This is a genomic window from Nonomuraea glycinis (assembly GCF_014646515.1).
Lineage (GTDB): Bacteria > Actinomycetota > Actinomycetes > Streptosporangiales > Streptosporangiaceae > Nonomuraea > Nonomuraea glycinis.
This window is the reverse complement of record NZ_BMNK01000006.1, coordinates 398,926-454,325: the sequence shown is the minus strand read 5'-3', so window position 1 is coordinate 454,325 and position 55,400 is coordinate 398,926. Positions and strand designations below refer to the sequence as shown.

The 55,400-nt window shown below is 70.3% G+C and carries 55 protein-coding genes and 1 riboswitch (2 of these 56 only partly in view); of the genes, 32 read left to right on the top strand and 23 right to left on the bottom strand.

Annotated elements, in window-relative coordinates:
- A protein-coding gene (locus tag IEY87_RS20380; protein WP_189140273.1) for a polysialyltransferase family glycosyltransferase crosses the window boundary here: on the top strand, window positions 1-469 show its 3' end. Its footprint begins 779 nt before the window's first position; only the last 469 of its 1,248 coding nucleotides appear in the window; its start codon lies beyond the left edge, outside the window; its stop codon occupies window positions 467-469.
- An 85-nt stretch (window positions 470-554) separates the two neighbouring features.
- On the opposite strand, the gene IEY87_RS20375 is transcribed toward IEY87_RS20380, so the two are convergent.
- Window positions 555-1,709, bottom strand: coding sequence for a DUF6716 putative glycosyltransferase (locus tag IEY87_RS20375; protein ID WP_189140272.1), 1,155 nt, complete (start codon window positions 1,707-1,709; stop codon window positions 555-557).
- A complete protein-coding gene (locus IEY87_RS20370) occupies window positions 1,706-2,668 on the bottom strand; it encodes a hypothetical protein (RefSeq protein ID WP_189140271.1) in 963 nt (320 codons plus the stop codon). The genes IEY87_RS20375 and IEY87_RS20370 overlap by 4 nt, the downstream gene beginning before the upstream one ends.
- Window positions 2,669-2,764: 96 nt before the next feature.
- On the opposite strand from IEY87_RS20370, the gene IEY87_RS20365 reads away from it, so the two are divergent.
- The 11 genes from IEY87_RS20365 to IEY87_RS20315 all read left to right on the top strand — a co-directional run bounded on the left by IEY87_RS20365 (window position 2,765) and on the right by IEY87_RS20315 (window position 14,449).
- Window positions 2,765-3,580: an aldo/keto reductase gene (locus tag IEY87_RS20365; RefSeq protein ID WP_189140270.1), complete on the top strand. Its 816-nt coding sequence runs from the start codon at window positions 2,765-2,767 to the stop codon at window positions 3,578-3,580.
- Window positions 3,581-3,626: 46 nt separating this feature from the next.
- Window positions 3,627-4,580 (top strand): Gfo/Idh/MocA family protein, encoded by a 954-nt coding sequence (locus IEY87_RS20360; protein ID WP_189140269.1) that lies wholly within the window; start codon window positions 3,627-3,629, stop codon window positions 4,578-4,580.
- 117 nt (window positions 4,581-4,697) lie between these two features.
- Window positions 4,698-4,837, top strand: a riboswitch (cyclic di-AMP (ydaO/yuaA leader).
- Between the two features lie 13 nt (window positions 4,838-4,850).
- Window positions 4,851-5,519, top strand: a complete 669-nt coding sequence (locus IEY87_RS20355) for a CHAP domain-containing protein (protein WP_189140268.1) — start codon at window positions 4,851-4,853, stop codon at window positions 5,517-5,519.
- Between the two features lie 177 nt (window positions 5,520-5,696).
- Entirely contained in the window at window positions 5,697-6,134 is a 438-nt protein-coding gene (locus tag IEY87_RS20350) for a YciI family protein (protein ID WP_189140267.1), read from the top strand.
- Between the two features lie 56 nt (window positions 6,135-6,190).
- Window positions 6,191-7,441 carry an RNA polymerase sigma factor gene (locus IEY87_RS20345; protein ID WP_189140266.1) on the top strand — a complete coding sequence of 417 codons (1,251 nt, stop codon included), beginning with the start codon at window positions 6,191-6,193 and terminating at the stop codon, window positions 7,439-7,441.
- 381 nt (window positions 7,442-7,822) lie between these two features.
- Window positions 7,823-9,151 carry an ABC transporter substrate-binding protein gene (locus IEY87_RS20340; RefSeq protein ID WP_189140265.1) on the top strand — a complete coding sequence of 443 codons (1,329 nt, stop codon included), beginning with the start codon at window positions 7,823-7,825 and terminating at the stop codon, window positions 9,149-9,151.
- Between the two features lie 87 nt (window positions 9,152-9,238).
- Entirely contained in the window at window positions 9,239-10,192 is a 954-nt protein-coding gene (locus IEY87_RS20335; protein WP_189140264.1) for a carbohydrate ABC transporter permease, read from the top strand.
- Window positions 10,189-11,040 carry a carbohydrate ABC transporter permease gene (locus IEY87_RS20330; RefSeq protein ID WP_189140263.1) on the top strand — a complete coding sequence of 284 codons (852 nt, stop codon included), beginning with the start codon at window positions 10,189-10,191 and terminating at the stop codon, window positions 11,038-11,040. Before IEY87_RS20335 ends, IEY87_RS20330 begins: the two co-directional genes overlap by 4 nt.
- Complete coding sequence (locus IEY87_RS20325; protein ID WP_189140262.1) at window positions 11,037-12,449, top strand: GH1 family beta-glucosidase; 1,413 nt, start codon at window positions 11,037-11,039, stop codon at window positions 12,447-12,449. Before IEY87_RS20330 ends, IEY87_RS20325 begins: the two co-directional genes overlap by 4 nt.
- Window positions 12,430-13,428: a LacI family DNA-binding transcriptional regulator gene (locus IEY87_RS20320; protein WP_189140261.1), complete on the top strand. Its 999-nt coding sequence runs from the start codon at window positions 12,430-12,432 to the stop codon at window positions 13,426-13,428. The genes IEY87_RS20325 and IEY87_RS20320 overlap by 20 nt, the downstream gene beginning before the upstream one ends.
- 40 nt (window positions 13,429-13,468) lie before the next feature.
- A complete protein-coding gene (locus IEY87_RS20315; RefSeq protein ID WP_189140260.1) occupies window positions 13,469-14,449 on the top strand; it encodes a phosphotransferase family protein in 981 nt (326 codons plus the stop codon).
- 10 nt (window positions 14,450-14,459) lie between these two features.
- Here IEY87_RS20315 and IEY87_RS20310 read toward each other — a convergent pair whose 3' ends face one another.
- A complete protein-coding gene (locus IEY87_RS20310) occupies window positions 14,460-15,308 on the bottom strand; it encodes an anti-sigma factor (RefSeq protein ID WP_189140259.1) in 849 nt (282 codons plus the stop codon).
- A gap of 135 nt (window positions 15,309-15,443) precedes the next feature.
- On the opposite strand from IEY87_RS20310, the gene IEY87_RS20305 reads away from it, so the two are divergent.
- The 3 genes from IEY87_RS20305 (at window position 15,444) to IEY87_RS20295 (ending at window position 18,912) form a co-directional block, all read left to right on the top strand.
- Window positions 15,444-16,712 (top strand): FAD-dependent oxidoreductase, encoded by a 1,269-nt coding sequence (locus IEY87_RS20305; protein ID WP_189140258.1) that lies wholly within the window; start codon window positions 15,444-15,446, stop codon window positions 16,710-16,712.
- Window positions 16,709-18,052 (top strand): class II 3-deoxy-7-phosphoheptulonate synthase, encoded by a 1,344-nt coding sequence (locus IEY87_RS20300; protein ID WP_189140257.1) that lies wholly within the window; start codon window positions 16,709-16,711, stop codon window positions 18,050-18,052. Before IEY87_RS20305 ends, IEY87_RS20300 begins: the two co-directional genes overlap by 4 nt.
- 89 nt (window positions 18,053-18,141) lie before the next feature.
- Window positions 18,142-18,912: an SAM-dependent methyltransferase gene (locus IEY87_RS20295; RefSeq protein WP_189140256.1), complete on the top strand. Its 771-nt coding sequence runs from the start codon at window positions 18,142-18,144 to the stop codon at window positions 18,910-18,912.
- Between the two features lie 57 nt (window positions 18,913-18,969).
- Here the strand turns inward: IEY87_RS20295 and trxA are convergent, their stop codons facing one another.
- Together trxA and IEY87_RS20285 are read right to left on the bottom strand one after the other, a co-directional pair.
- Window positions 18,970-19,344 (bottom strand): thioredoxin, encoded by a 375-nt coding sequence (gene trxA, locus IEY87_RS20290; protein WP_189140255.1) that lies wholly within the window; start codon window positions 19,342-19,344, stop codon window positions 18,970-18,972.
- Window positions 19,345-19,480: 136 nt separating this feature from the next.
- On the bottom strand, window positions 19,481-21,172 hold the full coding sequence (locus IEY87_RS20285; protein ID WP_189140254.1) for an ExeM/NucH family extracellular endonuclease: 1,692 nt from the start codon (window positions 21,170-21,172) through the stop codon (window positions 19,481-19,483).
- Window positions 21,173-21,278: 106 nt separating this feature from the next.
- Between IEY87_RS20285 and IEY87_RS20280 the strand changes: the two genes are divergently transcribed.
- Window positions 21,279-22,334, top strand: coding sequence for a pentapeptide repeat-containing protein (locus tag IEY87_RS20280; RefSeq protein WP_189140253.1), 1,056 nt, complete (start codon window positions 21,279-21,281; stop codon window positions 22,332-22,334).
- Here IEY87_RS20280 and IEY87_RS20275 read toward each other — a convergent pair.
- Genes IEY87_RS20275 through IEY87_RS20265 form a run of 3 tightly spaced genes read right to left on the bottom strand, consistent with a single transcriptional unit; the run spans window position 22,331 to window position 23,455 of the window.
- Window positions 22,331-22,786: an SRPBCC family protein gene (locus IEY87_RS20275; RefSeq protein WP_189140252.1), complete on the bottom strand. Its 456-nt coding sequence runs from the start codon at window positions 22,784-22,786 to the stop codon at window positions 22,331-22,333. The two genes, IEY87_RS20280 and IEY87_RS20275, sit on opposite strands and share 4 nt — an antisense overlap.
- Window positions 22,779-23,105, bottom strand: coding sequence for an ArsR/SmtB family transcription factor (locus IEY87_RS20270; protein ID WP_189140251.1), 327 nt, complete (start codon window positions 23,103-23,105; stop codon window positions 22,779-22,781). Before IEY87_RS20270 ends, IEY87_RS20275 begins: the two co-directional genes overlap by 8 nt.
- Window positions 23,102-23,455: a VOC family protein gene (locus IEY87_RS20265; RefSeq protein ID WP_189140250.1), complete on the bottom strand. Its 354-nt coding sequence runs from the start codon at window positions 23,453-23,455 to the stop codon at window positions 23,102-23,104. Before IEY87_RS20265 ends, IEY87_RS20270 begins: the two co-directional genes overlap by 4 nt.
- 107 nt (window positions 23,456-23,562) lie before the next feature.
- Here IEY87_RS20265 and IEY87_RS20260 point away from each other — a divergent pair, with 107 nt between their 5' ends.
- On the top strand, window positions 23,563-24,222 hold the full coding sequence (locus tag IEY87_RS20260; protein ID WP_189140249.1) for a permease prefix domain 1-containing protein: 660 nt from the start codon (window positions 23,563-23,565) through the stop codon (window positions 24,220-24,222).
- On the opposite strand, the gene IEY87_RS20255 is transcribed toward IEY87_RS20260, so the two are convergent.
- A complete protein-coding gene (locus IEY87_RS20255; RefSeq protein WP_189140248.1) occupies window positions 24,206-24,541 on the bottom strand; it encodes a PadR family transcriptional regulator in 336 nt (111 codons plus the stop codon). The two genes, IEY87_RS20260 and IEY87_RS20255, sit on opposite strands and share 17 nt — an antisense overlap.
- A 90-nt stretch (window positions 24,542-24,631) precedes the next feature.
- Between IEY87_RS20255 and IEY87_RS20250 the strand changes: the two genes are divergently transcribed.
- The 8 genes from IEY87_RS20250 (at window position 24,632) to IEY87_RS20215 (ending at window position 32,844) form a co-directional block, all read left to right on the top strand.
- Complete coding sequence (locus tag IEY87_RS20250; RefSeq protein ID WP_189140247.1) at window positions 24,632-25,792, top strand: cytochrome ubiquinol oxidase subunit I; 1,161 nt, start codon at window positions 24,632-24,634, stop codon at window positions 25,790-25,792.
- 11 nt (window positions 25,793-25,803) lie between these two features.
- Window positions 25,804-26,568, top strand: coding sequence for a cytochrome d ubiquinol oxidase subunit II (locus IEY87_RS20245; protein WP_189140246.1), 765 nt, complete (start codon window positions 25,804-25,806; stop codon window positions 26,566-26,568).
- A 6-nt stretch (window positions 26,569-26,574) separates the two neighbouring features.
- Window positions 26,575-28,503, top strand: coding sequence for a thiol reductant ABC exporter subunit CydD (gene cydD / locus IEY87_RS20240; protein ID WP_189140245.1), 1,929 nt, complete (start codon window positions 26,575-26,577; stop codon window positions 28,501-28,503).
- Window positions 28,500-30,200 (top strand): thiol reductant ABC exporter subunit CydC, encoded by a 1,701-nt coding sequence (gene cydC / locus IEY87_RS20235; RefSeq protein ID WP_225277513.1) that lies wholly within the window; start codon window positions 28,500-28,502, stop codon window positions 30,198-30,200. The genes cydD and cydC overlap by 4 nt, the downstream gene beginning before the upstream one ends.
- Before the next feature lie 89 nt (window positions 30,201-30,289).
- On the top strand, window positions 30,290-30,913 hold the full coding sequence (locus tag IEY87_RS20230; RefSeq protein WP_189140244.1) for a transporter: 624 nt from the start codon (window positions 30,290-30,292) through the stop codon (window positions 30,911-30,913).
- Window positions 30,910-31,233: a transcriptional regulator gene (locus tag IEY87_RS20225; RefSeq protein ID WP_225277512.1), complete on the top strand. Its 324-nt coding sequence runs from the start codon at window positions 30,910-30,912 to the stop codon at window positions 31,231-31,233. Before IEY87_RS20230 ends, IEY87_RS20225 begins: the two co-directional genes overlap by 4 nt.
- Window positions 31,230-32,111 (top strand): ABC transporter ATP-binding protein, encoded by an 882-nt coding sequence (locus IEY87_RS20220; RefSeq protein WP_189140243.1) that lies wholly within the window; start codon window positions 31,230-31,232, stop codon window positions 32,109-32,111. The genes IEY87_RS20225 and IEY87_RS20220 overlap by 4 nt, the downstream gene beginning before the upstream one ends.
- Entirely contained in the window at window positions 32,104-32,844 is a 741-nt protein-coding gene (locus tag IEY87_RS20215; RefSeq protein ID WP_189140242.1) for an ABC transporter permease, read from the top strand. The genes IEY87_RS20220 and IEY87_RS20215 overlap by 8 nt, the downstream gene beginning before the upstream one ends.
- A 76-nt stretch (window positions 32,845-32,920) precedes the next feature.
- Here IEY87_RS20215 and IEY87_RS20210 read toward each other — a convergent pair whose 3' ends face one another.
- The 8 genes from IEY87_RS20210 to lon form a co-directional block, all read right to left on the bottom strand.
- Window positions 32,921-34,153, bottom strand: a complete 1,233-nt coding sequence (locus IEY87_RS20210; protein ID WP_189140241.1) for a S1C family serine protease — start codon at window positions 34,151-34,153, stop codon at window positions 32,921-32,923.
- A 181-nt stretch (window positions 34,154-34,334) separates the two neighbouring features.
- Entirely contained in the window at window positions 34,335-35,870 is a 1,536-nt protein-coding gene (locus tag IEY87_RS20205) for an AMP-binding protein (RefSeq protein WP_189140240.1), read from the bottom strand.
- A 105-nt stretch (window positions 35,871-35,975) separates the two neighbouring features.
- Window positions 35,976-36,557, bottom strand: a complete 582-nt coding sequence (locus tag IEY87_RS20200) for a hypothetical protein (RefSeq protein ID WP_189140239.1) — start codon at window positions 36,555-36,557, stop codon at window positions 35,976-35,978.
- Between the two features lie 132 nt (window positions 36,558-36,689).
- The gene (locus IEY87_RS20195) at window positions 36,690-37,508 is read right to left on the bottom strand and encodes a MetQ/NlpA family ABC transporter substrate-binding protein (protein ID WP_189140238.1); all 819 of its coding nucleotides are present in this window, start codon (window positions 37,506-37,508) and stop codon (window positions 36,690-36,692) included.
- A 9-nt stretch (window positions 37,509-37,517) separates the two neighbouring features.
- Complete coding sequence (locus IEY87_RS20190; RefSeq protein WP_189140237.1) at window positions 37,518-38,174, bottom strand: methionine ABC transporter permease; 657 nt, start codon at window positions 38,172-38,174, stop codon at window positions 37,518-37,520.
- A 37-nt stretch (window positions 38,175-38,211) separates the two neighbouring features.
- Entirely contained in the window at window positions 38,212-39,162 is a 951-nt protein-coding gene (locus IEY87_RS20185) for a methionine ABC transporter ATP-binding protein (RefSeq protein ID WP_189140236.1), read from the bottom strand.
- 289 nt (window positions 39,163-39,451) lie between these two features.
- Complete coding sequence (locus IEY87_RS20180) at window positions 39,452-40,606, bottom strand: Fic family protein (RefSeq protein WP_189140235.1); 1,155 nt, start codon at window positions 40,604-40,606, stop codon at window positions 39,452-39,454.
- 137 nt (window positions 40,607-40,743) lie between these two features.
- Window positions 40,744-43,104, bottom strand: coding sequence for an endopeptidase La (gene lon, locus IEY87_RS20175; protein WP_189140234.1), 2,361 nt, complete (start codon window positions 43,102-43,104; stop codon window positions 40,744-40,746).
- A 201-nt stretch (window positions 43,105-43,305) separates the two neighbouring features.
- Between lon and IEY87_RS20170 the strand changes: the two genes are divergently transcribed.
- Window positions 43,306-44,664: a phenylacetate--CoA ligase family protein gene (locus IEY87_RS20170; protein ID WP_189140233.1), complete on the top strand. Its 1,359-nt coding sequence runs from the start codon at window positions 43,306-43,308 to the stop codon at window positions 44,662-44,664.
- Between the two features lie 43 nt (window positions 44,665-44,707).
- On the opposite strand, the gene IEY87_RS20165 is transcribed toward IEY87_RS20170, so the two are convergent.
- From IEY87_RS20165 to IEY87_RS20155, 3 genes are all read right to left on the bottom strand, one after another.
- Window positions 44,708-45,058 carry a DUF4180 domain-containing protein gene (locus IEY87_RS20165; RefSeq protein WP_189140232.1) on the bottom strand — a complete coding sequence of 117 codons (351 nt, stop codon included), beginning with the start codon at window positions 45,056-45,058 and terminating at the stop codon, window positions 44,708-44,710.
- Between the two features lie 61 nt (window positions 45,059-45,119).
- The gene (locus IEY87_RS20160) at window positions 45,120-46,031 is read right to left on the bottom strand and encodes an alpha/beta fold hydrolase (protein WP_189140231.1); all 912 of its coding nucleotides are present in this window, start codon (window positions 46,029-46,031) and stop codon (window positions 45,120-45,122) included.
- A 55-nt stretch (window positions 46,032-46,086) separates the two neighbouring features.
- Window positions 46,087-46,488 carry a helix-turn-helix domain-containing protein gene (locus IEY87_RS20155; RefSeq protein WP_189140230.1) on the bottom strand — a complete coding sequence of 134 codons (402 nt, stop codon included), beginning with the start codon at window positions 46,486-46,488 and terminating at the stop codon, window positions 46,087-46,089.
- 112 nt (window positions 46,489-46,600) lie between these two features.
- On the opposite strand from IEY87_RS20155, the gene IEY87_RS20150 reads away from it, so the two are divergent.
- The 5 genes from IEY87_RS20150 (at window position 46,601) to IEY87_RS20130 (ending at window position 50,710) form a co-directional block, all read left to right on the top strand.
- On the top strand, window positions 46,601-47,293 hold the full coding sequence (locus tag IEY87_RS20150) for an MBL fold metallo-hydrolase (protein ID WP_189140229.1): 693 nt from the start codon (window positions 46,601-46,603) through the stop codon (window positions 47,291-47,293).
- A 162-nt stretch (window positions 47,294-47,455) separates the two neighbouring features.
- Window positions 47,456-47,827 carry a ClpX C4-type zinc finger protein gene (locus IEY87_RS47200; RefSeq protein ID WP_372462266.1) on the top strand — a complete coding sequence of 124 codons (372 nt, stop codon included), beginning with the start codon at window positions 47,456-47,458 and terminating at the stop codon, window positions 47,825-47,827.
- Window positions 47,828-48,010: 183 nt separating this feature from the next.
- A complete protein-coding gene (locus tag IEY87_RS20140; protein ID WP_372462265.1) occupies window positions 48,011-48,652 on the top strand; it encodes a biliverdin-producing heme oxygenase in 642 nt (213 codons plus the stop codon).
- 22 nt (window positions 48,653-48,674) lie between these two features.
- The gene (locus tag IEY87_RS20135) at window positions 48,675-49,277 is read left to right on the top strand and encodes a TetR/AcrR family transcriptional regulator (RefSeq protein ID WP_189140227.1); all 603 of its coding nucleotides are present in this window, start codon (window positions 48,675-48,677) and stop codon (window positions 49,275-49,277) included.
- 35 nt (window positions 49,278-49,312) lie between these two features.
- A complete protein-coding gene (locus tag IEY87_RS20130) occupies window positions 49,313-50,710 on the top strand; it encodes an MFS transporter (protein WP_189140226.1) in 1,398 nt (465 codons plus the stop codon).
- On the opposite strand, the gene IEY87_RS20125 is transcribed toward IEY87_RS20130, so the two are convergent.
- A complete protein-coding gene (locus IEY87_RS20125; RefSeq protein ID WP_225277511.1) occupies window positions 50,692-51,921 on the bottom strand; it encodes a cytochrome P450 in 1,230 nt (409 codons plus the stop codon). The genes IEY87_RS20130 and IEY87_RS20125 overlap by 19 nt on opposite strands.
- A 115-nt stretch (window positions 51,922-52,036) precedes the next feature.
- Between IEY87_RS20125 and IEY87_RS20120 the strand changes: the two genes are divergently transcribed.
- Window positions 52,037-53,365 (top strand): FG-GAP and VCBS repeat-containing protein, encoded by a 1,329-nt coding sequence (locus IEY87_RS20120; protein ID WP_225277510.1) that lies wholly within the window; start codon window positions 52,037-52,039, stop codon window positions 53,363-53,365.
- Between the two features lie 65 nt (window positions 53,366-53,430).
- Here IEY87_RS20120 and IEY87_RS20115 read toward each other — a convergent pair whose 3' ends face one another.
- Together IEY87_RS20115 and tnpA are read right to left on the bottom strand one after the other, a co-directional pair.
- Complete coding sequence (locus IEY87_RS20115) at window positions 53,431-54,987, bottom strand: alkaline phosphatase D family protein (protein WP_189140223.1); 1,557 nt, start codon at window positions 54,985-54,987, stop codon at window positions 53,431-53,433.
- 278 nt (window positions 54,988-55,265) lie between these two features.
- Window positions 55,266-55,400, bottom strand: partial view of an IS200/IS605 family transposase gene (gene tnpA, locus IEY87_RS20110; RefSeq protein WP_189140222.1) — the 3' portion only. The gene runs 294 nt beyond the window's last position; 135 of the gene's 429 nt are visible here — the last part of the coding sequence; its start codon lies beyond the right edge, outside the window; it ends in the stop codon at window positions 55,266-55,268.

The window sequence follows — 55,400 nt, the reverse complement described above, 5'->3', positions numbered from 1 at the left end:
GCCGCTGGGTGTGCGGCTGCTGGTGGCCGGGGAGAGTGTCCCGGCCGAGGTCTGCTTCGCCGCGCTCCGCCCCGAGTTGGTGGTCGGCTGTTTCTCCACCGCGCTGCTCACGGCCGGCCGCTACTTCGGCCTCCAGGTGGCCACGCACGGCACGGAGCTGATCCTGGACCGCCTGACGCCCTACGAGAACAGCAACCGGATCCCGGTCACCATCGCCGACGCCCTGCTGCCCCGGATGGGGACCGACGGCGCCCTCGACCGGCCGGCGGAGCCGGACATCCAGGCTCTGGTGAGCGCGGTCGGCTACTGCATGCAGGCGGACGCCTATCCCGGCCTGCGCCCGGACTCGATCGACTTCGATCCGCGCTACTTCAAGCGCAGGCGATTGGAAGCACTGGACCTGCTGGCGCCTCCGGAGCCGAAGAAGCCCCTGAGCCGCTTCCGCAGACGACTCAGATCGGCCCTGTGATCAGGCGCACGCCTCCAGCAGACGGCTCAGGTGCTGTGATCAGGCGCGCGCCTTCAGCGGGCGGTTCGGGTGGCCCGTACAGGCTTCAGATGCGTACCTTCAGGTAGCGGCGGACGCGCCGGCCGGCGCGCAGCATGGTCGGCGGGATCTCCACCCGCAGGCGGGCGCGGCGGCGGGCGGTGGCGTGCTCGGCCCCGTCGAGGAGCGACCTGGCGGGCATCCGGGGCCGGGAGATCACCAGCCCGGCCAGCAGCCCCGCCCAGTCGTCGCGCCCGGCGGGGTGGAAGTAGTTCGCCGCGCACCAGGCCGGCTCCGCCTTGCGGAAGTCACCCTCGGCCAGGTCGTCCAGGGTGCCGAGCAGGCCGCTGCCCTCGAACACCACGTTGATCATCTGGGCGCTGACGCCGAAGTCGCTCAGCACGAGCAGCGGCACGTCCTGGGCGATGGCCTCCAGCGCCGCCGTGGAGCTGACGGTGACGAACCCAGCGGCGCGCGAAAGGTGCTCCCGCATCGAACCCGCCTCGAACCGCAGCCTGCCCGGCTCCCCCATCTCGCGCCAGAGCCGCTGGTAGTGGTGGCGCTCGCGGTGGGTCTGCTGCTCGTCCTCCAGAGCGCGCAGCTTCACCACCACGTCCAGGTCCGGCCGGCGCCCGGCCAGCTCGGCCAGGGAGCGCAGCACGCGCTCGCGGTCGCCGCGGGCGCGCGGCACCTTGGCCTGGGTGGCGAACACCACCCGGTCACCGCCGGCTCCCTCCGCGTCCGGGCGCAGGAACGGCAGCCTGGCCAGCCCGACCGCCCCTCCCCCGCCCAGCCGGGAGGCGATGGCGGCGAACTCGGCCACCTCACGCTCGCTGTGCACCACGAACAGATCGCAGCCGCTGCGGAACAGCCACGCCTTCTCGGTGGCGGGCACCGAGATGCCGGGCAGTCCCGTGACGAACACCGGGCGGGGCCGCAGCCCTCGCAGCACCTCGGCCACCAGCACGTCCACGACCGGACCGGTGCAGGCCACCAGGATCACGTCGGGGCTGGACCGTTCGGCCGCGCGGCGCACCGCCCGCGCCGACAGCACCGGCGGCGGCGGACGCTCGCCGACGGCGGCGGCGATCTGCGCCGGCGACGGGGCGATCGGGGTGCGCACCACCACCAGCTCGCTCTCGCAGCCCGCCGGCAGGTCGCCCAGCAGGCAGGCCGCCCATTTCAGATACGAGTCGGAGTCGGCGACCGCCAGCACTCTCACCCCGTCACTCCTGTCACTTCGGTCACTTGCGTGAGATGCGAGCGCAGCGCGGGAGCCGCCCTGCTGGTCCACCATTCGTCGGGCACGTCGACCGGCTCCACTGTGACGCCGCGCGGGCCGAGCAGCACCCGCAGCGAGGAGATCGCGGTGGAGGGCAGGCTGACCACTCGCTGGCCGGCGTCGAGGCCGCGCAGGGTCAGCTCGGCGGGCACGCCGGGCTCGTGCACGGTGATGCCGGCCCGCTCCCGGATCAGCGCCAGGTCCACCGGGTCCTCCCGGCGGTGCGGGTAGTAGGCGAGCGGCTCCTGCTCGGCCAGGTCCATCAGCCAGCGCAGGTAACGGTCGCGGCGAACCAGGCCGTTCCTGACCAGCGAGGTGCCGAGGACGACGGTCCGCTCGGCGGGGCCGGGCTCGGCGAGCGGCTGAGCGCGCAGCCAGTCGAAGTCATGACGGACGAGCTCGACGCCCGCCCGCTCGACGGCGAGCGCCAGCTCGCCGGAGACGGGCAGCGCGGTGAACACCGTGACGCGCCCGAGGCGCAGCCGGGCGGCCGCGGCCAGCCCCAGCGCCGCACGGAGCGCTCCCGGCTGGGCCCGCGCGCGCAGCAGCGGCCGGTACGGTCCCGCCGCCAGCAGCTCCAGCAGCCGGATCGTGGCCAGCCCGTCGTCCACGACCACGATGCGGCCGGGAACGGAGGTGAGCCAGCGCAGCTGCACCTTGCCGGAGAAGGCGTCGCCGACGGCCCGCAGCCGGTGCGGCATGCGCTCGCGCGGCTCGGCCAGCTCAAGGCCCTCGGGCAGGGTGAGGTGGCCCAGCTCCCGCCGGGTCGCCTTCAGCGCGCGCAGCTTCGCGCGGGGCACGACCGTGGTGGCCGGCCCCAGCACCCCCGCGTGGTGGGCCTCGACGGCGCACAGCATCTGGAGGGGGGACTCCACCCAGGCCGACGCCTGTTTGACCACTTGTTCTCCCAGCCCGTGGGTAAGCCCGTGCAGGACCGCTTCAAGCTAGCCCGGCCTGCTTAAGCAGCCAGAAACGGGACGTGAACAATGAAGGGTATGAACTCGCTACGGCTCTATCGAGACGGCGCCGAAATCCCGCAGCTCGGCTTCGGCGTCTACCAGGTGCCCGACGACGAGGCCGAACGGGCGGTGCGGACCGCGCTGGAGATCGGCTACCGGCACATCGACACCGCCACGCTCTACCAGAACGAGGAGGGCGTCGGGCGCGCGGTGCGCTCCTCCGGGATCCCGCGCGAGAAGGTGTTCGTCACCACCAAGCTGTGGAACTCCGACCACGAGCGGGTGCCGCAGGCCTTCGACGAGAGCCTGGCCAGGCTCGGCATGGACTACGTCGACCTCTACCTCATCCACTGGCCGGCGCCGAAGCAGAACCGGTACGTGCAGGCCTGGCGTGAGGTGGAGAAGATCTACCGGGACGGCCGGGCCAAGGCGATCGGGGTGTCCAACTTCACCGTCGAGACCCTCACCCGGCTCATGGACGAGACCGACGTCATCCCCTGCATCAACCAGATCGAGCTGCACCCGTACCTGCAGCAGCAGAAAATGCGCGAGTTCCACGACAAGAACGGGATCCTCACCGAGGCGTGGGGCCCGATCGGCCAGGGTCAGGGCCTGCTCCAGGAGCCCGCGCTCGCGGTGCTGTCGGACAAGCACGGCCGTACGCCCGCGCAGATCGTGCTGCGCTGGCACATCCAGCTGGGCAACGTGGTCATCCCCAAGTCCGTCACCCCCTCGCGGATCAAGGAGAACCTCTCGGTGTTCGACTTCATTCTCGATCATGAGGACATGGCGGCCATCGGAGCGCTGAACGCGGGCAGGAGACTCGGCCCCGACCCCGACCATCTGGGGTGAACTCCGCCATATACCGCGAGAGCACTTAAATCAGTACGCTTCCGTCGTGAATCTACTTAACTGGGGCATAGCGGCAACTGGTGGTATCGCTCGGACCGTGGGCGCGGTGATCGCCGCCGAGCCGGGGATGCGGGTGGCCGCCGTCGGCTCCCGCGACCTTGGCAGGGCCAAGGCGATGGCCGCGACGCTGGGCGCGGAGTCGGCCTACGGCTCCTACGCCGAGCTGTGCGCCGATCCCGGGATCGACGCCGTCTACGTGGCCACTCCGCACGCCCAGCACCTGGAGGTGGCCGAGGCCGCGATCGCGGCGGGCAAGGCGGTGCTCTGCGAGAAGCCGCTGGCCGCCACGATGGCCGACGCCGAGCGGATGGTCCGCCTGGCGCGCGAGGCCGGGGTCTTTTTGATGGAGGCGATGTGGATGCGGTTCAACCCGCTCATCCAGTCGCTGGCCGCCGACCCCCGTTTCGGGGAGATCCGCTCGGTGCAGGCCTCCTTCGGGTTCGCGCTGCCCTACGATCCCGCGCACCGGCTGTGGGCGCCGGAGCTCGGCGGCGGCGCGCTGCTGGACCTGGGCATCTATCCGCTCGGGCTGGCCCAGCTCCTGCTCGGCATGCCGTCCGGCCTGACCATGACGGGCTCGCTGGCGCCCTCGGGAGTGGACGCGGAGGCCGGCGGGACGCTCGTCTACCCGGACGGCCGGCGAGCGCTGGTGGACTGCTCGCTGCTGGCCACCTATCCCAACGCCGCCAGCGTGGTGGGCACCGGGATGCGCGCCGACATCGAGACACCGTTCTGGGCGCCGCGGCGGATCGTGCTCAGCGGGCCGTCCATGGAGCCGGAAGTGCACGAGCTCGATCCCGCGGACAACGGCTACGCCGGAGAGATCCGCGAGGTCAGGGATGCCTTGGCCGAGGGCCGGACCGAGAGCGCGATCATGCCTCTTGACGAAAGCCTTGCCATGATGGGGCTCCTGGCCGACGCTCGCCGACAAATCTCCTAGCTGGGGGTTTATGGACTTGTAATCCTCTTGCCGTCTGTATTACCTTGTGGGGCATTCGCGGCATACGTCCGGTTTGTCCGTTCGTTGTCGAACCATCGCACCACGTTTCACAGGACCGTCCTGTGACCGCTGAATCCGCTTCAGGGCGGAACCGGGGACCCACGTCCTTTGGGGTGAATCGGCGCCATCGCGCGCCGTAGGGCAGCTTCCACGCCCGAACCCGTCAGCTAACCCGGTAAGCGGCATGGAAGCAAGGAGTAAACCCCCTCGATGGCGAAGAACTGTCTTAGTCGTGCCCTGAAGCCCGAGAACCTCCGCGCCGCCCTCGGCGCCACCATCATCATCACCGCCCTCGGCACCGCCACCGTCCCCGCCTACGCCAGCCCCGGGTCCGCCAGCGCCCAGGAGGACCGGCAGAACAGGCCGGACGACACCAACAAGATCAACGTGACCGCCTCCCAGGTCCTGGAGCTCGCCAGGCAGCAGGTCGGCACCTCCGAGAACGCCCGGGGCGGCGGCACCAAGTTCCAGCAGTGGTACGCCCGGTCACCCCGGGCCATGGAGACCGTACGGCGTGACGGAGGCAACCCCTCCGCTTACCTGAACGCCGCCTGGTGCGCGATGTTCGTCTCCTGGGTCGGCGAGCAGACCGGCGCCCGCCCCCAGGTCGGCTGGGACGCCTACACCGTGACGCACGCCCGATGGTTCCGCAACAACGGCCGCTGGGGCACCACCCCCAAGCCCGGCGCGGTCGTCTTCTTCGCCTGGAACGGCGGCAAGTCCATCAGCTCCATCCAGCACGTCGGCTTCGTCGTCAAGGACAACAAGAACGGCACGATCTCCACGATCGAGGGCAACACCGGCAACGGCGCCGTCGAGGAGCGGGTCCGGCCGAAGTCCCAGGTCGTCGGCTACGGTTACCCGGAGTATGCCGCCTGATGGCGTACACATGACCTGGCGGGGCTTTACCCGCCGTTGGGAGCGCGCATCCTCACCGAGGGTGCGCGCTCCCGTCTTTCTCCGGGAAGATCCCCGTACGCGTGTCGATTCGCCCGCCGGTGGTTCGACGTGTCGATGCGGAGGCTCGCAGGGAGTCTCCCGAGGAGGGATCTCGCCATGAAATTCATGATCGTGGGCAAGGCCGACGAGGAGACCGAGGCCGGCGCGCTGCCCAGCCCGGAGCTCGTCGCCGACATGCACGCCTACAACGAGTCCCTGGTGAAGGCGGGCGTGCTGCTGGCGGCCGAAGGGCTCTACGCCAGTTCGCACGGCGCGCAGATCGCCTACAGCGGCGGCAAGGCGCGGGTGATCGACGGCCCGTTCGCCGAGGCCAAGGAGCTCATCGCCGGGTTCTGGCTGATCCAGGTCAAGTCCCGGGAGGAAGCGATCGAATGGGCGCTGCGCGTCCCCGTGCCGCCGGGCCATGACGGCGTCGGGCTCGACGTCTGGCGGGTCTACGACCCGACGGACACGCCCGACCCGTCCTTGAGCCCGGAGGCGGCCCACCACGAGGCGGCGCTGCGCGAGCGACTGGAGGACGACCGACCATCCTGATCGGAGTCGTTCGAGGGTGACTTGCGCCGGGCTGTCCGGGCTGTTGTCATAGGCCGATGACCGCTTCGCAGACCCATCAGGCGATCGAGGCGGTGTGGCGGATCGAGGCCGCCAGGCTCATCGCCGGGCTGACCCGGCTGGTGCGAGACATCGGGCTCGCGGAGGAGCTGGCGCAGGACGCGCTGGTCGCGGCGCTGGAGCAGTGGCCGGAGTCCGGGGTGCCGAGCAACCCGGGCGCCTGGCTCATGACCGTGTCCAAGCGACGGGCCATCGACATGATCCGCCGCGAAGAGCGTTTCGAGCGCAAGCTGATCGAGATCGGCCGCGCCGAGCTGGCGGAGCTCGCCGACGAGGACCACCTGCCCGAGGTCGGCGAGATCGAGGACGACCTGCTGCGGCTGGTGTTCACCGCGTGCCATCCGGTGCTGCCCACCGAGGCCAGGGTGGCGCTCACCCTGCGGGTGCTCGGCGGGCTGTCCACCGAGGAGATCGCCCGCGCGTTCCTGGTGCCGGAGCCGACGCTCGCGCAGCGCATCGTGCGGGCCAAGCGGACGCTGGCCGCCCGGCGGGTGCCGTTCGAGGTGCCGCAGGGTGACGAGCTCGCCGACCGGCTCTCGTCCGTGCTGGAGGTCATCTACCTGATCTTCAACGAGGGCTACGCCGCGACGGCCGGCGACGACTGGATGCGGCCCGGCCTCTGCGCGGACGCGCTGCGGCTCGGCCGGGTGCTGGCGAGCCTGATGCCGAAAGAGCCCGAGGTGCACGGGCTGGTGGCGCTGATGGAGATCCAGGCCTCCCGCTCGGCCTCGCGCGTGGGCCCGTCGGGCGAGCCGGTGCTGCTACTGGAACAGGATCGGACCGGCTGGGACCGGCTGCTCATCGGCCGCGGCCTGACCGCGCTCGGCCGGGCCGAGGAGCTCGGCGGCGAGCTGGGCCCGTACGCGCTGCAGGCCGCCATCGCCGCCTGCCACGCGCGGGCGCTCACCGCCGAGGAGACCGACTGGGCGCGCATCGCGGCGCTGTACGAGTCACTGGCGAGGATCTCGCGCTCGCCGGTGGTCGAGCTCAACCGCGCGGTGGCGCTGAGCATGGCCTACGGGCCCGCCACCGGGCTGGCCCTGGTGGAGCAGATCGTGGACGATCCGGCGCTGAAGGGCTACCACCTGCTGCCGAGCGTACGCGGAGACCTGCTGGTCAAGCTGGGGCGCCGGGCGGAGGCCCGCGCCGAGTTCGAGCGGGCTGCGGGCCTGACGCGCAACGAGCGCGAGCGCGAACTCCTGAGGGAGCGCGCCGCCGACTGCGGCTGAGGCGCGTCGCCCGCTGCGGCCGGCTCTGAGGCCGCCCGCTGCGGCGGAGGCTGAGGTGCGCCGCCCGCCGAGGCTGCGGCCCAGGACCCCGCCCGCTACGGCGGAAGCCGTCGTTTTCGCCCCCGCGAGCGCCCGCATGGGCCGTCGTGGTGCGGAATCGGTGCGGTTGTGATGGGAGCGCTCCCAAAGGACTAAATGGGCCCTATAGCCTGAAAAATCCTTTTCTTGGAGGTCAAACTACCCCATAGGTAACGGTTGAGTTTCGGCACGTTGACGCCCGCACGCCGTACGGGCACTCTTGTGGGAGCGCTCCCAAAGACCTCCAATCGCGGGACTGTCGCGATCTCACCTCCCACGATCCACACCCAAAAGGGGTACGGAATGACGAACCACAAGCGCTCCGTCGTGACCGGTGTCCTGGTCACCGCACTGGCCGCCGTGACGGCCGCCTGCGGGGGCGACGCGACGCCGGCGTCCTCGGCCGGTGCGACGGCGGCAGCCGAGCCGGTCACGATCAACGTGCACACCTTCGGCGCCGGCGAGAACTTCGGCTACGACGCGGCCGTCGAGAAGTGGAACGCCGAGCACCCGAACATCCAGATCAAGTACTCCAACCTGACCGACAGGTTCGAGGACGTCTACCTGCCGCAGCTGCTGCAGCGCCTGCAGGCCGGCAGCGGCGCCGGCGACGTCGTCGGCATCGACGAGGGCGCGATGGGCCTGCTGGCCGCCCGCCCGCAGTTCTTCACCGACCTCGGCGAGCACGGCCTGCAGGACCGCAAGGCCGACTTCCCCGCCGCCAAGTGGGAGACGGGCGTCAACGCCGACGGCAAGCTGTTCGCGCTCGGCACCGACATCGGTGGCATGACGATGTGCTACCGCAAGGACCTGTTCGAGAAGGCCGGCCTGCCCACCGACCGCGAAGAGGTCGCCAAGCTGTGGCCGGACTGGAACGCCTACCTCGAAGCGGGCAAGAAGTTCCAGGCGGCGACCAAGGACGCCAAGTGGATGGACGGCCCCAACACCATCTACAACGTGATCCTCGCGCAGGAGGCGCCGAAGAACGGCAACGTCTCCTACTTCGACAAGAGCAACCAGCTCGTCCTCGAGACCAACCCGGCGGTCAAGACGTCCTTCGACTGGGTGCAGCGCTTCAGCAAGGAAGGGCTGACCGCCAAGCTGCAGGCCTTCACCCCACCGTGGACCAAGGCCATCAAGGGCGGCGGCTTCGCCACCATGGGCTGCCCGGCGTGGATGCTCGGCGTCATCTCCGGCGCGGCCGGTGAGAGCAACAAGGGCAACTGGGACGTGGCAGCGGTGCCGGGCGGCACCGGTAACTGGGGCGGCTCCTGGCTGGCCGTGCCCAAGCAGACCAAGCACCCCAAGGAAGCCGCCGAGGTGCTGAACTACCTCACCGGCAAGGACGGCCACATCGCGGCCTTCAAGGAGGCGGGCGCCTTCCCGAGCTCCCTCCCCGCCCAGCAGGACCCTGAGGTCGCCGGGCTGAAGAACGAGTACTTCAACGACGTGCCGACCGGTGAGATCTTCTCCGCCTCGGTGAAGGACCTGCAGCCGGTGTTCCTGGGCGAGAAGCACGCTCAGGTGAAGACATCGGTGGAGAAGGTGCTCGAAGGCATGGACCAGGGCGCGGTGAGCTACGAAGAGGCCTGGTCCAAGTTCACGGCCGCGGGCGTCAAGGCAGCGGGCTGACCCCTCGCCGCCCTCTGGAACGGGTGGCGCCTCCCTCTTCCCCCCTGGGCGGGCGCCACCTCTCCCGACCTGGCTCGAAAGGCTTCCATGACTGTTCAGTTAGCGCCCGCCCCGCGGCAGGCGCACAGGAAGCGGACACCGCCGCAGCGGCGGATGGCCCGCTTCGACCTCAGGGGTGTGCCCTACCTCCTGGTGTCACCATATTTCCTGCTCTTCGCCATCTTCGGGCTCTTCCCGCTCGGCTACACGCTCTGGCTCTCCCTGCACGACTGGGAGCTGGCTGGGGACAAGAGCTTCACCGGCCTGGCGAACTACACCGAGCTCATCGTGGACGCCGAGTTCTGGAACGCGGTGTTCAACACGGTCGGCATCTTCGTCCTGTCGACCATCCCCCAGATCGTGCTGGCGCTGCTGCTGGCCAACGCGCTCAACAAGCGGCTGCGCGGCCGGCTGCTGCTGCGCCTGGGCGTGCTGCTGCCGCTGGTGACCTCGGTCGTGGCGGTGGCGGTCATCTTCAGCGGGCTCTTCGCCCGCGACTACGGCCTGTTCAACTGGATGCTCGGCCTGGTGGGCGTCGAACCGATCGCCTGGCAGAACGAGAAGTGGTCGTCCTGGATCGCGATCGCCACGATGATCGACTGGCGGTGGACCGGCTACAACGCCATCATCCTGCTGGCCGCCATGCAGACGATCCCCAAGGACCTCTATGAGGCGGCGGCGCTCGACGGCGCGTCGGCGCGCGTCCAGTTCTGGAAGATCACGATCCCGATGCTGCGGCCCACCATCGTGTTCGTCGTCTTCATCTCCACCATCGGCGGCCTGACGCTCTTCACCGAACCGGTGATGTTCGAGGGCAACCCGCAGATGACGGGCGGCACCACCGGCCAGTACCAGACGGTGGCGATGTTCGTGGTCGAGGCCGCCTTCCGCAACTACGAGATGGGCTACGCCTCGGCGGCGGCCTGGCTGCTGTTCGTCCTGATCCTGATCGGGACCGCGGCCAACTACTGGTTCACCCGCCGAATCGGGGGTTCGCGATGACGACCGTCCAGTCCGGAAACCGCATGTGGGACGCAGGGGCTCTCACAAAGGTCGTGCTGGCGCTGGCACTGCTGCTGTCGGCGTTCCCCATCTACTACATGTTCATCATGGCCACCCGGAGCAACGAGGAGGCCCTCGACGTGCCGCCGCCGCTGTTGCCCGGCGGTCAGCTCGGCGAGAACGTCCGGCGGCTGCTGGCGACCGAGGACGCGTACTTCGTCACGGGGCTGATCAACTCGGCGATCGTGTCGGTGACGGTCACCGTGTCGGTGGTGCTCATCTCGACGCTGGCCGGCTTCGCCTTCGCCAAGCTCCGCTTCCGCGGCTCCAAGATCATGCTGGGCCTGATCCTGGTCACCATGATGGTGCCGCTGCAGCAGATGGGCGTCGTGCCGTTGTACGAGCTCATGGTGACGCTCGGCTGGACCGGCCAGCTGCAGGCGGTGATCCTGCCGTTCCTGGTCAACGGGTTCGGCGTGTTCATGATGACGCAGTACGCCTCGCAGGCGGTGCCCGACGAGCTGGTGGAGGCGGCCAGGGTCGACGGCGCCACCACGATGGGCATCTACCGGATGGTCATCCTGCCCGCGCTGCGGCCCGGCATGGCGGTGCTCGCCCTGCTGGTGTTCATGCAGACGTGGAACGAGTTCATGTGGCCGCTGATCGTGCTGCTGCCGGAGAACCCGGTGGTGCAGACGTCGATCGCGGCGCTCAACCAGGCCCACGGCACCGACTACGTGATGCTGTACACCGGCACCGCCGCCTCGGTCATCCCACTGTTCGTGGTCTTCGTCCTGTTCGGCCGCCAGATCGTCGGCGGACTGATGGAAGGTGCGGTCAAGGCGTGACGACTCAGGAGGAGCGAACTCGCTCCCAGCTACGCTTCCCTACCGGGTTCTCCTGGGGTGCGGCCACTTCGGCGTACCAGATCGAAGGGGCGGTGACGGCCGACGGCCGCGGCACCTCGATCTGGGACACCTTCACCAGGACCCCCGGCAGGGTGGTCGGCGGTGAGCACGCGGACGTGACCATCGACCACTACCACCGCTACCGCGACGACGTCCGGATCATGGCGGACCTGGGGCTGAGCGCCTACCGCTTCTCGGTGTCCTGGCCGCGCATCCAGCCGGACGGGTCCGGGCAGATCAATCAGAAGGGGCTCGACTTCTACAAGCGTCTCACCGACGAGCTCCTCGCGCACGGCATCGACCCGTGGCTGACCCTCTACCACTGGGATCTGCCGCAGACGCTGGAGGACGCCGGCGGCTGGCCCAACAGGGACACCGCGCTGCGCTTCGCCGACTACGCGGCGGTGGTGCACGAGGCGCTGCACGACAGGGTGCACACGTGGAGCACCGTCAATGAGCCGTGGTGCGCGGCCTTTCTGGGTTACGCCTCGGGCGAGCATGCTCCGGGACGCCGCGAGCCCGAGAACGCGATCCGGGCCGCGCACCACCTGAACCTCGCCCACGGCCTGGCCGTGCAGGCCATGGACGCGCGGCGGGTGGGGGGCTGCGTCAACCTGTACGCGATCACCCCCGCCGGTTCGAGCGAGGAGGACCTGGACGCGGCGCGCCGGATCGACGGGCTGCAGAACCGGTTCTTCCTGGACGCCCTGCTGACCGGCCGTTATCCGCAGGACGTGCTCGACGACCTGGCGATGGACCTGTCCTTCGTCGAGGACGGCGATCTGAAGACCATCAACGCGCCGATCGACCTGCTGCTGGTGAACTACTACAGCCGCTTCACCGTCTCCGGCGCGGCCGGTGGCGGCAGGGCCTCCGCGGCGGCGGCGCCGGTCGAGACGGCCTCGCCGTGGATCGGCAGCGAGCATGTGTCGTTCGTCAACGCCGGCCGGCCGGTCACCTCGATGGGCTGGGAGATCGACGAGAGCGGCCTGCTGGAGGTGCTGCGGCGGGTGGCGCGCGACTACCCGCCGGTCGCGCTGGTGATCTCGGAGAACGGCGCCGCCTTCGACGACGTCCTGGAGGGCGAGCGGGTGCACGACGCCGAGCGGCGCGCGTACCTTGAGGCCCACCTGCGCGTCTGCAGGGAGGCGATCGATTCCGGGGTGCCGCTGGAGGGCTACTTCGCCTGGTCGCTGATGGACAACTTCGAGTGGGCCTGGGGCTACGGCAAGCGCTTCGGGCTCGTGCACGTCGACTACGAGACCCAACGACGCCTGCTGAAGGACAGCGCGCTCTGGTACGCCGAGATCATCCGGCAGAATAGGCGCCATGAACCGACCGACTCTTGAGGCCGTGGCAGCTCGGGCCGGCGTGGGCCGGGGCACCGTGTCGAGAGTCATCAACGGCTCGCCGAATGTGAGCGACCGGGCCCGCGAGGCCGTGCAGCAGGCGATCCAGGAGCTTGGTTACGTGCCCAACCGGGCGGCGCGGGCGCTGGTCACCCGGCGCACCGACACCGTCGCCCTGGTGGTGTCGGAGTCGGAGTTCCGGGTGTTCGACGAGCCTTATTTCGCCGGCACCATCCGGGGCATCGGCTCGGCGCTCACCGAGACGGGCCTGCAGCTGATCCTGGCCATGGCACGTTCCCCCGAGGAGCACGTCAGGCTGGAGCACTACCTGACGGGGCAGCACGTCGACGGCGTGCTGCTGCTGTCGCTGCACGGCGCCGACCCGCTGCCGCGCAGGCTGGAGGCGATGGGCGTGCCGACCGTGCTCGGCGGCAGGCCCATCGGCCTCACCCCCTTCAGCTATGTGGACATGGACAACAGGGCCGGCGCCCGGCAGGCGGTCAAGCACCTGCTGGGCCTCGGCCGTTCGAAGATCGCCGTCATCGCCGGGCCGCAGGACATGGGCGTGGGCGTGGACCGGCTGGCCGGCTACCGCGACGCGGTGCTGCCCAGCGGCCGGCCCGAGCTGGTGGCCTACGGCGACTTCTCCGAGGAGAGCGGCGCGGCGGCGATGAGCGAGCTGCTGGCCGCGCACCCCGGCCTCGACGCGGTGTTCGCCGCCTCCGACCCGATGGCGCTGGGCGCGATGCGGGTGCTCAGGGCGGCGGGCCGGGCGATCCCCGAGGACGTGGCGGTGATCGGCTTCGACGACTCGAAGGCGGCGCTGCACGCCGATCCGCCGCTGACGACGGTCCACCAGCCGACCGAGGCGATGGGCCGGCAGATGGCGCTGCTGCTGGTGGCCCGGATCCACGGCGAGGAGCTGCGCCAGCCGGTGATGATCCTCGACACCCATCTGGTGCACCGCGAGTCGGCGTGACCTGGACGTTCGGCAGCACCTGGCCCCACAATCAAGTTCCGTGGACAGCAGGACGAAACGTCGCTTATCCCCCGCCGAGCTCGACGCGCTGGCCCGGCGCGCCCTCGGCGCCGGGGTGGCCGAGCACACCGAGCTGACCGACGGCTTCGCCAACGCGGTCTGGCGGCTGCGGCTGGACGACGGCCGCGAGGTGGTGTGCAAGCTGTCGCCGCCGCCCGAGCTGGACCAGCTCTCCTACGAGCGCAACCTGCTGCGGATGGAGGCGTCGGCCTACGAGCTGGCGGCCGGCGCGGGGGTGCCGGTCGCCAGGCTGCTGTGCGCCGGGTTCGACGATCCGGTGCTCGGCGGCGACTACCTGATGCTCGGCGTGCTGGACGGCGTGCCCTGGAACACCGTCCGGCCCGACGGCGAGGACGGGTTGCGCCGCGAGCTGGGCCGGCTCCTGGCCCGGCTCAACACGGTGACCGGCGAGGTGTTCGGCTATCCGCACGCGGGGATCACCGGCTCCACGTGGCGGCAGGCGTACCTCGCCATGGTGGACGCGCTGCTCGCCGACACCGTGCGGTACCCCACGCCGCTGCCGGCGCCGGCGGCGCGGATCCGCGCCGTGCTGGCGGCGGCCGCGCCCGCGCTGGACGAGGTGACCACCCCGCACCTGGTCCACTTCGACATCTGGCCGGGCAACGTGTTCCTGGACCTGACGGGGACGCCGCGGATCCAGGCGATCATCGACCACGAGCGGGCCTTCTGGGGCGACCCGCTGGCCGAGTTCGCCACGCCGACCCTCTTCGGCGAGCTGCGCGAGGACGATCCGCTGCTGGCGGGCTATCGCGAGGTGACGCCGATGGAGCTCACCCCGGCCGCGCGGGTCCGGCTCGACCTCTACCACGCCTACCTCTACCTGATCCTGCTGGTGGAGAACGGGCCCCGGCAGTATCCGGAGGCGGAGTACGCGCGGATCCGCGATCGGTGCGTCGCCTCGCTCACCGGCGTGCTGGACCGCCTCCTGCCGGTCGGCTAGCACGGCCGGTTCATGTTCCGGGCAACTCGGCGAGCAGGATGGGCTGGGTGGTCGGCAGGTCGGAGCCGCTGGAGGGCTCGATCGTGAGGCCGACGTGCGCGTCGTCCGTGCGCGGCCGGGCCAGCACGGGGGTGGACAGGCCGTCCGCGCGCCGGTCGAGGCGCCCCGCCGGGCGCGGGCCGTCCGGGCCCATCAGCCACACCTGGTAGACGCCGGCCGCCGGGAGCTCGGGCAGGCCGGACGCGGTGACGAGCAGGCGGCCCTGGTCGCGGGAGACCACGAGGACGGCGGTGCCGCCCGCCGTCACCGGCTGCCGCACCGTCCGCGCGTCGGGCGCGGCCAGCACCTCGGCGACGGCCGCGTCTCGCGCCCGCAGCTCTCCCAGGTCCCGGCGGGCGTCGAAGGCCAGGACCCCCAGCACGGCCGCCGCCGCCATCGACACCGCCGCGAGCCCGGTCACCGCCTTTCCCCGCCACCTACGGCGCTCGCGGGGCGGCCGCATCAGGTGGGCGGTGGCCAGGACGCGGGGGCGGAGGGTCGTGGGCGGGGCGGTGGCAGCGGTGAGAGCGAGCCGGGCGGCGCCCTCCCGCAGCCGGCGCACCTCGGCCGGGCATACGGGGCAGGCCGACAGGTGCTCCTCATAGGGGACGATGTCGGCCGACGGCAGGGCGTGCACGGCGTAGGCCCCGGCAAGGGCGTGGAGCTCGTCCGGAGCATGGGCCCCGGTGCGGCGGTGGGGCCCGTCCGGGGTGTTGGCCCCGGTAAGGGGGTGGAGCTCGTGCGGGGTGTTGGCCCCGGTAAGGGGGTCGAGCTCGTGCGGGGTGTGGGCTCCGGCGAAGGGGTGGAGCTCGTCGTCCATGGCGCTCCCAGGTCCGCTGGCCCTGACCGCTCTGGTGAGCGGGGGCTTTCGCTGGTGATTCGGTGTTCGGAGCGCTCCGGATGCGGTACTTGCCATTTCCGTGGGAGATGACACAATCTCATCAGGTGATGAATAATGACATGTGTAATCGCGGGCGGCGGCCCGGCGGGCGCCATGCTCGCCCTCGTCCTGGCCAGGAGCGGCGTCGAGGTGACGCTGCTGGAGAAGCACGCGGACTTCCTGCGTGACTTCAGAGGTGACACGATCCACCCGTCGACGCTGCAGGTGCTCGACGAGCTCGGCCTGGCGGACGACTTCCTGAAGCTTCCGCATCGCAAGGCGTACGAGATCAGTCTGCTGACCGACGCGGGGCCGATGCGGCTGTCGAGCCTGCGGCCACTGCCGGGTCCGTACAACTACATCGCGTTCGTCCCCCAGTGGGACTTCCTCGACCTCATCACGGCCAAGGCCGCCACCTACCCCACCTTCCGTCTCCTGATGGAGGCGGAGGCGTACGACCTCATCCGCGAGGACGGCGTCGTACGCGGGCTGCGCTACCGGGACGCCTCCGGCGAGCACGAGCTCAGGGCGGACCTGACCGTCGCCGCCGACGGCCGCGGCTCGGTGCTGCGCGAGCGCGCGGGGCTGGTGCCGGAGGAGCTCGGCGCGCCGATGGACGTGCTGTGGTTCCGGGTGCCGCGCGCGGACACCGATCCGGAGGAGACGTTCCTGCGCGTCTCCAGCGGCCACCTGATGGTCGCGATCAACCGCGAGAGCTACTGGCAGCTCGCCTACGCGATCCCCAAGGGTGGCTTCGACCGGCTGCGGAGCCAGGGCATCGAGGCGTTGCGGGGGCCGGTGTCGAGGCTGCTGCCCTTCCTCGGCGACAGGGTCGGGCAGATCCGCGGCTACGACGACATCAGCATGCTCACGGTCGCGCTGAACCGGCTGCGCCGCTGGCATCGGCCCGGCTTCCTGTGCATCGGCGACGCGGCGCACGCCATGTCGCCGGTCTTCGGCGTCGGCATCAACCTGGCGGTGCAGGACGCGGTGGCGACGGCCAACCTGCTGGCGGGCTCGCTGCGCTCCGGCGCCCCGATCCCGGAGTCCACGCTCCACCTGCTGCAGAAGCGCCGCATGCCGCCGACCAGGGTGACGCAGGCGGCCCAGCGGCTGGTGCAGAACAGGCTCATCCGCCCCGCGCTGAAGAGGCAGTTCAAGCCGCCGCGCATCCGGCCCGACCTGGCCCGCGTCCCGCTGCTCAACCGCGTGACCCGCCGTTTCATCGGCCTTGGCGTCAGGCCGGAGCACGTGGCCGTCGCGCCGCTGGCGGGACGGCCTTCTCATAACGTGGACATTGCGGTCGGTGCTGAGGAGCCAGTGGAATACCCTCGTATGTCGTGAGCGCACTGAGCAATTCGCTGAACCTCGATTCCTGGCGAGCCCTCCCCGCGGCCCAGCAACCTGACTGGCCCGACCGCGCGGAGCTCGATAAGGTCGTCGCCGAGCTCGGCGGCCTGCCCCCGCTGGTCTTCGCCGGAGAGTGCGACCAGCTCAAGGACCAGCTGGCGGCCGTCGTCCGGGGCGAGGCGTTCGTGCTGCAGGGCGGTGACTGCGCCGAGACGTTCGCCGGGGCGACCGCCGACAATGTGCGCAACAAGCTCAAGACCCTGCTGCAGATGGCGATCGTCCTCACCTACGCCGGCAAGGTGCCCGTGGTGAAGATCGGCCGCCTGGCCGGGCAGTTCGCCAAGCCGCGCTCCAAGAACACCGAGACGCGCGCCGGCATCGAGCTGCCCGCCTACCGGGGCGACATGGTCAACGGCTTCGACTTCACCCCCGAGTCGCGCATCCCCGACCCGGCGCGGCTGCTCAAGGCCTACCACTCCTCCGCCGTGACGCTCAACCTGGCGCGGGCCTTCACCAAGGGCGGCTACGCCGACCTGCGCCAGGTGCACGCCTGGAACCAGGACTTCGTCGCCGAGTCGCCCGCCGGCCGCCGTTACGAGCAGCTCGCCAGGGAGATCGACCAGGCGCTGGCGTTCATGCGGGCGTGCGGGGCGGACCCCGAGGAGTTCCACTCGGTGGAGTACTACTCCTCGCACGAGGCGCTGATCCTCGACTACGACCAGGCGCTCACCCGCGTCGACTCCCGCACCGGCCTGCCGTACGACGTGTCGGCGCACATGGTGTGGATCGGCGAGCGCACCCGCCAGCTCGACGGGGCGCACGTGGAGTTCTTCTCCCGCATCCGCAACCCGATCGGCGTCAAGCTCGGCCCGACCACCACCCCCGACGAGGCGCTCGCGCTGATCGACAAGCTCAACCCGGACAACGTGCCGGGGCGGCTGACGTTCATCACCCGGATGGGCGCTTCCAAGATCCGCGAGTTTCTGCCGACGCTGGTCAAGGAGGTCACCGCCTCCGGCGCGCAGATCGCCTGGATCTGCGACCCGATGCACGGCAACACCTTCGAGGCGCCGAGCGGGCACAAGACGCGGCGGCTCGACGACGTGCTCGACGAGGTGGCGGGCTTCTTCGAGGTGCACCGTTCGCTCGGCACGCACCCGGGCGGCATCCACATCGAGTTCACCGGCGACGACGTGACAGAGTGCGTGGGCGGCGGGCACGAGATCGCCGAGGGTGACCTGGCGACCCGCTACGAGACGGCCTGCGACCCGCGGCTCAACCGGGGTCAGTCGCTGGACCTCGCCTTCCGTGTGGCCGAGCTTTACCGCGGCTGACAGTTAGCCGTCCAGCGGAGCATTCCCACCCGGCATACCCGGCGATCTCCTATGATCGCCGGGTAAAGGCCGAAATTTGGGAGTATGTGGTGGATAGCGCCCCCGAGGGCATCGACTCGAGCGTGCCCAACGTCGCGAGGATGTACGACTTCTTCCTTGACGGGAAGGACAATTTCGCAGCCGACCGCGAAGCAGCCGAGCGAATCATGAAGCTGTTCCCCAACACCAGGGACTCCGCGCAGCAGAACCGTGGTTTTCTGCGTCGCGCCGTGCAGGCGGTGACGGCGAGCGGCGTGGACCAGATCGTGGACCTGGGCGCGGGCCTGCCCACCCAGGGCAACACGCACGAGATCGCGGGCGGCGCCCGTGTGGTGTACGTGGACTACGACCCGGTCGTGTGCACGCATGGTCGTGCGCTGCTGGCGCGGGGCCAGAACGTGGACTTCCTGGAGGCCGACGCCAGGAAGCCGGAGGAACTGCTCGCCCTCCTGGAGCCGATGATCGACTTCGATCGCCCGGTGGCGTTCATGATGCTGGCCATCTTGCACTTCATCCCGGACGACAGCGCGTACGACATCGTGGCGAAGCTGCGCGACGCCAGCGCGCCGGGCAGCCACCTGATCCTCAGCCACGGCATCGACGACAAGCCGGACACCACGCCGGAGGCGCTGGAGGTCTACAACCAGGCCACCGCCTCGCTGAACCTCAGGACGCACGAGGAGATCCTGCGCTTCTTCGACGGCTACGAACTGCTGGAGCCGGGCCTGGTCTATCCGAAGGACTGGCGGCCGGACGCCGAGCGGCCCAAGAGCGGCATCAGGAGCAACCCCGGCTACGCCGGGGTCGGGCGCAAGCCCTGAAGATCGCCTGGAAAGAGTACGGCCCCGCCCGGGGAACCCGGCGGGGCTGTTCTTTGTTCAGTCCTGCTCGGCGTTCTTCAGCTCCTTGTCGAGCTCGGACCTGATCTCGTCCATGTCGAGGGCGCGCACCTGGCTGATGAGGTCGGTCAGCGCGGGCGCGGGGATGGCGCCGGGCTGGGAGAAGACCACGATGCCGTCACGGATGGCCATGAGCGTCGGGATCGACCTGATGTCGAAGCCCTGCGCCAGTGCCTGCTCCTGGTCGGTGTCGATCTTGCCGAAGGTGATGTCGTCGTTCTCCTCCGACGCCTTCTCGAAGATCGGGCCGAACATCTTGCAGGGTCCGCACCATTCCGCCCAGAAGTCGAGCAGGACGATCCCCTTGTCGGCGATGTCGTTGAAGTTCTTCTCAGTTACTTCGATGGTCGCCACAAGTGGCTCCTCGTTTCGTCGGTCCGCTGTCTTCCGTAGTTGCGACAACCCTGACAACCACGTACCCATCACCAGCATTCCATGCGCGGGGCCGGGCCGCGTCCCGGCGGCCCGGCCCCGTCGGATCAGCGTCGGATCAGCGGCCCGGCAGGCTCAGCCCGACCACCAGCGGATCGTGGTCGGATGAGCGGTAGGCGTCCGGCCGGTAGAGCCCCGGCGGGTTGAACTCGGTGTCGTAGTCCAGGACGCGCGGCTCGTCGGCGTTGATGTGCCAGATCGTGGCGCTGGTCACCCGCTTGAGCAGCTGCTTGCCCGCGAACATGTGGTCCAGCTCGCCCGCCAGCCCGTCGAACAGGTAGCTGTAGCGCTGCCGGGCCGGCACGAACCTCTTGGTGAGGCTCGTCATGCCGCCCGCCTCCAGCGTGTCGATGGGGTCCTCCTCGCTGTAGGCGTTGAGGTCGCCGAGCACCAGCGGGCCGGGCAAATCCTTGACGAGCCCGAGCAGCGCCTGGGTCTGCTGGACCCGGGTGGCGTTCCAGCAGCCCTGGCCGTCGCCCTGGTCGGTGTCGGGGCCGCCGGCGGGGCAGGAGCCCTTGGACTTGAGGTGGTTGACCACCATGGTGAACGGCTGGCCGCCGCTCTTCCTGCGGAAGCTCTGGATGAGCGGCGGACGGCTGAAGACCGGGTCCTGCGACGACCGGGCGGCCCCCACCGGCGTCAGCTTGCCCGGCTTGTAGATGATGCCCACCTGGATGGCGTCGGTGCCGGGGAAGGGGTGGCTCAGCGCGGCGTACGTACCCGCGCCGACCTCGGCGTTGACCGCGTCGACGAGCGCCTGCAGGGCGGTCTGGCCGTTGTTCTCGACCTCCATGAGCCCGACCGCGTCGGCGTTTACGCCCTTGAGCGCGGCCACCAGCTTGGCGAGCTGGCGCTGCTGCTCCGCAGCGTCGGTGGCGCCGCGTGAGCCGAGCGTGGTGAACCAGTTCAGCGTGTTGAACGAGGCCACCTTGACGTTGCCCACCACGGGGAAGGGCCGCGGCGGTCGCGGGTTGGTCGCGAGGTACTTGATGGGCTTGGTCGGCTGCAGCCGGTAGCGGTCGAAGCCGTAGCCCAGCACGCCGGTGACGCCGACGGCCGTGTCCCCGGCCCGGACGATCGGCGGCAGGGTGGCCGGGTTCTGCCTGGTGGAGCCGTCGTCGATGAGCAGCGAGCGCCGCTGGTTCGCCGCGGGGTCGACGCCGGGGCGGTCGGTCGGCTGGAACAGCCGGCCGCCGGAGGAGACCGAGACCTCGCCGAAGCGGCCCAGGTTGAAGTGGTCGCCGACGGTCAGTGCCTGGTGGAAGGTGAGGAGCACGTTCTCGACGGCTTCGAGCCGGTCGCTGGGCAGCCGGTAGTTCCGGGGAGCCACCGAGCCGGTGCCGCACACGTCGACGGCTGTGACCGGGGACAGCTCGGTCCACCCGTTGAACTCCGTCGCCCGGCCGGTGACCAGGACCCGGTCGCCGACCTTGACGTCTTTGAGGGTGTCGCGGGCGAAGGCGAACAGCCCGTCGGAGGTCGCCGGGTCGGAGTCCGGCGTCGGGTCCTGCAGGAAGAAGCCGCTGAGCTGGTCGCCGCGCTGGAAGTCGCCGGTGACGACGCCTTCGACGCGTACGGTCTGGCCGGCGAGCGGGGTGGCGTCGCCACTCCCCTGAACCTCCGCGATCTGCCGGTCCGGCGGGGTGTCACAGGGGCCGGCGGGCGCTGCCGCGGCGGGAGTCACCGCGAAGGTGACGGTGAGGGCGGCCGCGGCGAACGCGGCACAAGTTGTCCGGGGTAAAGCGCGCATGACCGGCACTTTAAGGCCTGGTGCGCTTACATATTTCTACATAGATGTGGCTAGATAATGAAATTCCCGACCCTTGACAATGCGGGGCAACGGGTATGACCAGGGTATGGACTGGGTCACCTGCTCCCACGCCGCCGGCTGCACGGGCATCGCCCGCCGGCCATACCGTCTCTGCCTGGCTCATCTCCCTCACGACGAGCTCGCGGTGGCGCTGGCCGCGATCCTGCCCGGCCGCCTGCTCGACCTGCGCGGCACCACCGTCAGCGGCGACCTGATGCGGCGGGTGATGGAGGCCGCGCGGAGCCGGCCCGGCCGGGCCAGGCTGGACCGGGCCAGGTTCACCGGGGACGTCAAGCTCGCCGGCGTGACCTTCCTGGGCGACGTGTCGCTCGACTTCGCCACCTTCGAGCGGCTCGCCTCCTTCTTCGGCGCGGGCTTCGAGGGCAACGTGTCGCTGGCCGGGGCGAGGTTCGCCAGGGAGCTGTCCTTCCACGGCGTCCGCGTGCGGGGGCACATCTCGCTCGATCACGCGGTGATGTCCCGCGACGCCCTGTTCAGCCAGGTCGTCTTCGAGCATGGGCTGTCCTGCGAGGCGGCCCGGTTCGACGGCTACACCACCTTCGACGGCGCCCGGCTGGACGAGGGCGCGAGCTTCCGCGGCGCCAGGTTCGGCCGGACGCTGTCGTTCCGCAAGGTCAGCGGCAGCGCCGGGTTCGACGCGGTGCGCTTCGCGGCCGACGCCTACCTCTCGGCGACCGGACACTTCTCCGCCGCGCGGGCGCACGCCGGCGGCACGCTGGACGTGGCCGTCCAGACCTGCGGGGTCGACCTGCGCCGGGTGGTGGTGGCGGGCGCCACCACGCTGCGGCTGACGGACTCGCAGGCCGACCTGGAGGGCGCGGTCCTGCGCGGCCCGGCGAGCGTGACCGGGCACGGCCGCTCCACGCTGACCTCACTGCGCGAGGTGGACGCCGCGCAGTTGGCCCTGTCGGGGCTGGACCTGTCGGCCTGCCGGTTCGCCGGGCTGACCCACCCGTCGGGCGTGCGGCTGAAGGAGTGCACGTACGCGCTCCCGGGCATGCACATGAGCCTGCGCGGGCCGCTGCTGCGCTGGTTCGCCCGGCGGCGGGCGCCTGCCCCTCGCCCGATCACCTATCGCTAGAGGCGGGCCGCCACCTCGGAGATCGCCTTGAAGTGGGCGGACCGCCAGCCGCCGCCCATGATCCTGCGCGACATCTGCTGCACCGGGTCGTCGGGGTCGAAGCCCTCGTGGTCGAGGAAGAGCCTGGTGCCCCTGCCCTCCGGCTCCAGCCGCCAGGTGACGGTCCAATCCGCGTCGCCGCCCCGCCAGCTCAGCTTGAGCAGCTTGTCCGGCTCGACCTCCAACACCTCGCAGTGGACGATCCCGTCGAAGCCCACCTGCTCCCTTGGCGTGGTGGTGAAGGTGAAGCGGTGCCCCACCTCCGCCTTGATGTCGCCCGGCATGAGCCAGCGCGAGACCAGGTCCGGCTCGGTGATCGCGCGCCACACCTTGGCGGGCGGGTGCGCGATGAACTGGTCGAGCCGGATCGCCCGCCGGTCCTCAGGCGTGTTCTCAGACGTGTTCTCAGGCATCGTCGTCTTCCATCTCGTCCATCAGGTCGCTGAGGCGGGCCAGGCGGTCCCGCCAGAAGTGCTCGTACGGGCTGAGCCAGTCGCGCAGGTCCATCAGCGGGGCCGCCTCCAGCCTGTAGTGCCGTTCGCGGCCCCTGCGGCTCTCGGCCACCAGGCCCGCGTCCTTGAGCACCTTGAGATGCTCCGACACGCTGGGCCGGCTCATGTCGAAGCGCTCCGCCAGCCGCCCGGCGGGCTGGGCTCCCTCGTCGAGCAGCAGCCGCAGCAGCTCGCGCCTGGCCGGGCTCGCCAGCGCGGTGAAGACGTGGTCGGCCGTCATGCCTGGCTGACCACGAAGCCGTTGCCGAAGGGGTCCTGGAACAGCAACTGGCGTCCCCACGGCTGGTCGGCCGGCCCCTCGAAGGCCACACCGTGCTCGCCCAGCCGCGCGGCCAGCGCGTCGAGGTCGGGCGAGGCCAGCACCAGGCCGCCGATCGGCGCCATGCCGGGGAACCAGGAGGCGAGCAGGAGCGTGCTCGCCACGCCCTTGGGGGCGACGGTCAGCCAGCGACCCATCGGGAACGGGTTGTCGGTGCGGACCTCGAAGCCGAGGACCTCGGTGTAGAACGCCAGCGCCCGTTCCTGGTCGGCGACGGGCACGGTCACGGTCACGATCTGGGAGATGAACATGTCAGCCACTATATGTAGGAAATTTCCTACTCATCAATGCCCGGCTGCGGAGAGTCAGGGGAAAACCCCGATAGGGCACCGGCGCGCCGGTCCGTAAACTGGTGCGCATGCGGATCGACGACTACGTGAGCGAGCTCCACAGCGCCCTGCGCGGGCCGCACGGGCCCAAGCACGATCTGGTCGTCGAGGCCCGCGACAGCCTGGTCGACACCGCGGACGCGCTGGAGGGAGACGGCCTGACGCGGGCCGAGGCCGAGCGGCTGGCGGTCGAGGAGTTCGGCCGGGTCCGCGAGATCGCGCCCGGCTACCAGGCGGAGCTGACCGCGACGGCCGGGCGCAGAATGGCGCTGCTGCTGCTCGTCAGCCTGCCCGCGACGGTGCTCATGTGGAGCCTGGTCTGGCGGTTCTACCCCGACGATGTCACCTCCTGGACCGAGCTCCCGGCGTGGTATGGCGTCGTCTCCCGGCTGCTCGACCTCCTGCAGCTCGCGGTCGGGGTGTACGGCGGGCTCGCGCTGCTGGCCCTGGGCCGGGGCAGCCGCTGGATCGCCCGTCCCCACCTGGTGACCCGGTCGCTGGGCCTGGCCGTCTGGGTGATGCTGCCGGTGACGTCGGTCCTGGGCCTGCTGATGTCCCAGGACAACTCCATGTCCGCCGACCTCGGCACCTTTCCGGCCGTGCTGCTGGTCAGTCTGCTGACCTACGCCTGCGCGGGCGTGCAGCTCTACTGCGCCACCCGGTGCATCCGGCTCAGCCGGACGGCCTGACCTCCGGCCGCAGCACGCCGCCGATCACGGTGGCGAACTCCTGCCAGGCCGACCGCTCCCCCTGCAGCTGCTTGCTGCCGGAGTCGGTCAGCCGGTAGGTGCGCCGACGGCGGCCGCTCACCGTGGCCCATTCGCTGGACAGCAGGCCGGCGCGCTCCAGCTTGCGCAGCGCCGGATAGACGGTGCCGGTCGGCACGCTGAGCGCACCGCCGCTGCGCTCCTGGAGGGCCTCGATGATGGCGTAGCCGTGCAGCGGCTCTCGCTCCAGCACGGACAGCAGCAGGGCGTCCATGTGGCCCCGGAGCGCGTCGGGATTCATGACCACGATCCTAGGCAACGACTCGTCATGTAGACAGCCTACATGTAGGCTCTCTATAGGTAGACAGACATAACGACGGGATGTGAAGCGATGGACGTACTCGATCTGGCCCGATTGCAGTTCGCGGCGACAGGGAGTCTGCACTTCCTGTTCGTCGTGCTCACCCTCGGGCTGGCGCCGCTGGTGGCGATCATGCACACGCGCTGGGCGTGGTCCGGCAGGCCGCTGCACGAGCGGATGACCCGGTTCTGGGGCCAGCTCTACGTGATCAACTACGCGCTGGGCATCGTCACCGGGCTGGTGATGGAGTTCCAGTTCGGGCTGTCGTGGAGCGGGCTGACCGACTACGCGGGCGACGTGTTCGGCGCCCCGCTGGCCATGGAGACGCTGGTCGCGTTCTTCCTGGAGTCGACCTTCCTGGGTCTGTGGATCTTCGGGTGGGGGAAGCTGCCGAAGTGGGCCCACCTGGCCTGCATCTGGCTGGTGACCGCCACGGCCTACGCCAGCGCCTTCTTCATCATGGTCGCCAACTCCTTCCTGCAGAACCCGGCGGGGGCGGTGCTGTCCGGCGGGCGGCTCGAACTGACCGACTTCGGCGCGCTGCTGACGAACAAGGCCCTGATCTTCTCCTTCCCGCACGTGCTGGGGGCCGGGCTGTTCACCGGGGCGATGGTGCTCGTCGGGGCCAGCGCCTACCAGCTGCGCCGCCGTACCGTTGAGGTGGAGTTCTTCACCCGGTCGCTGCGCATGGGCGTGCTCGCCGCCTCGATCGGCATCTTCTTGACCCTGAGTTTCGGCTACATGCAGTTCGTCGGCGTCCCGGAGGGCAAGTTCGACGGCGACACCGCCGCGATCCCGCTCTCGATCATGATGGAGGGCGGCAATCTGCTGGCCCTGGTCGTGCTGTTCTTCATGCTGCCGTTGATCGCCGTCCTGCCGCGGTGGCGGTGGACGCACCCGATCCTCATCGCGCTCACGCCGGTGCCCTTCGCGATGGCGATCGTCGGCTGGCTGGCCAGGGAGCTGGGACGGCAGCCCTGGATGATCTGGGAGAAACTGACCGTGGCCGACGCCCTGTCGCCAGGGCTCACCGCCGGCATGGTCACCGCCTCCCTCGTCGGCTTCGTCGCGGTGCTCGGGATGCTCGCGATCGTCGACTACGTGCTCATCGCCCGGCTGATCAAGCGCGGCCCGGACGACCTCGACCTCGGCGCCGCAGCCGAGCAGCGCGCCCCCGCGCTGTCCTCCTAGGAGTGCTCGCCATGGAACTGATCTGGTACGCCGTCTTCGCCGTGCTGCTGGCCGGCTACTTCGCCCTGGAGGGCTTCGACCTGGGAGTCGGGCTGCTGTTACCGGTGCTCGGCCGGACCGGCGAGGACCGGGATCGCATGGTCGCCGCCGTCGCGCCGTTCGTGCTGGCCAACGAGGTGTGGCTGGTGGCGGTGGCCGGGACGCTCGTCGGCGCCTATCCGCTGCTCGAAGGCGAGGTGCTGTTCGGGCTCTACCCGCTCGTGGTGGGGATGCTGCTGGCGTGGGTGGTGCGTGACGCCGGGCTGTGGTTCCGGCGCAGGATCGACGGCCCGGTCTGGCGGCGGTTCTGGGACCTGATGATCACGGCCGGCTCGCTGGGGCTGTCGTTCGGCTGGGGGGTCGCGCTGTACGCGGCGGCAACCGGGTTCGCCTCGTCGCCGCTGCATCCGCTGGGGCTGCTGCTGGGCGTGGTGGTGACGCTGCTGTTCGCCTTCCACGGCTGGACGTTCCTGGCCTGGCGGGCGCCCGGGTTCGCGGGGGCCACCCGGCCGGGGCGCGCTCTGCTGGGCACGGGGCTGCTCGCCGCGCTCCCCGCCATAGCCGTGCTGGCGGGCGGCATGGGGCATCTGCTCGACCACAGCGCGCCCACCGCCACGCTGAGTGTGCTCAGTCTCATGGTCCTGCCGTTCGCACCCATCATGCTGGGCGCGCAAGTATGGACATGGCGCACTTTCCGCCCAGGTAAGGCCGCCAACCGGATCCCATCGTTCTTCTGAGGACACGTGCACAAGGACCTCCTGCGCCTGATGCGGGCCGAGCAGTCGGTACGCCGCCACCTCGCCGTCACCTTCGTCGCGGCGGTGGCGGCGGGGCTGCTCGTCCTGGTGCAGGCCGAACTGCTGGCCGGAGTGCTGTCGGGCCGGTTCGCCGCCGTCGCGCTCGCCGGGGTGGCCGCGGTGGTCGGCCTGCGGGCGCTGCTGGCGTGGACCCAGGGCGTGTACGCCGGCCGCACCGCCACCGGCGTCAAGTCCGCGCTCCGGCACCGCCTGCTGGCCAGGCTGCGGGAGCTCGGCCCGGCACGGCTGGCCGGGCACCGCTCGGGCGAGCTCGTCACCCTCACCGGACGCGGCCTCGATGGCCTCGACGCCTACCTGACCGGCTACCTGCCCGCGATCGCCGTGGCCGCGGTGGTCCCGGTCGCGGTGCTCGTCCGGCTGTTCGCCGCCGACCTGGCCAGTGCCGTCATCGTGCTGGTCACCCTGCCGTTGATCCCGATCTTCGGCGCGCTGGTCGGCATGACCACCAAGGCCGTCACCGAGCGGCAGTTCCAGGCGCTGTCCCGGCTCGGCGGGCACTTCCTCGACGTGGTCCGCGGCCTGCCCACGCTGCGCGCCTTCGGCCGGGCCCGCTACCAGGCGACGGTCATCGAGCGGGTCGCCGACGCCCACCGGGGCGCCACCATGCGGACGCTGCGGGTGGCGTTCCTGTCGTCGCTGGTGCTGGAGCTGTGCGCGTCGCTGTCGCTGGCGCTGGTGGCCGTGCCCATCGGGCTGCGGCTGCTGGGCGGCTCGCTCGACCTGACGACCGCCCTGCTGGTGCTGCTGCTGGCGCCGGAGGCGTACCTGCCGCTGCGCGCCATGGGCACGCGGTTCCACGCCTCGATGGAGGGAGTGGCCGCCGCCGACGCCGCCTTCGCCGTACTGGACCGCGAGTCCGACCCCACCACGGCGCCTCTCGATCACACGCCCGCCCCCAGCGCATCCGCACCCCCCACCGCGCCCGCACCCCACGGCGGTGCGCCTGCCGATCATCGCGGGGCCGGCCGCGGCTCGCCTGGGGTGGGGGCTGCGCCGCGGGCGTTGCCGGGTGGGCCGCCGCGTATCCGGCTGGAGGACGTCACCGTCCGCTATCCCGGGCGTGACGATCCCGCGCTCGAACATGTCACGCTCACCATCGAGCCCGGCGAGCGGGTGGCGCTGGTCGGCGAGAGTGGCGGCGGCAAGAGCACGCTGCTCAGCTTGCTGCTCGGCTTCGTACGGCCGTCCGAGGGCCGGGTCCTGGTCGACGGGACCGATCTGCGTGAGCTCGACCTGGACGGCTGGCGCGCTCGCCTGGCGTTCGTGCCGCAGCGTCCGCATCTGTTCACCACCACGGTGGCCGGCAACATCCGGCTCGGCGCCCCGGCCGCGTCCCTCCAGGAGGTCCGGCAGGCGGCCACGGCCGCCCACGTGCACGACTTCATCGACGAGCTCCCCCAGGGGTACGAGACCCAGGTCGGCGAGCGGGGCGCGAACCTGTCCGCGGGCCAGCGCCAGCGCATCGCCCTGGCCAGAGCCTTCTGCCGGCCTTCGGCACCGGTCCTGCTGCTGGACGAGCCCACGGCCCGGCTCGACGGCCGCAGCGAGGCGGCCGTGGTCGCCGCGACCGCCGGCCTCTGCCACGGCCGCACCGCCGTCATCGTGGCCCACCGCCCGGCGATGATCGAGCTCGCGGACCGGGTGATCCGCCTCCATGGCGGCCGGGTGATCGCGGATACGACGTCCGGCTCCGCCCCCGGGAATCAGGCGGACCGCCGCGTCACGAACGACCACGGAGGGAACGGCCGACCCGCCGATGGAGCGGACCAGGAACGAGCGAACCAGGAACGAGCGGACCGGGACCCAGCGGTGAGTCCGCGTACGGGATCGACGAGCACGAGGAGCGAAGCGTGAACCGGCGCATGGGGTGGCGGCTGGTCCTGGCCGCGCTGGCCGGGGGCGCGGCCGACCTGGCCGGGCTGGGGCTGATCGCCGCGGCCGCCTGGCTGATCACGAGGGCGGCCGAGCAGCCGCCGCTGGCGGCGCTCAGCGTGGCGATCGTGGCCACCCGGGCGTTCGCCACCAGCAGGGGCGTGTTCAGGTACGCCGAGCGGCTCACCGGGCATGACGTGGCGCTGCGGGCCCAGGCGGACAGCCGCGAGCGGCTCTACGCCTCGCTCATCACGCCCCGGCAGCCCAGGCATGGCGGCGCGGACCTGCTGAGCCGGATGGTGGACGACACCGAGGCGGTGCAGGACCTGCTCGTGCGCTGCCTGCTGCCGGCCGCCGCTGCCGCCATGGCCGGGCTGGCCGCGGTGGTCGTCGGGCTGACGCTGCTGCCCGTCACGGCGCTGGTGCTGGCCGCCGGGCTGGTGGTGGCGGGGGTACTGCTGCCCGCGAGCACGGCCACGGCGGCGCGGCGCTGGTCGGCCAGGATCGCGCCGGCCAGGGCCGAGCTGGCCGGCCGGGTGGCCGATCTGGTGCACGGCTCGGCGGACCTGGCCGCGTACGGCGCCGGCGACCGCGCCCTGGCCGACGCGATGGCCGCCGACGAGCGGCTGGCCGGGCTCGAACGCCGCCAGGCTCGCGTGCACGCCACGGCCCTGGCGGGCGGGACCCTGGTGCAGGGGCTGACGGTGGCCGCGATCGTGCTGATCGCGCAGAGCGCGGGCGTCGGCACGGTGGCCACCGCCGTGCTCGCGCTGACGGCGCTGGTGTCCTTCGAGCCCGTGCTGCCGCTGGCCGCGGCGGGCGAGCGGCTCGCGGGCGTGCTGGCGGCCCTGCGGCGGCTGCGCGAGGTCCGGTCCGCTCCCCCCATGATCACCGAACCGGCCGCGCCGGCCCCTCCTCCGGCCTCCCCGCTGACCGTCGACATCAACGACCTGGTCGTACGGCATGCTCCCCGAACCCCCGCCGGCCAGGAGGATGGCCGGGCGGCGGTCGATGGGGTGTCGTTGACGTTGACGCCGGGGAAGCGGGTCGCGCTGGTGGGGCCGAGCGGGGCCGGGAAGAGCACGGTGCTGGCGGCGTTGATGCGGCTGGTCGACCCTGAGTCAGGAAATATCAGGATCAATGGGGTCGACAGCAGGGACATGGCCTCTGATGACGTTCGCGCGCTGATGACCGGCCTCACCCAGGATCCGTACATCTTCCAGACTTCCCTGCGCGACAACCTGCGCCTGGCCGGGCCCGAGGCGGGCGAGGAGGAGCTGCTGCGCGCCGTACGGGATGCCCGCCTGGAGCACTGGGTCGAGCGGACCGGCTGGGACGCCGAGCTGGGCGAGGACGGCGGCACCGTGTCCGGCGGCCAGTTGCAGCGGCTGGCGCTGGCCAGGGCGCTGCTGTACGACCCGCCGGTGCTGCTGCTGGACGAGCCGGCCGAGGCGCTGGACGAGGAGACGGCCGACGCGCTGATGGAAGACCTGCTCGACGTGACGCACGACCGCACCACGCTGCTCGTCACGCACCGGCTCAAGGGCCTGGAGCGGGTGGACGAGATCGTCGTCCTGGAGGAAGGGCGGGTCGTGCAGCGCGGCCACCACGACGAGCTCGTCGGGCAGGCGGGCTACTACCGGGACCTGTGGGAGTCCGAGGTGCTGACCCGCCGCTGAGCCGGGAACCATCCGAGCGACCCGCTCGTTGGCTTGGCATGACAGACTGGTTTAAAAGACAAACCAGTTTGCTGCCAAGAGGAGTTGCCATGACAGACGACGGGGAGCAGGCCCCCGCTCCCGAGGACACCCTCCGTCTCATGGAGGAGCAGCGGGCCGCCACCGTGAGGGCGCTGCGCGGCGATCCGCTGCTGCTCTACGGGCCGTGGGGTGTCGCCTGGCTGCTCGGGTTCGGCGCCTTCTTCCTGCACTACGGCCTCGACGGGGTCCCTTACGCGCCGATCAGCTGGGCGCAGGCGATGAGCGTGCTGATGTGCGGGCTGCTGGTGGCCGGTGGCGTGGCGGCCTTCGGGATCGTCAGGATGACCGGCGTGATCCGGGGCGGGACCGCGGCCAAGGGCGCGATGTTCGGCTACACCTGGTTCGCCGGCATGGTCCTGATGTCCGTGATCGCCGCCCACTTCAGCCCCATGCTGCCCGATCACCAGGCCGGCCTGCTCTGGTCGAGCATCGCCCTCATGCTGGTCGCCGTCCTCTACATGGCCGGCGGCGCGATCTACCACAACTGGCCGATGTTCTTCGTGGGCGTCTGGATCGCGGCGGTGAACGCGCTGGGGGTGATCCTCGGCCCCGGCTGGCACGCGCTGCTGGCGGCGGTGCTGCTCGGCGGCGGGCAGATCGCGGTCGCGTTCTGGCTCCGGCGGCGCACGTGACCGCGGACCACGCGCTGCCCGAGCTCGACCCGGTGATCCACGCCCAGGCCAGGCTGCGCGTGATGGTCACGCTCAACACGCTGGCCGACGGCGACGAGATCGCCTTCCCCGTGCTGAAGGACCTGCTGGGCATGACGGCCGGCAACCTGTCCGTCCACCTGTCCAAGCTCGAAGAGGCGGCTTACGTGCACATCATCAAGACGCACAAGGGCCGCACCCCCATCACCTTCGTCGCGCTGACCAAGCGCGGGCGGCTCGCCCTGGAGGACTACACCACGGCGATTCGCGCCCTACTCGACTCCGCAGGAGGCACGTCATGACAGTCCTCGCCAGAACGGTCGAGGTCACCCGGCGCTACGGGAGCACGCTCGCCCTCGACAGCGTCTCCCTCGACATCCGCCCCGGCGAGCTGGTCGGCCTGCTCGGCCCCAACGGCGCGGGCAAGTCCACCCTCATCAACCTGTTCGTGGGACTGCGCCGCCCCACCTCCGGCACGGTCGAGGTGCTCGGCGGCTCCCCCGCCGACCCGCTGGTCCGGCGCGGCATCGGCGTCACGCCGCAGGAGAGCGGCCTGCCCGAGGTGCTCCGGGTCGGCGAGCTCGTCGACTTCGTGTCCGCGCACTTCCCGGACCGGGCCGACAGGTCCGAGCTGCTGGCCCGCTTCGACCTCGGCGACCTGGTCAAGCGCCAGATCGGCGGCCTGTCCGGCGGGCAGAAGCGGCGGCTGGCGGTGGCGCTGGCGTTCGCGGGCAACCCCCGGCTGGTCTTCCTGGACGAGCCGACCACCGGGCTCGACGTCGAGGCCAGGCGGGCGCTCTGGGACGGCATCAGGGCCTTCCACGCCGAAGGCGGCACGGTGCTGCTGACCAGCCACTATCTGGAGGAGATCGAGGCGCTGGCGCAGCGGGTGGTGGTCGTCGGCCAGGGCCGGGTGCTCGCCGACGACACCGTCCAGGCCATCCGCGACATGGTCGGCGTACGACGCGTCTCCCTGGTCGCGGCCGAGCTGCCCGAGCTGCCCGGGGTGATCGCCCACCACCGCGAGGACGGCCGCGTCCACCTGGTCACCGCCGACCCTGACCGGCTGGTGGTCGAGCTGGTGCGCAGCGGCGCCGCGTTCTCCGGCCTGGAGATCAGGCCTACCTCTCTCGAAGAGGCCTTCCTCGCCATCACCGCCAAGGAGGCGTCCCATGTCTAGCCTGATCCTCGCCCACACCCGCTACCAGGCCCTGGAGCAGCTCCGGGTGCCGATCGGCCTGCTGGCCAGCTCGCTGTTCCCGGCCATCTCGATGCTGGCGTTCGTGGTGCCGTTCGCCGGCGGCGACCCGCTCGCGGCGACGACCGCGACGGGGTCGATGATGCTGATCGGCGCGATGTCGGCGGCGCTGATGTCGCTGTCCATCTCGGTCTCGCAGGATCGCGAGCAGCCCTGGAACCCCTACCTGCGCACCCTGCCCGCGGGCCCGTTCCCGCGCTTCGCCGGGCGGATCCTGACCACCATGGGCATGATGCTCATCTCGGTGATCCCGGTGCTGGTGATCGCGGGCCTGTTCACCGAGGCGACCATCACCGTGCCGCGCTTACTGCTCGGGGTGGCGGCGGTGCTCGTCTCGTCGATCCCGTTCATGCTGATCGGCCTGTTCATCGGCTTCGCGATGCCGTCGAAGGCGGCCATCGCGGTCTCGCAGATCCTGTTCTTCCCGCTGGCGATCGTGGGCGGGCTGATGATGCCCCTCCAGGTGATGCCCGCCTTCGTGGAGACCATCTCGCGGTTCGTGCCCAGCCGGGGCGCGGGTGAGCTGGTCTGGTGGCTGGCCACGGGCGTCGAGCCGAAGGTGCTGCCCCTGGTGACGCTGGTGATCTGGACGCTGGTCGCCGGGGCGGCGGCGGCCTGGGCCTACCGGCGCGACGAAGGGCGCCGGTTCTCCTGAGAGCCCGGAGAACGGGGGGGTGTGCCGCCAAGTCCGCAGCGATCTCGACGGCACACCCGTCCGTGAGGGGGTCCTGTTATTTCTTCTCCTGGAGGGTCACGGCGACGGAGCTCTCTTCGCCGTCCCTCATATAAGTGATCTGAACCTGTTGGCCCGGTTTGAAACCTCTGACCTGCCCAACAACGGTATCTCCACCCTCGACCGCCTTGCCATCGACCCGGGTGATGAGGTCGCCCTGCTTCAGTCCTGCCTTGTCCGCCGGGCTCGCGGGGGTCACCTCGCGGACCAGCGCGCCGGCCACGTCGCCGGTGGCGTCGGTGACGCTCACGCCGAGGAACGCGTGGCTGACCTTGCCGCTGTTGATGAGCTGGTCGGACACCTGCTTGGCGGTGTTGATCGGGATGGCGAAGCCGACGCCGATGTTGCCGTTGCCGCCGCCGCCCGTGGCGATGGCGGTGTTGATGCCGACCAGCTGCCCGCCGGCGTTCACCAGCGCGCCGCCCGAGTTGCCGGGGTTGATCGCCGCGTCCGTCTGGATGGCGCCGCCGATCGTGGTGACCTCACCCGCTCCGCCGCCCTGTCCCCATCCGGGCGGCGCCTGCTGCTGCTCGCCGCCGACGGTCAGGGTGCGGTCGAGCGCGCTGACGATGCCCATGGTGACGGAGCCGGACAGGCCGAGCGGGCTGCCCAGAGCCAGCACGGAGTCACCCACCTTGAGCGCGTCGCTGTCGCCGAGGGTCGCCGCGGTCAGCCCGGAGACGTCCTCCGCCCTGATGACCGCCAGGTCGGTGGCGGGGTCGGTGCCGACGACGGACGCCTTGGCCGTCCTGCCGTCGTTGAATTTCACGGTCATCCCGCCGCCGCCCTGACCGGCGCCCACGACCACGTGGTTGTTGGTCAGGATCAGCCCGTCCTCCGACAGGACGACGCCCGAACCCTCACCGGTGGCTCCCTTGATCATCACGACCGAGGGCTGCACCTTCGCCGCGACATCGGGGACGCTGAGCGGGTTGGAGGCCTGCTTGAACGTCGGGCTCGGATTGCTCGCGGTGACGACCTGCGGCTCCTGGAACGCGGTGGCCACCGTCGCCCCGACGGCGCCGCCGCCGATGGCCATGGCCGCCAGGGCCAGGCCCGCGAGCGCCTTCTGCCGGGCGGAGAAGCCCGGCTTGGCCCGCGCGGGAGGCGGCGGGGGCGGCGGGCCCATGATCACAGTGTCCCGCCGGGGGAAGCCCCCGGCGGAGGGCGGAGTGTCGCCGAACTGGCTCCACCCGCCTGCGCGCTGATCGCGAGGCTCGTTCGCGTCCATCTTCATCTCCTCAAGTCCCGATGACTCAAGAGTGCCAAGTCCCGCGTAAGACCTGCTTAAGCGCTTGATCAGAGGATGCTGTGCAGCCTGACGACAGCCTTATCACCGCAGGTAGGGGGGCGGTCACCGAGACCGGGACGACCCGGAATTCCCGGCGTGGCGCGGCCGGGGTATGTCCCGCCTAGGGGCGCGCGGGCCAGTATTCATCCTTGAGCAGCCGTTTGTACAGTTTTCCCGTGGGATGCCGGGGCAACTCCGCGCGGAAGTCCACCGACTTCGGGCACTTGTAGTGGGCCAGCCGTGAGCGGCAGTACTCGATCAGCTCCGCCTCCAGCTCCGGCCCCGCCTCGGCCATGGACACCGGCTGCACCACCGCCTTGACCTGCTCGCCCATCTCCTCGTCCGGTACGCCGAGCACCGCCACGTCGGCGACCTTGGGGTGGACGCTCAGCAGGTTCTCCGCCTCCTGCGGATAGATGTTCACCCCACCCGAGATGATCATGTACGAGCGGCGGTCGGTCAGGTGCAGGAAGCCGTCGGCGTCGAGGTAACCGATGTCGCCGAGGGTGGTCCATCCCCTGCCCAGCGGATCCTGGACCGATCGGGTCTTGTCCGGGTCGCCGTGGTACTCGAAGGTGATGCCGCTGTCGAAGTAGACGGTGCCGTGCTCGCCCGCCGGGAGTTCGGCGCCGTTCTCGTCGCAGATGTGCACGGTGCCGAGCAGGGAGCGGCCGACCGTGCCCCGGTGGGTCAGCCAGTCGGCGGAGTTCACGTACAGGAAGCCGTTGCCCTCGGTGCCGGCGTAGTACTCGTGGATGATCGGGCCCCACCAGTCGATCATCTGCTCCTTGACCGGGATCGGGCAGGGGGCGGCGGCGTGGATGGCGCACTTCAGCGACGACAGGTCGTATTTCTCGCGCGTCCCGGCGGGCAGCTTGAGCATCTTGATGAACATGGTGGGGACGAGTTGTGAGTGCGTCACCCGGTACTTCTCGATCAGGCGCAGATACTCCTCCGGGTCGAAGCGCTCCATGACGACGACCGTGGCGCCGAGCCGCTGGAAGGTGAGGCTGTAGCGCAGCGGCGCGGCGTGGTAGAGCGGCGCGGGCGACAGGTAGACGCTGTCGGCCGACGGCGCGAACAGCCCCTGGATGAGCCGGTACAGCATGCCCGGCTCGGCGAGCGGCGCGTGGGCGAGGGCCGGCTTGATGCCCTTGGGCATGCCGGTGGTGCCGGAGGAGTAGAGCATGTCGGCGCCCTGGCACTCGTCGTCGATCGGGGTGACCGGCTGCCCGGCCACCGCCTCCTCGTACGACTCGAAGCCGTCGGCGACCCCGTCCAGCATGAGGCGCAGCTCGACGGCGGTGGTGCCGGTGGCGGCGGAGATGGCGACGTCGGCCAGGTCGGCACTCGAGATGAACACCCGGGCGCCGCAGTTCTCGATGATGTAGGACAGCTCGGCCGCCTGCAGCCGGGAGTTGATCGCGGTGTAGTAGAGGCCGGAGCGGTGTGCCGCCCAGGCGATCGCGAGGAAGAGCGGATGGTTGCCGAGCATGAAGGCGACATGATCCCCCGGCCTGAGGCCGGCGGCGCGGAACAGGTGGGCCAGCCGGTTCGACTCCTCGTCGAGCCGGCGGTAGGTGATGACCTGGCCGGAGCCCGCCATGATCACAGCGGGCTTGTCCGGGCTGACGGCTGCGATGGCTCCGGGGTACATGACCGAACACTATTCTGTTCATCGGCCTGTCCGCCAGAACCCCTTGGAGAGACGGCGAAGCCGCGACCTCGCCTTCGAGGTCGCGGCTCCGTCATCGATCACCGGTCAGGGAGCGGCGTGGTACACGTCCTCCCAGTCCGAGTGCCAGCCCTTCGGCGACCACTCGTTGCCCCGGCTCACCTTCACCGTGATGTGCTCGGCGTCCTTACCGGAGAAGGAGAAGTGCTTCGGGAACTTGTGGCAGTTGTCGTACCGCTCGAAGTGCGTGGAACCGTCGTGCTCGACGATCTTGAAGGTCGCCCACGCACAGTCGTTCTTGCCCCACCACTTCTTGTTGTAGAGGTTTCCGTGCACCGTGTAGGTGTCGACGTGCTTCCACTCGAACACGTGCTTCTTGACCTTCTTCGGCACCCACTTGCACTTCGTGTCGCCGTCCTTTTCCCAGCAGATCTTCTTCTTGACCCAGAAGGTCTTCCAGTACCACTCCTTGTACTTCTTCTGGTGGAAGACGACGCTGCCCTTGGCGCTGGCCTTGCCGTCGCTGGAGTCGTAGGCACCCCAGCTGTCGTAGGAGGATGTGGCCGACGCGGCCGTCGTCGTGGTCGTCGCGCCGGCGGCGGCGGGCGCGGCGATGGCGACGGAGGTGGCGGCGGCGACACCGATCAGGATGCGGGTTGCGAATCGCACTTCGGGACTCCTCGGGAGAGGTTGTGCTGTGCTGTCCCTGTATTGATAAGCCGGACCAATTGCCCATCACTTACAACTCGCTTGAAACGGTCCAAAATCTGTATTCCCGACATTTCCTGATCTTTACTGATTTCACTCGGCGGCGATCACCGAACCCGCGTACTTCTGCGCGATGAAGTCCTTCACTTTCTGATCATTCAGGAGCTTGCCCAGGGTGACGATATTCGCGTCCTTCTCGTGGCCGGCCGCGACCACCAGGCCGTTCACGTACGGGTTCCCCTCGGTCTTCTCCAGCACCAGCGCGTCGGTGGCGGGCTTGAGCCCGGCCTCGATGGCGTAGTTGCCGTTGATCACCGCCGCGTCGACGTCGTCCAGCGACCGGGGCAGCTGCGCGGCCTCCAGCGGCTTGAAGACGAGGTTCTTGGGGTTGCCGGTCACGTCCCGCTCGGTCGCGGCGGTGCCGGCGCCCTCCTTGAGGGTGACCACGCCGTTGTCGGCGAGCAGCTTGAGCGCGCGGCCCAGGTTGGTGGCGTCGTTCGGGACGGCCACGGTGGCGCCCGCCGGCAGCGCGGCGAGCTCGGTCGACTTCTTGGAGTACAGACCCAGCGGCTCCAGGTGCACCGGCGTGACGAAGCTCAGCTTGGTGCCCTTGGAGGCGTTGAAGTCGTCCAGGTACGGCTTGTGCTGGAAGAAGTTGGCCGCGAGCAGGCCCTCCTCCAGCTGCACGTTCGGCTGCACATAGTCGGTGAACTCGACGATCTCGAGCTTGATCCCGGCGGCGGGGGCCAGGTTGTCCTTGACGAAGGTGAGGATCTCGGCGTGCGGGACCGGGGACGCGCCGACCTTCAGCACGGTGTCCGCCGACTCGGCCGGTGTAGCGGAGGGTGTCGTACCGCACGCGGCGAGCAACAGCGAGAGGACAGCAGCGCCCACAAGGCGATTAATTTTCATGATTTTTCCTTACTTATGCGATAGGCGCCGGGCGAGAAGGTCGCCCAGGCTCTGCATGATTTGCACGATCACGATGAGCACCACGACGGTGACGATCATGACCGCCGTCTCGAACCGCTGATATCCGTACCTGATGGCCAGGTCGCCCAGCCCGCCGCCGCCGATGGTCCCCGCCATCGCGGTGTAACCGATCAGCGCGACCACCGTCACGGTCACCCCCGCGACGATCCCCGGCAGCGCCTCGGGCAGCAGCACCTTCCACACGACGGCGCCGCGACCGGCCCCCATCGCCTGCGCCGCCTGGATCACGTCCCGGTCGACCTCGCGCAGCGCCGTCTCCACCAGCCGGGCGAAGAACGGCACCGCGCCGACGGTGAGCGGCACCACCACCGCGGCGGTGCCGATCGTGGTGCCCACGACCAGCCGGGTGAACGGGATGATCGCGATCATCAACACGATGAACGGCAGCGACCGTCCCACGTTGACGATCACGCCGAGGATCGACTTGAGCACCGGCAGCGGCCGCAGCCCGCCTCGGTCGAACACCACCAGCGCCACACCCAGCGGCAGGCCGAGCAGCACCGTGAACACCGCCGCCCAGCCGACCATCACCCCGGTCTGCCAGGTGGCCTCCCACAGCAGGGGAGCCATCTCGTCCCAGGTCATCGAGCCCGCCCCGCCTCTTCGTTGGTGACCGTACCGTTCATGACGTCTCCACCAGCAGGCCGCGCTCGCGCAGGTACGTCAGCGCGGCCGGGACCTGCTCGCCCGAGAAGGCGACCCGCAGGCGGCCGACGGAGCCGCCCGCGAGGTCCTCGATCGAGCCGCCCAGGATGCTGACGTCCACGTCGAACTTGCGCACCGCCTCCGACACCAGCGGCTGCCGGGGGTCGCCGGTGAAGGTGAGCGTGACCGAACCCGCCGGGGCGGGGTCGGGCAGCGGGAAGATCTCCCTGGTGAGCCGCGAGCCGGGCGTCCTGATGAGGTCGCCGATCGGGCCCGACTCCTCGACGCGGCCGCCGGACATGATGGCGACCGAGTCGCAGATGCTCTTGACGACGTCCATCTCGTGCGTGATCAGCAGGATCGTCAGCCCGAGCTCGGCGTTGAGCCGCCGGAGCAGGGCCAGGATGGACTGCGTGGTGCCGGGGTCGAGCGCCGAGGTGGCCTCGTCCGACAGCAGCACCGACGGGTTGCCCGCCAGCGCCCTGGCGATGCCGACCCGCTGCTTCTGCCCGCCGGACAACTGGTGCGGGTGATCGCCGCCACGCCCGCCGAGTCCGACCAGGTCGAGCAGCTCGCCGACCCGGCGCCGCCGCTCGGCCCTGGGCACGCCCATGACCTCCAGGGGGAAAGACACGTTTCCGGCGACCGTACGCGAGGAGAGCAGCGCGAAGTGCTGGTGGATCATGCCGATGCGCTGGCGGGCGCGGTTGAGGTCCTTGCCGCGCAGCGCCGTCAGGTCCTGCCCGGCCACCGTCACGGTGCCGGCGCTCGGCCGCTCCAGCAGGTTGACGCAGCGCAGGAGAGTGCTCTTGCCCGCGCCGCTCTGCCCGACCACACCGTAGACCTCGCCCTGACGCACGTTCAGGTCGACACCGTCCAGTGCGACGGTGCCGCCGTACGACTTGCGCAGGCCGGAAACCTGGATCACGCCATCTCCCCATGACTGACAGCGGCCACCATGGCGGGGTCGCTGGAACGGACATCGAAACGGGGAGGGGTTAGCGCATGCCCGAGTGATAGGGCAGGTGGCTCAGCCTGCTCAGCACGAAAGAGGGTGTGATCATGATGACCTTCGAGGGGTGCGGACGGTTCGGTCTAACGGCGCAGGGCGGGCATGCGCCGCCCCCTACAGCCGCGACAGCACCCAGCGCCTCTGGCGCCCCGGTCGTCCGCGTGTGCCTCGTTCACGCCCGTTCCAACAAGGCGCGTGGTCGGTCCTATTCCGGGGGGATTCGGTGATGTGTCTCACTGTACGGATCGCGCAGCGGGCGGGCTCGCTCGGCGAACTGGGCCTTGATCTCCGTCATCCGGGGGCCGGGGGCGTAGAAGCGGCCCTTGGTCTCGCCGTACGGCTGAACCCAGCCCTTGGCGGCGAGGTCGCGCAGATCCCGGGCGGCCTGTCCCTGGCTGAGCCCCTCGTCGGCCTGGTATCTGCTGCGGCGAAGCCTCCGGTTGACGAAGACCTCGTAGAGCGCGGAGACGCACCGGGTGTTGAGCCCGTCGGCATCGACCTGCTCTTCCAGAATGATCCAGATCTCTCCCGCCTGGGCCAGACGCTGGCGCACACGCTGGGCTTGGAGGTGATGGGCGCGCAGGCAGAATCGCACCCAGGAATGGGTGTTCACGTGCGGCTTCCAGGAGCCCCGCTGGACGTCGCGGAGTGCGCGGTAGTAGTCGACAGTGTTCTCGCCCGTGCCGAGCCATTCCTCGATCGAGGAGAACTCGGGCATCAGGATCTGGTCACGGCCGAGAACCAGTGTCTGCAGCGCACGTGACATCCGGCCATTGCCGTCACGCCATGGGTGAATCGACACCAAGTTGAAGTGAGCCATGGCGCCGCGCACATAACTCGGCACGTCGAGGTCACCGGAGTTCAGCCAGGTGACCAGCTCGCCCAGCAGCCCGGGAACCTCCTCGAAGTCCGGGCCCTCGTACACCACTTCGCCGGTGGCGGAGTTGCGTACATAGATGCCACCGGGACGCAGCACGCCGGGAGTCTTGTCGCGGTGGTGGCCGATCATCATGAAGTTGAGCGCATTGAGGACCCCGGCGTCGTAGCGGAACGCGGGGGCCCGCGAGAGGAGTTGGATATAGGTGAGCGCCTGCTGGTAGCCGGCGATCTCGCGCGTCACCGACGCGGACGTCTCCAGGGGCTCCTCCCCCGCCATGATGGACTCGATGTCCTCGACGCTGGCCCGGTAGCCCTCGATGGAGTTGGACCCCTGGATGGCGCGCGCCTGCAACTGCCTGCGAAGCTGCCCGTCCCAGCGATGAGTCTCAGCCAGGCGGTATTTCAGATCGCGCCGCATGTCCTCGATCTCGGCGAGCACGGCCTTGTCCACGGCCTCGAGCGCAGGCGTTCCATAGAGCATGCGCCCAGTCAAGCATCAACGAATCATTCAGTCAAACGACAAGATGATTCGTACATATGCGTACAAGACCCTGATTGTGCTGGTGAGCACAGCGACACCCCGCCGCAGCGACGCTGCGACGGGGTGCGCGTCCGTGGTCAGGCGGCGACGGTGGTGGCCACCTGGGCCGGGGCGAGGGCGATGTCCAGGACCTCGCGGACGTCGCTGACCGGGTGGATGGTCAGCTCGTCGCGGACCTCCTGGGGCACGTCGTCCAGGTCCGGCTCGTTGCGGGCCGGGATGAGCACCGTGGTGATGCCCGCCCGGTGCGCCGCGAGCAGCTTCTGCTTGACGCCGCCGATCGGCAGGACCCGCCCGGTGAGGGAGATCTCACCGGTCATCGCCACGTCACCGCGGACCAGCCGCCCGGACAGGAGCGAGGCCAGCGCGGTCGTCAGCGTCACACCGGCCGAGGGGCCGTCCTTGGGCACGGCGCCCGCGGGGAAGTGGACGTGGACCGAGCGGTCCTTCAGCGCGGTGACCGGCAGCTCCAGCTCCGCGCCGTGCGAGCGCAGGTAGGACAGCGCGATCTTGGCCGACTCCTTCATCACCTCGCCGAGCTGGCCGGTCAGCGTGAGCCCGGTCTCGCCGGTCTCCGGGTCGGCCAGCGACGCCTCCACGTAGAGGACGTCACCACCCGCGCCGGTGACCGCCAGGCCCGTCGCCACGCCGGGCACCGAGGTGCGCTGGGTGGCCTCGGGCAGCGACGACTCCGGCACGAACCGGGGCCGGCCGAGGTAGCCGACCAGCTCGTCCGCGCCCACCGTGACGGGCAGCTCGCCGTTCGCCGTCACCTTGCGCAGGATGCGGGCGATCGAGCGCTCCAGCGACCGGACCCCGGCCTCGCGGGTGTACTCGGCCGCCAGCCTGCGCAGGGCGTCCTCCTTGACCGCGACCTCCTCGGCCGTCAGCCCGGCCAGGTCGAGCTGCCGGGGCAGCAGGTGGTCACGGGCGATGGCGACCTTCTCGTCCTCGGTGTAGCCGTCGAGGGTGACGATCTCCATCCGGTCCAGCAGCGGGCCGGGGATCGCCTCCAGGACGTTGGCCGTGGCCAGGAAGAGCACGTCGCTCAGGTCGAGCTCGACCTCGAGGTAGTGGTCGCGGAAGGTGTGGTTCTGGGCCGGGTCGAGCACTTCGAGCAGCGCCGCGGTCGGGTCGCCGCGGTAGTCGGCGCCGACCTTGTCCACCTCGTCGAGCAGCACGACCGGGTTCATCGAGCCGGCCTCGCGGATGGCGCGGACGATACGGCCGGGCAGCGCGCCGACGTAGGTGCGCCGGTGGCCGCGGATCTCCGCCTCGTCGCGGACGCCGCCGAGCGCCACCCTGACGAACTTACGGCCCATCGACCGGGCGACGGACTCGCCGAGCGAGGTCTTGCCGACCCCGGGAGGGCCCGCCAGCGCGAGCACGGCGCCGCTACGGCGGCCGCCCACCACGCCGAGCCCTTTGTCCTGGCGGCGCTTGCGCACGGCCAGGTGCTCGATGATGCGGTCCTTCACGTCGGACAGGCCCGTGTGGTCGGCGTCCAGCACCTCGCGGGCGCCGGTGATGTCGTAGGTGTCCTCGGTCCGCTCGTTCCAGGGGATGTCGAGGACGGTGTCCAGCCAGGTGCGGATCCAGCCGGTCTCCGGGGACTGGTCGGAGGTCCGCTCCAGCTTGTCGACCTCCTTGAGCGCGGCCTCGCGCACCTTGCCGGGCAGGTCCGCGGCCTCGACGCGGGCGCGGTAGTCCTCCTCCTCGGTCCCGGCCGTGTCGCCGTTGAGCTCCTTGAGCTCCTTGCGGACCGCGGCGAGCTGCTGACGCAACAGGAACTCGCGCTGCTGCTTGTCCATGCCCTCCTGGACGTCCTTACGGATCGTCTCGGCCACGTCCAGCTCGGCGAGGTGCTCACGCGACCACTCGATCAGCCTGGCCAGCCGGTCGGCGGGGTCGGCGGCCTCCAGCAGCTCGACCTTCTGGGCGGTCGTCAGCCACGGCGTGTAGCCGGAGCTGTCGGCCAGGACCGACGGGTCGTCGATCTGGTTGACCTGGTCGACGACCTGCCAGGCGCCGCGCTTCTGCAAAATCGTGGTGGCCAGGGCCTTGTACTCCTTGGCCAGCTCCTGGGCGCGCTCGCCGGCGGCGATGACGTCGACCGTGCTGACCTCCACCCACAGCGCCGCGCCGGGGCCGGTCGTGCCGGTGCCCACGCGCACCCGGGTGACACCGCGCACGACGGCGGCGGGCTCGCCTCCGGGGAGCCTGCCGACCTGCTCGACCACCGCCTGCACGCCGACGGCGCCGTAACGGCCGTCGATCCGGGGAACGAGAAGGACCTGCGGCTTGTTGAGACCGGATGCCTGGGCCGCGTCGATGGCGGCTCGCACCTCGGAGTCGGACAGGTCCAAGGGAACCACCATGCCCGGCAGGACGACAGCGTCATCCAGCGGCAGGACCGGAAGGATCAAGCTCTCACTCATGCGAACTCCAAAGGGTTGAGTTACATGGACTCAATTCATCAGAGCGCACGAATGTTCCCTTCATTGCCGGTGTTCGCTCACAGCGATCGTAATTATGTAAGCGGCATCTAGGAGAGACCTTGGCCTGGGGCTCCGCCGCGAGGGTGATTCTCAGGCGTCCGCGCGGGTGACTGCCGCCGATCGCGGCCGTACAGTCGGCTGATGGACGTGGTCAAGCTGTTCCATGAGGTGGCGGACAGGGTGCCGGCCTACCGGGCGTTCCTCGCCGAGCACCACATCGACCCCCAACAGGTCACGACATTTCAGGACTTCGTGGGGTTGCCGATGACGACCAAGGACGGCTACACCCGCCGCCATCCCCTGCCCGACCTGTGTCGCGACGGAGTGATCGGCGACATCGTCGCGGTGTCGTCCGGCTCCACCGGGGAGCCGTCGTTCTGGCCGCGCTCCGCCTCCGACGAGCGCGTCATCGCCGCCCGCTTCGAGGAGATCTTCCGAGACTCCTTCCACGCCCGCGAACGACGCACCCTCGCCGTCGTCTGCTTCGCTCTCGGCTCCTGGGTCGGCGGGCTGTTCACCCTCAACTGCTGCCGCCACCTGGCCGAGCTCGGCTACCCGATCACCGTGGTGGCGCCGGGCAGCGACAAGCGGGAGATCCTGCGCGTCATCCCCGAGCTCGCCCCGCACTTCGACCAGGTGGTCCTGCTCGGCTACCCACCGTTCCTCAAGAACATCGTCGACTCAGGGCTCCCCTGGTCCGGCTGGAACCTCAAGCTGGTGACCGCCGGCGAGGTGTTCAGCGAGGAGTGGCGCACGCTGGTGGCCGCCAGGGCGGGCATCGACGACCCGCTGCGCGGCATCGCCTCCCTGTACGGCACCGCCGACGCGGGCGTGCTGGGCAACGAGACTCCGCTGTCGGTGCAGATCCGCCGCTTCCTGGCTGAGCGCCCGGCCACGGCCAGGGAGCTGTTCGGCGAGCCCCGGCTGCCGACCCTCGTGCAGTACGACCCCGAGGTGCGCTTCTTCGAGGAACACCAGAGCACCCTGCTCTTCTCCGGCGACAACGGCATCCCACTGATCCGCTACCACATCGCCGACGAGGGCGGGGTGATCCCGTACGAGCGGATGCTGGAGTTCGTACGGGATCATGGACTCGAGCCCACGGCCCCCGGGCTCGAACGTCCCTTCGTGTACGTCTTCGGGCGCAGCCACTTCACCGTGTCCTACTACGGGGCGAACGTCTATCCGGAGAACATCGCGGTCGGGCTGGAGCAGCCGGAGGTCAGCGCGCTGGTGACGGGCAAGTTCGTGCTGGAGGTGGTGGAGGACGCGGGGCGCGACCGGCGGCTGACGGTCACCGTGGAGCTCGCGCAGGGCGAGAAGCCGTCGCAGGAGACGGCCGACATCGTGGGCCGCTCCGTCCTGGAGCAGTTGCTCCGGCTCAACAGCGAGTTCGGGCACTATGTGCCGCAGGCGCAGCAGCCGCCGGTCGTCCGGCTGCGCGAGACGGGCGACGCCGAGTATTTCCCCCCGGGCGCCAAACACCGCTACACCCGCTGACGAGTGGCGCGATGGCGACGCCCGTGGATCGGTCGAGCCTGGTTCATCCGCTCGCATCACCGGACAACCGCCGCTCAAGCTCTGCCAGGTCTGCGACGAACCAGATCTGACGGCCACGGTTCGCCTCACGGACCCAGTCCCGGAAAGACGAGCTCGCAGCGACATGTACGGAAATGTCGCCCACGATGGCGAGGCCGTGCCGGTAGTTGGCGAACTTCGCCACGAACTCCCCCGCGACGCGCGTGCTCAGCTCCCAGAAATCCTGGTGCAGCCGCTCGGCGGGGACGGCGACCCACTGGACGCGCCGGTAGATGGCCTCGCCGATCAGGTCGAGCGCATCCTGCTCACTGCGCAGCACCTGACCTTGGGGTTCACAGACGAAAACCTCGGACATGGGGTACTCCTTCTCCTTCTTGCTCAACCGTCCGGGACGGAGCGGCGTCTGTCGGGGCACTTCAGGCATGGGCATTCTCGGTGAGGAAACCGGTGATCTCGTCCGTCTGGTTCGGGAGGTAGTGGCCCCAGTCGGGGAGGAAGCGGATGGCGGCGTGCGGCGCGGTCTCCGTGATGCGGCGGCGGGTGCCGCTGGAGTCGAGAAAAGCGTCGCGCCCACCGACGATCACCAGCAAGGGCATGGTCAGGCGCCGCAGGGACTCGTCGTCGAAGAGCGGCATCCGGCCCATGCGGTGACGGAAGGTGCCGTTGATCAGGAGCATGAAGTCACCGAAGTCAGCGGCCTGGGAAGTGGCTGGGACGGCCATGGCTCCAGGGGCAGCGGCGGGGGCCGGGGCCGTGACGGAGGTGGACGCGGGGCCCAGGAGGAGGCGCATGGACCTGGCGCGGCCCCAGCGGCCGAGTGGCTTCAGCAGCAGGGCCACCATCAGCTTGCCCCATAGCTGGGGTCCGATCCCGCCGGGGCACTGCAGCGCCAGCCGTTCGACCTTGCCGGGGTGGCGGGTGGCGTAGTCGAGGGCGATCCAGCCGCCGAGCGACACGGCGACCATCGAGGTCCGCCGGATGTCCAGGGCGTCCAGCACCTCCTCCAGCCAGCGGGCGTAAGCGCCGGAGGCCAGGTCGGGACGGGACGGCGCGCTCAGGCCCGGCTCGCCGACGAGGTCGATGGCGTACACCCGGAAGTGGCGCGCGAAGCCGGCGACGTCGGTGAGCCACATGGCGCTGTTGGTGGCGGAGCCGTGCAGAAGCACCAGCGGCGGCGCGGCGGACGGCCCGCAGGCGATCACGAAGGTCTCGCCCTGGGCGGTGGGCACGCGCAGGTGCTCGGCGGGCACCGGCCAGCGGGCCAGGAGCTCGCGATAGCGCTGCTCGACGGCCCGCTTGCCGTCCTCAGATCTGTAGATTTCCGCCATCTCATCGCTCTCTCGGTCGGCTCCCTCGCCGTCGGGCGAGGAGGGTGGGGCATGGTCACTCCTTGACCAGGGCGTCGATGAGGCGGAACACCTGGGCGGAGATCTCCAGGTCGCCCAGGATGATGATCTTCAGGTTGGCGTACTCCTCGTCGTAGACGAGCTCGACACGGACACCGGTCGGGCGGCTTGCAAGGGAGCCCAGGAGCATCGTGCTCAGGCGGTCCATCTCAGTGCGGTCGATGCCGTCGATCCGCACGATGCTGGACGCTTCGACGTGCCGGGCCGGCGCCTGGGGTGAGACGGGCTGCCCGGTGAACGCCTCCAGGTCCTGGCGGGCGATCCGATACTGCTTGCCGATCTTGACGGCCTTGAGCCTGCCGTCGCGCACGTAGTTGCGGACGGTCTTGACGTGAAGGCCGAGGAGGTTCGCCGCCTGCTCGACGGTGTATTGCTGCATAACATTCCTTAATATACCGCAATAAACGGATGATAGGGACTGATAGGGAAGGTCGCTTAGCTTGTAGCGAAGGGCTCGCGCCTGCGGCCGGCCGCGGACGTACGTTGCGGGGATGAAGCTCGTCGAGATGACACCCAACCTGCATCTACTCCACTTCGCCGTCGGGCACGCCTACCTGTGGCACGAGCGCGACGCCCTGACGCTCATCGACACGAGCACGCCCGGCTCGGGCGGCGACATCGAAGGCGCCATCCGGTCGCTCGGCTTCTCCCTCGGTGATCTGAGGCGGATCATCGTGACGCACGGGCACGAGGATCATCATGGCGCGCTGGCGGAGATCGCCGCCGACGCCACGGTGATGGTCCATCGGGCCGACGCGGCGGTCGTCCGCGGGCAGGCCGCGCAGCAGTTGCCCGAGCGCGCGCACATGCCGGACTGGGAGCGGGAGATCTTCGACGGCCTCCCCCCGATCCCGCCGGTGCCGCCCTCCCGGGTCGACCAGGAGCTGACCGAAGGCGACGTCCTCGACTTCGGCGGCGGGGCCGAGGTGATCTCCATCCCCGGCCACACCGACGGCAGCATCGCCATCCATGTGCCGGCCCATCGCCTGCTGTTCGCCGGCGACACCATCGCGCACGTGGACGGCCGGATCATGCTGGGCGTCTTCAACGCCGACCGCCCGAAGGCGATCGCGTCCTTCCGGCGGCTGGCGGAGCTCGACCTCGCCCTGGTCTGCGTCGGCCACGGCGACGCGATCACCGGCAACGCCTCGGCCGGACTCCGCCAAGTGGCCGCCACACTCTGACCCGGCAGCCCGCACACCCCTGAGCGGCCCAGAATCCCGGACACCACTCACCGCGCCCCCGGCCACAGAGGGCGGACCGTGCCCTGGGCACAGGACTTGTCAGGCTTGTCCTGACGTTCTAGTGTCGTCAGGCATAGCCTGACACGCGACCCTGGAGGACCGATGCCCGCCCCTTCGATGACCGAACAGCAGATCCACTGCTCCTTCTGCGGCAAGTCCAAGGATCACGTAGCCAAGGTGATCGCCGGCGCCGGCGTCCACATCTGCAACGAGTGCGTGGGCCTGTGCACCGAGATCCTGGGGACGCCGGCCGAGAGCAGCACGGACGCCGAGATCCCCTGGCCCGACAAGATGACCGGCGAGGAGATTCTCGAGTTCCTGCCGCGCGTCGCCGCCGTGAGCGCGCAGGTCGAGGACAACCTTCGGGTCTGGGTGACCAGGGCCCGTGACCGGGGGGTCACCTGGGCCCGGATCGGCGCCGCGCTGGGCATGACCCGCCAGTCCGCCTGGGAGCGGTTCTCCGGGGAAGATTGACCGCGGGAATGCGGCTCCGCGGCGAGGATGCCGCCACGGATTCCCCAAAGGAGGAGAGAATGGCCGTCGCACACAGGGGAAAGGCATACGTTGATGACATGGTGTCGTCATCCGCTTGACGGGGCACAAATGGGTTTGTGACACTGTGTCATGAAATATCCGTACGAACCCTAGGGTGTGGCCGTGACCTCGTTCTCCGAGACCTTGAAGAGCGCCACCTGGGGCGAGCACGAGTCCGCCGAAGGCGAGAGCTACCTGTCGGAGCTGATGGGCGGGCGGCTGAACGAGCGGGAGTACGGCGAGATGGTCGCCCAGCACTATTTCGCCTACGTCGCCCTCGACGGCGTGTCCCGGCGGCTGAGCGAGCACCCGGTGGCGGGACGGTTCGTCTTCCCCGAGCTCTACCGGGAAGAGGCGCTGGAGCGGGACCTGGCGAAGATCTACGGACCGGGCTGGCGGGACCGGATCGCCCCGTCCAAGGCCACGCGGACCCTGGTGGCCCGGATCGAGCAGGTGGCCGACTGGCCGGGCGGCTACATCGCCCACCACTACACCCGCTATCTCGGCGACCTGTCCGGCGGGCAGTTCATCCGGATGGAGCTGCAGAAGATCTACGGCTACCAGCCCGGCGGCGGTGTCGACTTCTACCTCTTCGACCAGGTCAGAAGCCTGCCCAGGTTCAAGGAGGAATACCGCTCCCGGCTGGACGCGCTGGAGCCGGACGAGCGGGAGCAGCAGCGGATCATCCGCGAGGTGAAGCTCGCCTACCAGCTCAACACCGAGGTGCTGGCCGAACTGCTCCACGTGGTGCGGGCCCCGGCCTGAGGCCACGGCCTACCATGAAGCCATGCCCAGGATCTCCGCAGCCACCATCGGTGAGCACCGCGCCCAGACGCGTGACCGCATCCTGCAAGCGGTCTCGCGGCTGTCGAGGGTGCAGGGCATCGACGCGATCTCGCTGACGGACGTGGCGCACGAGGCCGGGATCACCAGGACGGTCCTGTACAACTACTTTCCGGACAAGGCGGCGCTGCTGCTGGCGTTCACCGAGCGGGTGACGCACTACTTCGTCGACGGCTACGAGCAGGCCCTGCCCGAGGGCGCCTCGCCGGCCGATCGGCTGCGGGTCTTCGTGCGGCTGCAGCTCGACGGCCTGCTGGCGCATCCGCATCCCGGCGCGGCCGACCTGAGCGCGGCCCTGGGACCCGCCGCCTACCAGCGGCTCGCCGAGCATGTGGCGCCCATGCAGCGCATCCTGAGCGACATCCTCGACAGCGGCGCCGCGTCGGGTGAGTTCCAGGTGCTCGACGTGGCGGCCACCGCTCGCATGATCATGGCGTTGATCGGCGCCGAGCGGGTGCCGCTGATCAGCGGGTCGGTGACCGTCGACCGGGCCACCGAGCTGGTGTCGGCGTTCGTCCTGCGCGCCCTGGGCGCGGCACCCGCCTGACGGCACGGGCTTTCCGGTGGTGGCAGGATTGCGCCATGGGAAACGGTCACATAGAGCTCAAATCAGCACAAGGACGGTGGATCCTCGCCGCCACCGTGCTGGGTTCGGGCATGGCCATGCTCGACGGCACCGTGGTGAACGTCGCGCTGCCCTTTCTCGGCACCGAGCTGAAGGCGGGCATGGCCGGCCTGCAGTGGACCGTCAACGCCTACACGCTGACCCTCGCCGGGCTGATCCTGCTGGGCGGTTCGCTCGGCGACCGTTTCGGCCGGCGCAAGGTCTTCCTGATCGGCACGGTCTGGTTCGCGCTGGCCTCGGCGCTCTGCGGGGCGGCGCAGAACATCGAGCTCCTCATCGCCGCCCGCGCCCTGCAGGGCGTCGGGGGCGCGCTGCTGACACCGGGCTCGCTGGCCATCATTCAGGCCTCCTTCCACCGGGGTGACCGGCCGCGGGCGATCGGCGTCTGGTCCGGGCTGGGCGGCGTCGCGAGCGCGGTCGGGCCGCTGCTGGGCGGGACGATGGTGCAGACGATCGGCTGGCGGTGGGCGTTCCTCATCAATCTGCCGTTCGCGGCGCTGGTCATGCTGGTCACGGCCAAGCATGTGCCGGAGAGCAGGGACGAGCTGATGACCGGCCGCTTCGACGTGCTGGGCGCGCTGCTGGCCGCGCTGTCGCTGGCCGGGGTCACCTACGGGCTGATCGAGTTCGGCGCGCCGGCGCCGCTGATCGCGGGCGTCGTGCTGGGCGTGGCGTTCGTGGTGCTGCAGGTACGCAGGTCGCCGGACGCGCTGGTGCCGGTGGCGATGTTCCGGGACCGGGTGTTCACGGCCGTGAACGTGGTCACCTTGATCATGTACGGCGCGATGGGCGTGGCGTTCTTCCTGCTGGCCGTGCAGTTGCAGGTGGTGTCGGGATTCTCCCCGGTCGCGGCGGCCTCGGCGTTGCTGCCGGCCACGGTGCTGATGATGCTGCTGTCGGCGCGGGCCGGGGAGCTCGCCAAGCGCGTCGGGCCACGCTGGCCGATGACCGGCGGCATCCTGCTGGTGGGAGCGGGGTTGCTCTGGATGAGCACGATCGGTCCTGACGCGTCGTACCTGCTGCTGGTGCTGCCCTCGGCCACGGTGTTCGGGCTGGGGCTGTCAGCGGTGGTGGCGCCGCTGACCGCGACCGTGCTGGCCAGCGCCGAGGACCGTTACGCCGGAACGGCCAGCGGGGTGAACAACGCGGTGGCCCGCACCGGCGGGCTGCTCGCGGTCGCCGCCGTGCCGCCCGTGGTGGGGCTGGTCGGGGACGCCTTCCAGAACGCGCCCGTGTTCGACGCCGGGTTCAGGATGGCCATGCTGATCAGCGCGGCCATGATGGGGGTGGCGGCGCTGATCACGGTCGTCACGGTCACGACGAACGTCCTGGACCCTCAGAACGTGAACGCCTGACTGCGGACGCTGTTGTCGAAGTTGGACACCAGCAGCTCGGGCTCGCCGACCGAGCGGATGTCGGGCATCCTGGTCAGCAGCTCTCTGAACATGGCCCGCATCTCCTGCCTGGCCAGGTTGGCCCCCAGGCAGAAGTGCGGGCCGGGGCCGCCGAAGCCGACATGCGGCTTGGTCTCGCGGGTGATGTCGAAGGTGTCGGGGTCGGGGAAGACCGTCTCGTCGCGGTTGGCCGAGCCGTAAAAGAGCACGACCTTGTCGCCCTTCTTCAGCTCCAGGCCGCGCAACTCGTAGTCCTGGGTCAGGGTGCGGCGGAACTGCATGATCGGCGAGACGTGGCGGACCATCTCCTCGATCGCGTTGCCGATGTGCTTGTCGAAGTCGCTCATCAGCAGCTCGCGCTGTGCCGGGTTGTCGGTGAGGAGCTTGATGCCGTGCGCCATGGTGTTGCGGGCGGTCTCGTTGCCCGCGACCAGCAGCAGGGCGAAAAACGAGCCGAGCTCGCGGTCGCTGAGCTTCTCACCGTCGGGGTTGGCGGTCACCAGGAGCGAGACCAGGTCGCCCTTGGGGTCGGCGGCGCGCTCCTGGCCCAGCTTGATCACCATGCGCTGGAGGGCGAGCAGGGCCAGCATGTTCTGACCGGCGAGCTGGATGGTGCGGGGCAGGCTGGTGCGGACGCCGGTGTAGGCGGTGGACACGTCGACGTGCTGGTGGATCTTGGCCCGCCACGCCTGCGGGATGTCCATCATGTCGCAGATGACGTGGATCGGCAGCCGGGCCGCGACCTGGGTGACGAAGTCCTGCGGGCCGTCCCTGAGCACGTCGTCGACGATGCCGGTGCACGCGGTGTCGATGTCGGACTGCAGGCCGGCGAGCATCTTCGGGCTGAACGAGCGGGTCACGATCCTGCGCAGCCGGGCGTGCCGCGGGTCGTCCATGTTGACCATGGACTCGCCGAACACCTGCTTGACCCAGGAGGGCGGCTCCGGATTGGAGGCGGCCGGCTCGCTGGAGAACACCGTGGCGTTGCGGCTGACCTCGACCACGTCCGCGTGCCGGACCAGGGCGTAGAAACCGGAGCCCGAGCGGAGGAACGGCACCTTCTTCTCCGGGAAGAACACCGGACGCTCCAGCTGCCGGAGACTGGCGAACGCTTCGCCGCGTTCTTTCGGGGTCTTACGCCAGAAATCCAGATCCGCGAGATCGATGTGCACGTGCCTATCGTGGCACGTTCCTACAGCGTTTAAGCACCGTTCGGGCGCCCGGGACATGACTATCAGTATGAACGTGCCGCTTGTCGCTTTTCTGATCGTCCCCCTTCTCACCGGTATGACGCAGTCGCCCGCCGCCCAGTGCGGCGGGGGGCCTTCCGACTTCGACGGCGACGGCCGCCCCGACGTGGCGGTGGCCGCGCCGTACGACGACCGGCGGGCCGGTTCGGTGACCATCCTGTACGGCTCGGGCGAGCGGGTGAAGCTGACCCAGGACGACCCCGAGCCGGGTGACGCCTTCGGGGCGGCGCTGGCCGTGGGCGACTTCGACGGGGACCGGTGCGCCGACCTGGCGGTAGGGGTGCCGGAGGAGTTCGTCGGCGAACGGGTGCCGGGCGCCGACGGCAACGGCGTCGTCCAGCTCTACCACGGCTCGACCGGCGGGCTGCGGCCAGGCGAGCAGCTCGCCCTGGCCAAGCCGTCCAGCGACCGGTTCGGGGCGTCGCTGGCGGCCGGGGACCTCGACGGGGACGACCGGGACGAGCTCGTGGTGGGCGCTCCTGGGCTCCGCTCCGGCGGCGGGGTCACGCTCTACTGGATGAAGGGGCGTAAGCCGTACCAGATCACGCAGAAGACGCGGTGGGTGCGGCAGGCGGCGAAGGTGACGGACCAGTGGGGTGAGGCGGTCACGACCGGCGACTTCGACGGCGACGGGCGCGACGAGCTGGTGGTCGGCGCGCCGTCCGACAGCGTGACCATGGACGGGCAGGGGTCGGCGACCGTGCTGGACCCGCGGCGGAAGACGGCGCTGCGGCTCACCCAGAGCTCTGCGGGGATCGGCGGCTCCGCGGAGAAGTGGGACGCGTTCGGGGCGGCGCTCACGACCGGCGACTTCGACGCCGACGGCCGCGACGACCTGGCCGTCGGCGTCCCCGGCGAAGGGCTGACCGCCGGCCAGCGCGCCATGGACTACGGCGACGGCGCGCTGCACGTGCTGTACGGGACCGGGCGCGGACTGCGCGGGGCGCGGTCGGAGATGTGGACGCAGCGGCTGCTCAAGGGCACGCCACGGTACTACGACCGGTTCGGCGCGTCGCTGGCCGCCGGGGACTTCAACGGCGACGGCGACGACGAGCTGGCCGTCGGGGTGCCGGGCGAGAACGCCGTCCAGGTGCTGGCGGCCTCCCCCGCCGGTGGGCTGACACGGCACGGGGACCTGCTGATCAAGGGCAAGGGGTCCGCGGTGTCGGTGCTGCCCGCCGTCGGCGGCTACCAGGCCCTGTCCAAGCGGCCGCCGCTCTACGGGCTGGTGGTGGCGGCGCCCGACGAGGGCGTGGTGACGTACGTGCCCGGGTCGCGTGAGCCGGGGGCACGCGCGGGGCTGCGCCCGGGCAAGGCCCGCCGACTCGGCACCGGTGAAGGACTGTACGGCTACGCGCTCAGCTGAGCGCCGGCGGCGGCCGGGCCGGTGAGGGCGATCAGCTGAGCGCCGCCGGCGGCCGGGCCGGTGAGCTACGCGTTCGGCTGAGCGCCGGCGGCGGCCGGGCCGGTGAGGGCTGGGATGGTGACGCGGTGTGAGGTGCGGGCCCGGTCGCCGCGGCGGGAGATGCGGTCCAAGGTGCGGAAGTCCACCGACAGCTCGTCGCGGTCGAGCCGGGCCATGAGGTACCCGCGGCGCTGGTCGATGTAGGAGATGTGCGGGTTCTCCGCGATGGACTCGGCGACCCAGGTCTTGTCCCGGTAGCCGTCGCCGTCGCTGGCGATCGACGTGGCCACCAGCTCCTTGGCCACCACCGGCGAGTCCGGGTCGTCGAAGTCGGCCTTGAGGTCGGCGAGGTGGTGCATGTGCGCGTCACCGGTGAGGACGACCGGGTTGGCGGTGTGCGACAGCGACTCCATCAGGCGGGTGCGCTCGGCGGCGTAGCCGTCCCAGGAGTCCAGGTTCACCTCCCGGCCGGGGCCGCGCTTGTAGTCGCGGTGGGTCATGATGATCTGCTGGCCGAGCAGGTTCCAGCGGGTGCCTGAGCCGCGCAGCCCCTCCTCCAGCCAGCGCCACTGGCCGGCGCCGAGCAGGGTGCGGTCCGGGGACAGCCGCTCGTCGCACCCACCGCGTACCCCGTCCTCGCAGGCCTGGTCGTCGCGGAACTGGCGGGTGTCGAGCAGGTGGAAGCGCGCCAGGGCGCCCCAGGAGACGCGCCGGTTGAGGGTGAGCCCGGCCCCGCGCAGGGTGGCGCGGCGCAGCGGCATGTTCTCGTAGTAGGCGCGGAAGGCCGCGGCCCTGCGCTGCTCGAAGCCCGGGGCGCCGGTGCTGGAGACGGAGCCGGCCCAGTTGTTCTCCACCTCGTGGTCGTCGAAGGAGACCAGCCAGGGGGCCGCCGCGTGCGCCGCCTGCAGGTCGTGGTCGCTCTTGTACTGGGCGTGCCGGAGGCGGTAGTCGGCGAGCGTGACGCACTTGCCCGGCGTGTGCGTACGGACCCGTCCGGCCAGCGCGGTGTAGCCGCTGGGGCCGTACTCGTACATGTAGTCGCCGAGGAACACGACCAGGTCGGGCTCCTGCTCGGCGAGGCGGCGGTAGGCGGTGTAGTAGCCGTGCTCGTAGTGGGCGCAGGCGGCGACGGCGAACGCGAGCGGCGTCTGGGCGTGCTCGTCCGGCGTGGTCCTGGTGCGCCCGGCGGGCGACAGCCGGCCCTCGCTCCGGAAGCGGTAGAAGTACTCGCGCCCCGGCCGCAGGCCGGACACCTCGATGTGGACGCTGTGGGCGTCGCGTGCGCGGGCGGGGACCGTACCGGATTTGACGATGTTGGAAAAGCGTTCGTCGGTGGAGACCTGCCAGTCGACGTCGGCGTCGCGGGCGGGCATGCCGCCGCGGCCGGCGCCGCCGAGCGGGTCGGTGGCCAGGCGGGTCCAGAGCACGAACCCGTCGGTGCCGGGGTCCCCTGAGGCCACGCCGAGCGTGAACGGGTCGGCTCGCAGGGTGCGCGAGGAGGTGGAGACTGGGCGCGTTCCGGTCAGCGGGGCGGGCAGGAAGAGCCCGGTGCCCGCGGCCGTGAGGAAGGATCTGCGGTCCATGCTCCAGGTATGTCCGGCCGCTCCGACTCGGCCATGACAGTGGGGTCAAGGGCAGGTGAACAGCGTCGGTCGTCCTCGCCGAGCACCTGAGCGAGCCGTTCAGCGGCCTCGGAGCCGCCCCACCGAAGTGCCGGTCTCAGAGAAGCCTCCTTGCCGCGTGGACCGGTTTCAGCGTGATCTGGCGTGGAACCCCGCGCGTTCACGCCCGGGAGGAAACGACAGCGCGGGAGGGTCCTCAGGCCCGAGCGGTGCTCTGACAGTCGGTCTGCGTGGGTGGCTCAGCCTGGCCGTTTCTGGTTCTCGATGTACTCCTTGATGATCGACAGGGGTGCTCCGCCGCAGGACGCGGCGAAATAGGAGGAGGACCAGAAATGGCCGCCCCACAGATGGCGGCGGATGTGGACCGGGAACTC

Excerpts from the sequence above, each read along its gene's own strand:
- IEY87_RS20305 (WP_189140258.1), top strand. The coding sequence starts at position 15,444 with ATGACATGTGTAATCGCGGGCGGCGGCCCGGCGGGCGCCATGCTCGCC.
- IEY87_RS20230 (WP_189140244.1), top strand. The coding sequence starts at position 30,290 with ATGACAGACGACGGGGAGCAGGCCCCCGCTCCCGAGGACACCCTCCGT.
- IEY87_RS20215 (WP_189140242.1), top strand. The coding sequence starts at position 32,104 with ATGTCTAGCCTGATCCTCGCCCACACCCGCTACCAGGCCCTGGAGCAG.
- IEY87_RS20330 (WP_189140263.1), top strand. The coding sequence starts at position 10,189 with ATGACGACCGTCCAGTCCGGAAACCGCATGTGGGACGCAGGGGCTCTC.
- IEY87_RS20210 (WP_189140241.1), bottom strand. The coding sequence starts at position 34,153 with ATGGACGCGAACGAGCCTCGCGATCAGCGCGCAGGCGGGTGGAGCCAG.
- IEY87_RS20165 (WP_189140232.1), bottom strand. The coding sequence starts at position 45,058 with ATGTCCGAGGTTTTCGTCTGTGAACCCCAAGGTCAGGTGCTGCGCAGT.
- IEY87_RS20335 (WP_189140264.1), top strand. The coding sequence starts at position 9,239 with ATGACTGTTCAGTTAGCGCCCGCCCCGCGGCAGGCGCACAGGAAGCGG.
- IEY87_RS47200 (WP_372462266.1), top strand. The coding sequence starts at position 47,456 with ATGCCCGCCCCTTCGATGACCGAACAGCAGATCCACTGCTCCTTCTGC.
- IEY87_RS20270 (WP_189140251.1), bottom strand. The coding sequence starts at position 23,105 with ATGACGGCCGACCACGTCTTCACCGCGCTGGCGAGCCCGGCCAGGCGC.
- IEY87_RS20120 (WP_225277510.1), top strand. The coding sequence starts at position 52,037 with ATGACGCAGTCGCCCGCCGCCCAGTGCGGCGGGGGGCCTTCCGACTTC.
- IEY87_RS20150 (WP_189140229.1), top strand. The coding sequence starts at position 46,601 with ATGAAGCTCGTCGAGATGACACCCAACCTGCATCTACTCCACTTCGCC.
- IEY87_RS20320 (WP_189140261.1), top strand. The coding sequence starts at position 12,430 with ATGAACCGACCGACTCTTGAGGCCGTGGCAGCTCGGGCCGGCGTGGGC.
- IEY87_RS20355 (WP_189140268.1), top strand. The coding sequence starts at position 4,851 with ATGGCGAAGAACTGTCTTAGTCGTGCCCTGAAGCCCGAGAACCTCCGC.
- IEY87_RS20255 (WP_189140248.1), bottom strand. The coding sequence starts at position 24,541 with ATGAATCCCGACGCGCTCCGGGGCCACATGGACGCCCTGCTGCTGTCC.
- IEY87_RS20260 (WP_189140249.1), top strand. The coding sequence starts at position 23,563 with ATGCGGATCGACGACTACGTGAGCGAGCTCCACAGCGCCCTGCGCGGG.
- lon (WP_189140234.1), bottom strand. The coding sequence starts at position 43,104 with ATGAGTGAGAGCTTGATCCTTCCGGTCCTGCCGCTGGATGACGCTGTC.
- IEY87_RS20130 (WP_189140226.1), top strand. The coding sequence starts at position 49,313 with ATGGGAAACGGTCACATAGAGCTCAAATCAGCACAAGGACGGTGGATC.
- IEY87_RS20155 (WP_189140230.1), bottom strand. The coding sequence starts at position 46,488 with ATGCAGCAATACACCGTCGAGCAGGCGGCGAACCTCCTCGGCCTTCAC.
- IEY87_RS20115 (WP_189140223.1), bottom strand. The coding sequence starts at position 54,987 with ATGGACCGCAGATCCTTCCTCACGGCCGCGGGCACCGGGCTCTTCCTG.
- IEY87_RS20160 (WP_189140231.1), bottom strand. The coding sequence starts at position 46,031 with ATGGCGGAAATCTACAGATCTGAGGACGGCAAGCGGGCCGTCGAGCAG.
- IEY87_RS20345 (WP_189140266.1), top strand. The coding sequence starts at position 6,191 with ATGACCGCTTCGCAGACCCATCAGGCGATCGAGGCGGTGTGGCGGATC.
- IEY87_RS20280 (WP_189140253.1), top strand. The coding sequence starts at position 21,279 with ATGGACTGGGTCACCTGCTCCCACGCCGCCGGCTGCACGGGCATCGCC.
- IEY87_RS20350 (WP_189140267.1), top strand. The coding sequence starts at position 5,697 with ATGAAATTCATGATCGTGGGCAAGGCCGACGAGGAGACCGAGGCCGGC.
- IEY87_RS20135 (WP_189140227.1), top strand. The coding sequence starts at position 48,675 with ATGCCCAGGATCTCCGCAGCCACCATCGGTGAGCACCGCGCCCAGACG.
- IEY87_RS20195 (WP_189140238.1), bottom strand. The coding sequence starts at position 37,508 with ATGAAAATTAATCGCCTTGTGGGCGCTGCTGTCCTCTCGCTGTTGCTC.
- IEY87_RS20205 (WP_189140240.1), bottom strand. The coding sequence starts at position 35,870 with ATGTACCCCGGAGCCATCGCAGCCGTCAGCCCGGACAAGCCCGCTGTG.
- IEY87_RS20250 (WP_189140247.1), top strand. The coding sequence starts at position 24,632 with ATGGACGTACTCGATCTGGCCCGATTGCAGTTCGCGGCGACAGGGAGT.
- IEY87_RS20365 (WP_189140270.1), top strand. The coding sequence starts at position 2,765 with ATGAACTCGCTACGGCTCTATCGAGACGGCGCCGAAATCCCGCAGCTC.
- IEY87_RS20310 (WP_189140259.1), bottom strand. The coding sequence starts at position 15,308 with ATGGACGACGAGCTCCACCCCTTCGCCGGAGCCCACACCCCGCACGAG.
- IEY87_RS20245 (WP_189140246.1), top strand. The coding sequence starts at position 25,804 with ATGGAACTGATCTGGTACGCCGTCTTCGCCGTGCTGCTGGCCGGCTAC.
- IEY87_RS20265 (WP_189140250.1), bottom strand. The coding sequence starts at position 23,455 with ATGTTCATCTCCCAGATCGTGACCGTGACCGTGCCCGTCGCCGACCAG.
- IEY87_RS20340 (WP_189140265.1), top strand. The coding sequence starts at position 7,823 with ATGACGAACCACAAGCGCTCCGTCGTGACCGGTGTCCTGGTCACCGCA.
- IEY87_RS20285 (WP_189140254.1), bottom strand. The coding sequence starts at position 21,172 with ATGCGCGCTTTACCCCGGACAACTTGTGCCGCGTTCGCCGCGGCCGCC.
- IEY87_RS20220 (WP_189140243.1), top strand. The coding sequence starts at position 31,230 with ATGACAGTCCTCGCCAGAACGGTCGAGGTCACCCGGCGCTACGGGAGC.
- IEY87_RS20180 (WP_189140235.1), bottom strand. The coding sequence starts at position 40,606 with ATGCTCTATGGAACGCCTGCGCTCGAGGCCGTGGACAAGGCCGTGCTC.
- IEY87_RS20190 (WP_189140237.1), bottom strand. The coding sequence starts at position 38,174 with ATGACCTGGGACGAGATGGCTCCCCTGCTGTGGGAGGCCACCTGGCAG.
- IEY87_RS20170 (WP_189140233.1), top strand. The coding sequence starts at position 43,306 with ATGGACGTGGTCAAGCTGTTCCATGAGGTGGCGGACAGGGTGCCGGCC.
- IEY87_RS20275 (WP_189140252.1), bottom strand. The coding sequence starts at position 22,786 with ATGCCTGAGAACACGTCTGAGAACACGCCTGAGGACCGGCGGGCGATC.